The 57,671-nt window shown below is 32.8% G+C and carries 52 protein-coding genes (2 of these 52 running past the window's edge); 27 read left to right on the top strand and 25 right to left on the bottom strand.

Annotated elements, in window-relative coordinates:
- A protein-coding gene (locus GBH57_RS06060) for a fasciclin domain-containing protein (protein ID WP_235904655.1) crosses the window boundary here: on the bottom strand, positions 1-335 show its 5' portion. Its footprint begins 286 nt before the window's first position; 335 of the gene's 621 nt are visible here — the first part of the coding sequence; it begins with the start codon at positions 333-335; its stop codon lies beyond the left edge, outside the window.
- 206 nt (positions 336-541) lie between these two features.
- Here GBH57_RS06060 and GBH57_RS06055 point away from each other — a divergent pair, with 206 nt between their 5' ends.
- A complete protein-coding gene (locus GBH57_RS06055; RefSeq protein WP_151673183.1) occupies positions 542-919 on the top strand; it encodes a LysM peptidoglycan-binding domain-containing protein in 378 nt (125 codons plus the stop codon).
- Positions 920-996: 77 nt separating this feature from the next.
- Here the strand turns inward: GBH57_RS06055 and GBH57_RS06050 are convergent, their stop codons facing one another.
- Complete coding sequence (locus tag GBH57_RS06050; protein WP_235904654.1) at positions 997-2,466, bottom strand: MoxR family ATPase; 1,470 nt, start codon at positions 2,464-2,466, stop codon at positions 997-999.
- 71 nt (positions 2,467-2,537) lie between these two features.
- On the bottom strand, positions 2,538-3,704 hold the full coding sequence (locus GBH57_RS06045) for a vWA domain-containing protein (protein ID WP_235904653.1): 1,167 nt from the start codon (positions 3,702-3,704) through the stop codon (positions 2,538-2,540).
- Positions 3,705-3,900: 196 nt separating this feature from the next.
- On the opposite strand from GBH57_RS06045, the gene GBH57_RS06040 reads away from it, so the two are divergent.
- From GBH57_RS06040 to GBH57_RS06005, 8 genes are all read left to right on the top strand, one after another.
- Positions 3,901-7,116: a WD40/YVTN/BNR-like repeat-containing protein gene (locus GBH57_RS06040; protein WP_151673182.1), complete on the top strand. Its 3,216-nt coding sequence runs from the start codon at positions 3,901-3,903 to the stop codon at positions 7,114-7,116.
- A 34-nt stretch (positions 7,117-7,150) separates the two neighbouring features.
- Positions 7,151-7,837, top strand: coding sequence for a DUF2490 domain-containing protein (locus tag GBH57_RS06035; RefSeq protein WP_235904652.1), 687 nt, complete (start codon positions 7,151-7,153; stop codon positions 7,835-7,837).
- Between the two features lie 106 nt (positions 7,838-7,943).
- Positions 7,944-9,161, top strand: coding sequence for a bifunctional alpha/beta hydrolase/OsmC family protein (locus tag GBH57_RS06030; protein ID WP_151673181.1), 1,218 nt, complete (start codon positions 7,944-7,946; stop codon positions 9,159-9,161).
- A 144-nt stretch (positions 9,162-9,305) separates the two neighbouring features.
- Entirely contained in the window at positions 9,306-9,827 is a 522-nt protein-coding gene (locus tag GBH57_RS06025) for a hypothetical protein (RefSeq protein WP_151673180.1), read from the top strand.
- Positions 9,827-10,567 carry an LVIVD repeat-containing protein gene (locus GBH57_RS06020; protein WP_151673179.1) on the top strand — a complete coding sequence of 247 codons (741 nt, stop codon included), beginning with the start codon at positions 9,827-9,829 and terminating at the stop codon, positions 10,565-10,567. The genes GBH57_RS06025 and GBH57_RS06020 overlap by 1 nt, the downstream gene beginning before the upstream one ends.
- A gap of 75 nt (positions 10,568-10,642) precedes the next feature.
- Positions 10,643-11,230 carry a superoxide dismutase family protein gene (locus GBH57_RS06015; protein ID WP_151673178.1) on the top strand — a complete coding sequence of 196 codons (588 nt, stop codon included), beginning with the start codon at positions 10,643-10,645 and terminating at the stop codon, positions 11,228-11,230.
- 118 nt (positions 11,231-11,348) lie between these two features.
- Positions 11,349-11,879, top strand: a complete 531-nt coding sequence (locus tag GBH57_RS06010; protein WP_151673177.1) for an RNA polymerase sigma factor — start codon at positions 11,349-11,351, stop codon at positions 11,877-11,879.
- Positions 11,880-11,882: 3 nt separating this feature from the next.
- Positions 11,883-12,674, top strand: coding sequence for an anti-sigma factor (locus tag GBH57_RS06005; RefSeq protein WP_151673176.1), 792 nt, complete (start codon positions 11,883-11,885; stop codon positions 12,672-12,674).
- A gap of 230 nt (positions 12,675-12,904) precedes the next feature.
- Here the strand turns inward: GBH57_RS06005 and GBH57_RS06000 are convergent, their stop codons facing one another.
- The 3 genes from GBH57_RS06000 to GBH57_RS05990 all read right to left on the bottom strand — a co-directional run bounded on the left by GBH57_RS06000 (position 12,905) and on the right by GBH57_RS05990 (position 15,720).
- The gene (locus GBH57_RS06000; RefSeq protein ID WP_151673175.1) at positions 12,905-14,197 is read right to left on the bottom strand and encodes a tetratricopeptide repeat protein; all 1,293 of its coding nucleotides are present in this window, start codon (positions 14,195-14,197) and stop codon (positions 12,905-12,907) included.
- Between the two features lie 83 nt (positions 14,198-14,280).
- A complete protein-coding gene (locus GBH57_RS05995; RefSeq protein ID WP_151673174.1) occupies positions 14,281-14,976 on the bottom strand; it encodes a DUF4331 family protein in 696 nt (231 codons plus the stop codon).
- Between the two features lie 21 nt (positions 14,977-14,997).
- Positions 14,998-15,720, bottom strand: a complete 723-nt coding sequence (locus GBH57_RS05990; protein WP_151673173.1) for a DUF4331 family protein — start codon at positions 15,718-15,720, stop codon at positions 14,998-15,000.
- A gap of 162 nt (positions 15,721-15,882) precedes the next feature.
- Between GBH57_RS05990 and GBH57_RS05985 the strand changes: the two genes are divergently transcribed.
- Positions 15,883-17,079, top strand: coding sequence for an LETM1-related biofilm-associated protein (locus GBH57_RS05985; RefSeq protein ID WP_151673172.1), 1,197 nt, complete (start codon positions 15,883-15,885; stop codon positions 17,077-17,079).
- Positions 17,080-17,121: 42 nt separating this feature from the next.
- On the opposite strand, the gene GBH57_RS05980 is transcribed toward GBH57_RS05985, so the two are convergent.
- The 8 genes from GBH57_RS05980 to GBH57_RS05945 all read right to left on the bottom strand — a co-directional run bounded on the left by GBH57_RS05980 (position 17,122) and on the right by GBH57_RS05945 (position 26,008).
- Entirely contained in the window at positions 17,122-17,877 is a 756-nt protein-coding gene (locus GBH57_RS05980; protein ID WP_151673171.1) for a LytR/AlgR family response regulator transcription factor, read from the bottom strand.
- Positions 17,878-17,918: 41 nt separating this feature from the next.
- Positions 17,919-18,260, bottom strand: a complete 342-nt coding sequence (locus GBH57_RS05975; protein WP_151673170.1) for a 2TM domain-containing protein — start codon at positions 18,258-18,260, stop codon at positions 17,919-17,921.
- A 2-nt stretch (positions 18,261-18,262) separates the two neighbouring features.
- Positions 18,263-18,571, bottom strand: a complete 309-nt coding sequence (locus tag GBH57_RS05970) for a 2TM domain-containing protein (RefSeq protein ID WP_151673169.1) — start codon at positions 18,569-18,571, stop codon at positions 18,263-18,265.
- A 119-nt stretch (positions 18,572-18,690) separates the two neighbouring features.
- Positions 18,691-20,025: a 2TM domain-containing protein gene (locus GBH57_RS05965; RefSeq protein ID WP_151673168.1), complete on the bottom strand. Its 1,335-nt coding sequence runs from the start codon at positions 20,023-20,025 to the stop codon at positions 18,691-18,693.
- Complete coding sequence (locus GBH57_RS05960) at positions 20,025-20,651, bottom strand: tetratricopeptide repeat protein (RefSeq protein WP_151673167.1); 627 nt, start codon at positions 20,649-20,651, stop codon at positions 20,025-20,027. The genes GBH57_RS05965 and GBH57_RS05960 overlap by 1 nt, the downstream gene beginning before the upstream one ends.
- Positions 20,652-20,682: 31 nt before the next feature.
- Complete coding sequence (locus GBH57_RS05955) at positions 20,683-21,099, bottom strand: DUF2141 domain-containing protein (RefSeq protein WP_151673166.1); 417 nt, start codon at positions 21,097-21,099, stop codon at positions 20,683-20,685.
- Positions 21,100-21,220: 121 nt separating this feature from the next.
- A complete protein-coding gene (locus GBH57_RS05950; protein WP_151673165.1) occupies positions 21,221-23,392 on the bottom strand; it encodes a TonB-dependent receptor in 2,172 nt (723 codons plus the stop codon).
- Positions 23,393-23,650: 258 nt separating this feature from the next.
- Positions 23,651-26,008: a GAF domain-containing protein gene (locus GBH57_RS05945; RefSeq protein WP_151673164.1), complete on the bottom strand. Its 2,358-nt coding sequence runs from the start codon at positions 26,006-26,008 to the stop codon at positions 23,651-23,653.
- Between the two features lie 140 nt (positions 26,009-26,148).
- Here GBH57_RS05945 and GBH57_RS05940 point away from each other — a divergent pair, with 140 nt between their 5' ends.
- Complete coding sequence (locus tag GBH57_RS05940; protein WP_151673163.1) at positions 26,149-27,252, top strand: TlpA disulfide reductase family protein; 1,104 nt, start codon at positions 26,149-26,151, stop codon at positions 27,250-27,252.
- Positions 27,253-27,336: 84 nt separating this feature from the next.
- On the opposite strand, the gene GBH57_RS05935 is transcribed toward GBH57_RS05940, so the two are convergent.
- From GBH57_RS05935 to GBH57_RS05900, 8 genes are all read right to left on the bottom strand, one after another.
- Complete coding sequence (locus GBH57_RS05935; RefSeq protein WP_151673162.1) at positions 27,337-28,281, bottom strand: alpha/beta fold hydrolase; 945 nt, start codon at positions 28,279-28,281, stop codon at positions 27,337-27,339.
- A 133-nt stretch (positions 28,282-28,414) separates the two neighbouring features.
- The gene (locus GBH57_RS05930; protein ID WP_151673161.1) at positions 28,415-28,798 is read right to left on the bottom strand and encodes a DUF3037 domain-containing protein; all 384 of its coding nucleotides are present in this window, start codon (positions 28,796-28,798) and stop codon (positions 28,415-28,417) included.
- Positions 28,788-29,567 carry a HipA family kinase gene (locus GBH57_RS05925; RefSeq protein ID WP_151673160.1) on the bottom strand — a complete coding sequence of 260 codons (780 nt, stop codon included), beginning with the start codon at positions 29,565-29,567 and terminating at the stop codon, positions 28,788-28,790. Before GBH57_RS05925 ends, GBH57_RS05930 begins: the two co-directional genes overlap by 11 nt.
- A gap of 87 nt (positions 29,568-29,654) precedes the next feature.
- Positions 29,655-30,086, bottom strand: coding sequence for a hypothetical protein (locus GBH57_RS05920; protein WP_162851984.1), 432 nt, complete (start codon positions 30,084-30,086; stop codon positions 29,655-29,657).
- Entirely contained in the window at positions 30,083-30,646 is a 564-nt protein-coding gene (locus GBH57_RS05915) for a hypothetical protein (protein WP_151673158.1), read from the bottom strand. Before GBH57_RS05915 ends, GBH57_RS05920 begins: the two co-directional genes overlap by 4 nt.
- Positions 30,647-30,702: 56 nt before the next feature.
- On the bottom strand, positions 30,703-31,947 hold the full coding sequence (locus tag GBH57_RS05910; protein WP_151673157.1) for a serine hydrolase domain-containing protein: 1,245 nt from the start codon (positions 31,945-31,947) through the stop codon (positions 30,703-30,705).
- A gap of 103 nt (positions 31,948-32,050) precedes the next feature.
- The gene (locus GBH57_RS05905) at positions 32,051-32,731 is read right to left on the bottom strand and encodes an SIMPL domain-containing protein (RefSeq protein ID WP_151673156.1); all 681 of its coding nucleotides are present in this window, start codon (positions 32,729-32,731) and stop codon (positions 32,051-32,053) included.
- A gap of 74 nt (positions 32,732-32,805) precedes the next feature.
- Positions 32,806-33,441 (bottom strand): rhomboid family intramembrane serine protease, encoded by a 636-nt coding sequence (locus tag GBH57_RS05900; RefSeq protein WP_151673155.1) that lies wholly within the window; start codon positions 33,439-33,441, stop codon positions 32,806-32,808.
- A 123-nt stretch (positions 33,442-33,564) separates the two neighbouring features.
- Between GBH57_RS05900 and GBH57_RS05895 the strand changes: the two genes are divergently transcribed.
- Positions 33,565-34,434: a lysophospholipid acyltransferase family protein gene (locus GBH57_RS05895; protein ID WP_235904651.1), complete on the top strand. Its 870-nt coding sequence runs from the start codon at positions 33,565-33,567 to the stop codon at positions 34,432-34,434.
- A gap of 10 nt (positions 34,435-34,444) precedes the next feature.
- Here GBH57_RS05895 and GBH57_RS05890 read toward each other — a convergent pair whose 3' ends face one another.
- Together GBH57_RS05890 and glmM are read right to left on the bottom strand one after the other, a co-directional pair.
- Positions 34,445-35,935: an aminotransferase class V-fold PLP-dependent enzyme gene (locus GBH57_RS05890; RefSeq protein WP_151673153.1), complete on the bottom strand. Its 1,491-nt coding sequence runs from the start codon at positions 35,933-35,935 to the stop codon at positions 34,445-34,447.
- 63 nt (positions 35,936-35,998) lie between these two features.
- Positions 35,999-37,387: a phosphoglucosamine mutase gene (glmM, locus tag GBH57_RS05885; protein ID WP_151673152.1), complete on the bottom strand. Its 1,389-nt coding sequence runs from the start codon at positions 37,385-37,387 to the stop codon at positions 35,999-36,001.
- Between the two features lie 193 nt (positions 37,388-37,580).
- Between glmM and GBH57_RS05880 the strand changes: the two genes are divergently transcribed.
- From GBH57_RS05880 to GBH57_RS05825, 12 genes are all read left to right on the top strand, one after another.
- Positions 37,581-38,168, top strand: coding sequence for an acyl carrier protein phosphodiesterase (locus GBH57_RS05880; protein ID WP_151673151.1), 588 nt, complete (start codon positions 37,581-37,583; stop codon positions 38,166-38,168).
- A complete protein-coding gene (ggt, locus tag GBH57_RS05875; protein ID WP_151673150.1) occupies positions 38,165-39,874 on the top strand; it encodes a gamma-glutamyltransferase in 1,710 nt (569 codons plus the stop codon). Before GBH57_RS05880 ends, ggt begins: the two co-directional genes overlap by 4 nt.
- Before the next feature lie 176 nt (positions 39,875-40,050).
- The gene (locus GBH57_RS05870; protein ID WP_151673149.1) at positions 40,051-41,064 is read left to right on the top strand and encodes a hypothetical protein; all 1,014 of its coding nucleotides are present in this window, start codon (positions 40,051-40,053) and stop codon (positions 41,062-41,064) included.
- Positions 41,065-41,233: 169 nt separating this feature from the next.
- On the top strand, positions 41,234-43,039 hold the full coding sequence (locus GBH57_RS05865) for a carboxypeptidase-like regulatory domain-containing protein (RefSeq protein ID WP_151673148.1): 1,806 nt from the start codon (positions 41,234-41,236) through the stop codon (positions 43,037-43,039).
- A 223-nt stretch (positions 43,040-43,262) separates the two neighbouring features.
- On the top strand, positions 43,263-46,100 hold the full coding sequence (gene uvrA, locus GBH57_RS05860) for an excinuclease ABC subunit UvrA (protein WP_151673147.1): 2,838 nt from the start codon (positions 43,263-43,265) through the stop codon (positions 46,098-46,100).
- Positions 46,101-46,190: 90 nt separating this feature from the next.
- Positions 46,191-46,565: a DUF3703 domain-containing protein gene (locus GBH57_RS05855; RefSeq protein WP_151673146.1), complete on the top strand. Its 375-nt coding sequence runs from the start codon at positions 46,191-46,193 to the stop codon at positions 46,563-46,565.
- A 92-nt stretch (positions 46,566-46,657) separates the two neighbouring features.
- A complete protein-coding gene (locus GBH57_RS05850; RefSeq protein WP_151673145.1) occupies positions 46,658-47,347 on the top strand; it encodes an LOG family protein in 690 nt (229 codons plus the stop codon).
- 19 nt (positions 47,348-47,366) lie between these two features.
- Positions 47,367-48,605: a T9SS type A sorting domain-containing protein gene (locus GBH57_RS05845; protein ID WP_151673144.1), complete on the top strand. Its 1,239-nt coding sequence runs from the start codon at positions 47,367-47,369 to the stop codon at positions 48,603-48,605.
- A complete protein-coding gene (locus GBH57_RS05840) occupies positions 48,602-51,418 on the top strand; it encodes a gluzincin family metallopeptidase (RefSeq protein WP_151673143.1) in 2,817 nt (938 codons plus the stop codon). Before GBH57_RS05845 ends, GBH57_RS05840 begins: the two co-directional genes overlap by 4 nt.
- Positions 51,419-51,752: 334 nt before the next feature.
- A complete protein-coding gene (gene nhaC / locus GBH57_RS05835; protein WP_151673142.1) occupies positions 51,753-53,237 on the top strand; it encodes a Na+/H+ antiporter NhaC in 1,485 nt (494 codons plus the stop codon).
- Positions 53,238-53,248: 11 nt separating this feature from the next.
- Positions 53,249-53,749: a thiol peroxidase gene (tpx, locus tag GBH57_RS05830; protein WP_151673141.1), complete on the top strand. Its 501-nt coding sequence runs from the start codon at positions 53,249-53,251 to the stop codon at positions 53,747-53,749.
- Positions 53,749-54,108: a diacylglycerol kinase gene (locus GBH57_RS05825; protein WP_151673140.1), complete on the top strand. Its 360-nt coding sequence runs from the start codon at positions 53,749-53,751 to the stop codon at positions 54,106-54,108. The genes tpx and GBH57_RS05825 overlap by 1 nt, the downstream gene beginning before the upstream one ends.
- Before the next feature lie 75 nt (positions 54,109-54,183).
- On the opposite strand, the gene GBH57_RS05820 is transcribed toward GBH57_RS05825, so the two are convergent.
- On the bottom strand, positions 54,184-55,494 hold the full coding sequence (locus GBH57_RS05820) for a DEAD/DEAH box helicase (protein ID WP_151673139.1): 1,311 nt from the start codon (positions 55,492-55,494) through the stop codon (positions 54,184-54,186).
- Between the two features lie 181 nt (positions 55,495-55,675).
- Here GBH57_RS05820 and GBH57_RS05815 point away from each other — a divergent pair, with 181 nt between their 5' ends.
- From GBH57_RS05815 to GBH57_RS05805, 3 genes are all read left to right on the top strand, one after another.
- Positions 55,676-56,269 (top strand): YdeI/OmpD-associated family protein, encoded by a 594-nt coding sequence (locus GBH57_RS05815; RefSeq protein WP_151673138.1) that lies wholly within the window; start codon positions 55,676-55,678, stop codon positions 56,267-56,269.
- Entirely contained in the window at positions 56,269-57,402 is a 1,134-nt protein-coding gene (locus GBH57_RS05810; RefSeq protein ID WP_151673137.1) for an adenylate/guanylate cyclase domain-containing protein, read from the top strand. The genes GBH57_RS05815 and GBH57_RS05810 overlap by 1 nt, the downstream gene beginning before the upstream one ends.
- A gap of 65 nt (positions 57,403-57,467) precedes the next feature.
- Positions 57,468-57,671, top strand: partial view of a hypothetical protein gene (locus tag GBH57_RS05805; RefSeq protein WP_151673136.1) — the 5' portion only. Its footprint extends 192 nt past the window's final position; 204 of the gene's 396 nt are visible here — the first part of the coding sequence; its start codon is at positions 57,468-57,470; the stop codon falls past the right edge of the window.

The raw sequence follows: 57,671 nt of genomic DNA, 5'->3' as shown, positions 1-57,671 counted from the left end.
TCCATTGTTGCTTTCGGTATTTTGGAAAAAGCATCGTTTGTAGGAGCAAATACTGTGTAATCTCCTTCTTCCATAAAAATATCGATTAAGCCAGCTTGTTTTAATGCTTTTCCAAGCGTTGAGAAATCTTTATTTTTTGTTGCAATTGTACCAATTGAATTTGATTCAAAAATTTCTCTAGCTTCAGCTTCAACTTTATCAGCTTCGGCTTTAGCTTCCATTTCAATTCTTTCAGCTTCAGCTTTCATTTCAGCTTCTTTCTTTTTTCCGTCGTCACAAGAGGCAAATAATAAAGCTACTACTGCCGTTGACATTAAGATTTTTGTAATTTTCATATTGTTTGGTTTATAAGTTTTACTAATAGTTTAAACAAAAATACAAGGTACAATTACTAATTTTTCCCAACAAGAAACTAATAATTAGTTAAATATGGTATTTCAACGAAAGTCACTATTAATAACACATCTAATTTTTACTCTGAAATATAATTAATTGTAATAATTTGTATCTTTAAGGACAAGTAATAATTTAAAACAGAAAAATGGTTAAAGCAAAATATCAAAACGTACTAGATTTAGGAGAAGCATTAAAAATCCAAAACGGTGACGTTAAAGTTGACGGTAATAGACTTGAAGTAACAGGTACTGCTAATACACAATACGATAAAGATCGTATTTGGGATGAAATTAAAAAATCTGGAGGAGAAAATCCTACAGATATTATGGCAGACATTAAAGTAGCAGATACAACTGTTTATGCGCGCCACACTGTAGCTAGTGGTGAGTCATTAAGTAAGATTGCTAAGCATTACTACAAAGACCCAATGAAATACAATGCAATTTTCGAAGCTAACAAGGATCAGCTTAAAAGTGCTGATGTAATTCACCCAGGACAAGAATTAGTAATCCCTAATTTATAGTCGCTGACTTATAAAAAATAAAAAGCCGCAATTTGCGGCTTTTTTTATTTCTAGTAACATATACACTTAACGTGTTTCTACAATCCACTAATATAACCTCCATAAACATCCTTAAATCTAAGTCCGTCAGATAAGCTATACTTACTCAATTTTTTCATTTCTACTAAAGCCCATAAAATAAATTCTTTAAAAAATGGTATATCGTCTTCTGGAATATCTTGAGCGTATTTATGAATCAACTCATCTAAAGGTTCAATTCTATCTAGTTGTAATTGATATTCAGTGTCATCAAGAGTATCTAAAAGCTCAAAGCTACTCTGTTCAAAAAACCAGTTAACTACTTCTTGATACGGATCGAGATCACCCTCTTTCTGTAGTTTTTCAACTTTAGGGAAATAGTTTAAAAATTCTGTTTTAATAGCATCAGCAACAAGTTGCTTTGCTACCTCATTAGCTCCTTCTTGCTCTCCTTCATAAACTAGCTCTACCTTTCCTGTAATTGCAGGAATCACTCCTAAAAAGTCGCTAACACGAACACTTGTTTCTATGTTGCCATTCAATAAGCCTCTTCGTTCTGCGGTACTTAATAAATTTTGGAAAGCAGTAATACTTAGCCTTGCACTTACACCACTTTTAGCATCGATAAATTCACTTTTACGTGCTTCAAAACTTATTTGTTCTAATATGTCTTTCGCTAAGTCGGGTACATAAACGTTTTCTTTTTCTTTAGCAGCAGCTGCAGTTTCCTGTGCTGTAATTGCTCTCGCAATTTCTAAAGTTTCAGGATAATGCGTTAATATTTGTGATCCTATTCTATCTTTTAATGGTGTAACAATACTACCTCTATTAGTATAATCTTCTGGGTTAGCAGTAAACACAAATTGTATATCTAGAGGTAATCGTAAAGCAAAACCTCTAATTTGAACATCTCCTTCTTGTAATATATTAAATAATGCAACTTGAATACGCGCTTGTAAATCTGGCAACTCATTTATTACAAAAATGCATCGGTTAGCACGTGGTATCATACCAAAGTGAATTACACGGTCATCTGCATAACTAAGTTTTAAATTAGCTGCTTTAATAGGATCAACGTCTCCTATTAAATCGGCAACAGTTACATCTGGCGTAGCAAGTTTTTCAGAAAAACGCATATCTCTTTGTAACCAACTTATAGGAGTATCCTCTCCTTTTTCTTCTAGCAAATTTTGAGCGTAACGAGAAATAGGTTTAAATGGATCATCATTAATTTCACTTCCCTCCACTACAGGTACATATTCATCTAGCAATGTTATCATTTGCCTAGCTAGTCTTGTTTTTGCTTGACCTCTAAGCCCTAATAAATTGATATTATGTTTTGATAAAATGGCGCGTTCTAATTCAGGAATTACTGAATATTCATAACCGTGAATTCCTTCAAAAACGGTTTCCTTTTTCATCATCTTTTGCAACAAGTTACGTCGCAATTCCTCCTTAACCGATATATATTCGTAACCGGCTTTTTTAAGTTCTCCGAATGTTTTAATTTCTGAAATATTCTTCATCATATACTTGATCTTTTCATTTAAACTTTTCACTTACTATTTCTTATCTATTACTTCCTAATACTAACTTCTTATTATCTTAATTTCTTCTTCCTGTTATTTTCGTAATCAGTAAATATCATTTCACCTAAACCCTGCAAGCCTGTGTAGAAAGCTTTTCCTTGGTTTGCTTCTGTAAAAGCATCTACAAACTGCTGTAAATATGGATCACTAGCAATCATAAAAGTAGTAATAGGAATATGCAATTTTCTTGCCTGTCTAGCCATCATATAGCATTTATTGACAATGTACTCATCTAAACCATTACTGTTTTTATAATATCGTCCATCTGGTAAACGCAAGCAACTTGGTTTCCCATCGGTAATCATAAATATTTGTTTGTTTGTATTTCGTTTACGACGTAATAAATCCATTGCTAATTCTAAACCAGCAACGGTATTTGTATGATAAGGCCCTACATTTAAATACGGTAAATCTTTAATCTTTATAGGCCAGGCATCATTTCCAAAGACTAAAATATCTAACGTATCTTTTGGATAGCGTGTTGTAATTAATTCGGAAAGCGCCATAGCTACTTTCTTTGCTGGAGTAATTCTATCTTCACCATACAAAATCATAGAGTGACTAATATCAATCATCAACACCGTACTCATTTGAGATTTGTGCATTGACTCTTCTACAACTAGATCATTTTCAGTTAATCGGAAATCGCCTATCCCATTATTAATTTGAGCATTTTTAATACTTTCAGTCATCGATATTTGGTCTAATGCATCGCCAAATTGATATTTTCTAAAATCTCCAGATTGCTCATCACCACTACCTACATATTTGGTTTTATGATTTCCTTGACCGCTTCGCTTAATTTTTCCAAAAATTTGTTCAAGCGCACGTTTTCTAAGAGCGCGTTCTAGTTTTTCGGTTATAGAAATTTTCCCATCTCCATCATCTTGAGTTCCGTTTTCACCATTTGGTTTAAACTCTTCTCTAATAAAACCACGGTCTTTCAATTCCTGTATAAAGTCATCTATAGTATAATCGTCTGTAGTTAACTCATATTCTTTATCTAATTGAGTTAACCAGTCGATTGCTTCATCAAAGTCTCCTGAAGTATGTGTTATTAATTCTTGAAATATTTCAAAAAGCCTGTCAAAAATAGATTGCTCCTTTGGCGTGTGCTTTGTGAAAATAAAGCCAGATTTATAATCTGGATTGCGTTCGTTATTCTTGTCCTTCGTCATTTTATAAAATTACTACAATTAAAGTTCAACATATCCTAAGGCATTGTTAAACAAAAAATAGAAATCAATTGTACTTCGGAAATAGTAATTTCTTAATAATACTCTTCTATGTAGAAATTCCCATTAGGATTTTATTAACAACTTATGGACTAGGTTTTTTTATCTTTAAAGCTTAATCAACCCATTAAAATTTCCGATGAAAAAATTACTACTACTGTTATTACTGTGCTTTGTAGCTACCACAAATGCGCAAGAGCTAACTAATGAGCTACTTAACGAAATGACACCTAGAAATATAGGTCCAGGAGGTATGTCTGGTCGAGTAACATCCATAGACGTTGTTACAGACAATACAGATATTATGTATGTAGGTACTGCTTCGGGTGGTGTTTGGAAATCTACAAGCGGTGGAATTAAATGGGACCCAATTTTTGATAATGAAAAAACAGCCTCTATAGGTGCTGTAGCAATCACGCAATCTAATCCTTCAGTAATATGGGTAGGAACTGGAGAAGGTAACCCTCGAAATAGTTTAAATGGAGGTTTTGGTGTTTATAAATCTTTAGACGCTGGGCGAACATGGAAATCTATGGGTCTTGAAAAAACGAGACACATTCATAAAATACTAATAGATCCTACTAATCCTGATGTTGTTTATGTAGGCGCAATAGGTTCACCTTGGGGTATTCACGATGAACGTGGTGTGTACAAAACCGTTGATGGTGGTAATACTTGGAAACAAATACTTTTTCAAAACAGAAAAACAGGAGTTGCAGACATGGTAATGGATCCTTCAAATCCTAATAAACTCATAGTTGCAATGTGGGAACACAAACGTGACCCTTGGTTTTTTAAGTCTGGTGGTGAGGGTTCAGGGTTATTCGTTACACACGATGGAGGAAACACTTGGGAAGAGCGTACAGAAAAAGATGGTTTACCTAAAGGAGAATTGGGAAGGATTGGACTTTCATTCGCTCCTAATAAACCAACTATTGTTTACGCACTTGTAGAGGCGAAAAAGAATGCGCTTTATAAAAGTGAGGATGGAGGTTTTACTTGGAAAAAAATAAATGACAAAAGTGATATTGGGAATAGGCCTTTTTATTACAGTGATATTTTTGTCGACCCAGAAAATGAAAATCGTGTATTTTCAGTTTTTACATATGTAAACGTATCTGAAGATGGAGGGAAAAACTTTGAGCAATTAATGGGAGCTTATGGTGTTAATAATGGTGTACATCCAGATCACCACGCTTGGTGGATTCATCCTACTGACGGTAGTTTTATGATGGATGGAAATGATGGTGGATTAAATATTACTCACGATGGTGGAAAAACTTGGCGATTTATCGGAAATCTTCCGGTGGCACAATTCTACCATATTAATGTAGATAATGAATTTCCTTATAATGTATATGGAGGTATGCAGGACAATGGTAGCTGGAGAGGTCCTGCTTATGTATGGAAAGCGCAAGGTATTAGAAATAGCTACTGGCAAGAAATAAGTTTTGGTGATGGATTTGATGTAGTACCAGATCGTGATGATAGCCGTTATGGTTGGAGCATGAGCCAGCAAGGTTCAGTTAGTAGATATGACTGGATTACAGGAAACAATTACACTATTAAACCTACACACCCAGACCCAGATGTTAAATTAAGGTTTAACTGGAACAGTGCGATTAATATTGATCCTTTTGACAACAGTACTATTTACTTTGGAAGTCAGTTTGTGCACAAATCATTGGACAAAGGACTTACTTGGAAAGTAATCTCAGAAGACTTAACAACAAACGATCCTGAAAAGCAAAAACAAGGAGCTAGTGGTGGTCTTACAATGGATGCTACAGGAGCAGAGAATCACACAACCATATTAGTCATAGAACCATCGCCAGTTGAAAAAGGTGTAATATATGTTGGTACAGATGATGGCCGTGTACACGTTACTAGAAACGATGGCGGTCAATGGAAAGAAATTTCAAGATTACCTGGTTTGCCAAAAGGAAGTTGGATTACCCAAATTAAAGCAAGTAATAAAACTAAAGGTGAAGCATTATTAGTAGCTAATAACTACCGTCGATTCGATTATACTCCTTATGCATACAGAACTGTAGACTACGGTCTATCGTGGAGCAGAATTGTAAATCAAAAAGATACGGAGAGCTATGCGTTATGTATTATAGAAGATCCTGTTGAAAAAAACTTATTGTTTTTAGGAACTGATGATGGCTTATACTATTCAATCAACGCAGGTTTTACTTGGGAAAAATATACAAATGGATTCCCTACTGTATCTGTAAAGGATTTAGTGATCCACCCACGAGAACATGATTTAGTAATTGGTACATTTGGTCGTGCCGCTTGGGTACTTGATGATATCCGTCCATTACGTGAAATCGCAAAAAATAAAACTGTTTTAAATGAAACGCTAAAAGTGTTCACACCTCCTACCGCTTATCAAGCTGCAAGACAACAACCTACTGGAAGTCGTTTTGGTGGAGATGCATTATATCAAGGTGAAAATAGAAGTAGCGGAGCTCACATTACTTACTGGTATAAAGCTTCAGATGTTGAAACCACAAAAGAAAATGATCAAAAGGAAGACAACGAGGAGGATGATAATTCATTAGCTGAAATGTCCGGACCTTCAAAAGATTCTATTTATATGAAAATTTATGATGGAGATCGCTTAATTAGAACATTAAAAAGAAAGATTCCTGATAGTTCTGGAATTTATAAATGGAGATGGTTTATGAATGAAGCTGGTGGTGACCGCCCATCCAGAAAAATTAGAAAACGTAAAAACGAATCTAGTGGTTCAACTGTAAAACCTGGAACTTATAAAGTTGAACTTTCTAACAACGGCGTAGTTACTGAAACAATGATAATAGTTGAAAGTGACCCACGTATTGATGTTTCGCAGAAAGCTATTGACGAAAGTTACAATGCATCTAAAGAAATCCAAGCTATGTCACAAGTAGCGGCAGATGCTGTTAAGCAATTAGTAGAAAGTAAAACAATTGCAGAAAATTTCAGTAAAGATTTAAAAAAGGATGCGGGAAAAGATAAAACAAAGTATAAAGAAGAATTAAAGCAAAGCAAAGATGTTATTAAAAAAATTGATGATTTAATAGCGTTGTACATTGGCAAAGAAGACAAACGTCAAGGTATTACTCGCAATCCAGAAGTAACTGTAATGAACCGAATAGGATCTGCAAGTTGGTACAGCGGAACACGTCCAAACGGTCTAACAGAAACGGAACGATTATTAATGAAACATGCTAAAGTTGAATTAAAAGAGGCTTTAGATAAAACGAATCAGTTTTTTATAACAGATTGGACTACATACAAAAACAAGGTTCAACAAATTACTATACCTGATTTTAAAGAAACTAAAACTTTCAAAATAGATTAAGTATTAAAACAATAAAAAAATAAAGACTTAACAAATGATTAAAAAATTAATTTTAATTCTAGTTGTATTATTAGCAATAAACACACAACTAAATGCTCAAGAAACTGGAGAAGATAACTTAGGGAGTTGGGCAATGTTTTTTGGTAATGCAAGACTAACAGAACGAATAAGTATAAGTCCAGAAATTCAATATAGAACCTACGAGGTAGGTTCAAATTTCAATCAGTTATTAATTAGAAACGGCTTTAATTGGCATATTAATGAAAAAGCAACTGCAACATTAGGATATGGTTATATAAGTACAGATGGTACTTTTGAAGAACCTAACGGCGAAGAAAATACTATAGAGCATAGACTTTACGGACAGTTTGTGGTTAAAAATTCGTTATGGAAAATCAAATCTGTACATCGTTACAGATTTGAACAACGCTTTATAGACAGCCCTACAAATGGTAACGATACGCAATATAGAGTACGTTATTTATTGAGACTTACTTACCCAATTAATGATGACTGGTATGTAAGTGCTTATGATGAAATATTCATAAATTTAGAGGAACCAATATTTGGTCAAAATAGATTGTACGGTGCTGTAGGATATAATTGGACAAAAAATATTAGATCTGAATTTGGATATCTAAAAAACCACTTTACAGGAAGAAATTTTGACCGTTTACAATTAGGTGTTTGGTACTCTTTAGATTTTAGAAAAGCAGACTAAATTTTAAAGTCCTTAAAAAATATATCTTTTTTAATTTTTCACAATCTCTTACGACTACTATAATTACAATCGAAAATTATCAATTGTATAAACAACTTTCCAACATATGAAATCATCTAAAATTACATTTACAAATTCACAAGGCAAGTTACTTTCTGGTCGTTTAGATTTACCATTAGTACAAGAACCACACAACTTTGCCATATTCGCTCATTGTTTTACATGTACTAAAGACTTTAGTGCTGTTAGAAACGTAAGTAAAGCATTAGCTAGTGAAGGTTTTGGGGTACTTCGTTTTGACTTTACAGGATTAGGAGATAGTGATGGTGATTTTGCTGATACAAATTTTTCTAGCAATGTAGAAGATTTGGTTCAAGCGGCTGCATTTCTTGAAAAAGAATATAAAGCTCCTTCCCTATTAGTGGGACATTCACTAGGAGGTGCTGCGGCAATTTTTGCAGCTTCGGAAATATCAAGTATTCAAGCTTTGGCTACCATTGGAGCACCTAGTAACCCAGTACATGTTAAAAAACAGTTTGGTTCACAGGCAGCAACTATTGAAAAAGAAGGGGAAGGGCATGTTAAGTTGGCTGGACGAGATTTCATTTTTAAAAAACAATTTTTCGATGACCTTGAGCAGCAATCATGTGAAGCAGCAGCATCAAAACTGGAGGGAAAAGCGTTATTAATATTACATTCACCACAAGATGCGACAGTATCAATTAAAAATGCTGAAGAAATTTATCATGCTGCTAAGCACCCAAAAAGTTTTGTAACCCTAGATGGAACCGAACATTTATTGATTGATAAAAAAAGTGCCGCTTATGTAGGGAAAGTTATCTCAGGTTGGGCAGCTAGGTATATTGATCTTCCTACAGAGGAGGTTATTAAAACTACCCACCAAGTTGTAGCTAGTTTAGATAATGAAGATGGTTTTACAACACTTTTAAAACTAGGTAACCACTATTCAAAAGCCGATGAACCTATAAGAGTTGGAGGGAACGACTTTGGTCCAACTCCATATGAGTTATTAGCAGGAAGTCTTTCTGCTTGTACTGCAATGACCATACAAATGTACGCTAAACGCAAAGGATGGCTTATTGAAAATGTAGAGGTACATACCTCTTACGGAAGAACATACGCTGAAGATTGTGAAATTTGCGATCAGGAAAATAAGAAGATAGACACATTTACAAGAGAAATAAAACTAACGGCAAACCTAGACGAAAAACAATTGGCACGAATTCTTCAAATAGCAGATAAATGTCCCGTGCATAAAACACTTCATTCTCAAACGCAAGTCATTACTAGTTTTGTAGACTAGATTTTAATATTTAATCTATAAATTATTTCATTAATATTTCAGAAACTATAATAGTTAATTGGTAATCAGCACTTAAAAAAAATAAAATGTATTTTTTTAAGGTGGTAAAAATCTAGCTAACTTGTTATAGTTAAAAGATACTCCATGAAAATGTTATTAATTGGCTTGCTAGCAGCCATTACTTTAACAACCCTACAGAGCTGTTGCTTTTCGGGTTGCCCAGATGATATTCCCGGAAATACATTAACATCGTTGTATGAACCCATATTGATGGACAGGACTGCATTTGAAGAAAGTGTTTCCATATCTAATGCGCGAAATATTGAAGAATCGGGGAAAATATATGTGTTTAGCAACAAATTATTTGTGAATGAAAAACTAGATGGGTTTCATATGTTCAATAATCAAAATCCTTCAAATCCAATAAACTCAGGTTTTCTAACGGTACCTGGCGCAACTGATGTTTCTATTATTGACAATGTACTTTACATTAATCAAGCAACAGACTTAATTGCTGTAACTATAGACGAAACAACAAGTACCGCTACAGTTACTAAAAGAATTATTAACACTTTTCCTCCTCTTAGATCACCAGATGGTGATATTGCTTTTGATATTCCAGAAGACAGCGTGGTAATAGGATGGCAATCAATATTTGAAAACTAATGAGAAAGATATTTATAGTATTTGCAGCAGTATTTCTTATTTTAAGTTGCAGTGGCGATAGCACAAACTCAGCAGATGCATTTGTAGGAGATGGCGGTCAAGGAGGTTCATTAGCTATTTTTACCATAAGAGGTAATTATTTATATGCTGTAGATGAATTTGGCTTAAATATTTTTAGCATTTTGAATAGAGAAGATCCAGTTAAAATTAATCATATAGATATTAGTTTCAATATTGAAACACTCTTTGGTTTTAAAGACTACTTATACATAGGGTCTCAAAATGGAATGTTCATTTACAGTATTGAAAACCCCGAATTTCCCGAATATTTATCTGACGTACAACATTTTACGGCTTGTGATCCTGTAATCGCAAATGAAAATACAGCATTTGTTACTTTATGGACAGATATAGGCTGCGGAAATTCTATAAACCAACTAGAAGTTTATGATATAACTGAAATAACCAATCCTATTCTTTTAAATACCAGAGAATTAACTTTTCCAAAAGGAATGGGACTGTATGGAGATTATCTTTTTGTTTGCGATGATGAAATAAAAGTTTTTGATGTTAGTGATCCTTCTTCTTCGATTTTAGTTCATAATATCAATAGACTTGCTTTTGATGTGATTATTAGTAATAATCTTTTAATAGCAATTGGTGAAGGCGGCTTATTTCAGTATCAATTAAATCCTAATAATATTGAAAATACAAGTTTATTGAGTTCAATTGAATTTTAAAGTTTTCATAATATTTTGCGTGCCGATATCTTAAACAGTATCTTAGATGTTTCAACCAAGTAAATTTTATTTAAGATGAAAAAGTATATATACCTCGCAATGTCTATAAGTTTATTAGCATTCACAAGTTGTAAAGAAGAAACTAAAAAAGAAGAAGTTGAAGAAGTAGTAAAAACTGAAACTGAAGTTAAAGAAACTCCTGAAAAATACTCTAAAACAGTTTCATTTGCTCTAGAAAGCAAAAGTGGCAGTGATGCAAAAGGTGAAGTAACTTTTGTACAAAAAGGAGATCAAGTAATGTTCCAAGCATCATTGACGGGATTAGAACCTGGAGTACATGCTATTCATATTCATGAAAAAGCAGATTGCTCATCAGATGACGGTAAATCATCTGGAGGACACTGGAACCCAACTTTTAAAGACCATGGTAAATGGGGTGACGAAACTGGATATCACAAAGGGGATATTGGTAACTTTAATGTTGGTGAAGATGGAAAGGGTAATATTAGTATGTCAACTAACGAATGGTGTATAGGCTGTGATGATGAAACTAAAAATATTTTAGGTAAAGCAATTATTGTTCACCAAGGAAAAGATGATTTTACATCTCAACCTTCTGGTGCTGCAGGAGCTCGTGTGAGCTGCGGTGGTATCATTCAATAACTCTGAAAATAAACTTTAAAAGGTTTAATATTATTAAATATTAAACCTTTTTTTATGCTACAAAATTTAGTGGTATATAAACATAGTAAAAATAGTTTCAATTAATAAAACGTATTAAATGGACCAACCTAACGAGTTAATACTAGAAATGCAAAACGGCGATGAGAAAGCGTTTGCTAGAATTTATTCTATGTATTCAGAAGCACTTTATGGTATTGTATATAGCATTTTAAAAGAGAGTGATATTGCAGAAGAAACGCTACAAGATGTTTTTATTAAAATATGGAACAATAAATCTAGTTATGATATCGATAAAGGTCGCTTTTTTACTTGGGCTTTAAATATTGCAAGAAATACTTCAATTGATAGAACTAGATCAAAAGCCTTTAAAAACTCTAGAAAAAACCTAAGCACTACAAATTTCGTAGATATATTAAGTGGTTCAGATAGTTTAAATCAAAGTACAAATGCCATAGGAATTAGAAAATTTGTTGATGCTTTAAAACCTGTTTGCATTAAAATTATTGATTTGCTTTATTTTAAAGGGTTTACTCAAAAAGATGCTGCTGAACAACTTGAAATTCCGTTAGGAACTTTAAAAACAAGGAATAGAAATTGTATTAAACAATTGCAATCTAACGTTTTATAAATTATGACACCACAAGAACTGATAACATCTGGTATTTTAGAACTCTACGTTTGTGGAGCGCTAGCTGATGAAGAGCATAAAAACATAACGGCTGCCATTAATACTAATGCTGAAGTAAAACGTGAAGTAGAAAACATTGAGCAATCTTTAATGGAGTTATCTAAAAATACTGCTCCTATGATCTCAAATAATGTTTGGGCTCGAGTACTTGCTACAATTCGTCCCGTGAGAAATTTACAAACTAATCGCAGTACTAACTGGCCTGCAATAACAGGATGGGCAGCCGCTATAATATGTTTAGGAGGAATTTTCTGGATGCTAAACCAAAATGGGGATTTAAAAGAAAATATACTTTTAACTGAAGAAGAAAATACTGTACTTAAAGAGAAGATTAATGAAGCAAGTAAAACTGTTCTAGCACATGAAAATGTTTTAGAAATTTTAAGATCTAAAGATTTTAATACAATAGTATTACCTGGAAATCAAGCTGTCGCTCCACAAGCATTCAGTAAAGTACTTTACAATAAAACAGATGCTGTTGCATATATAGATGTAAAAGGTCTACCTAAAGCTCCGGAAGGTAAAGTTTACCAGGTATGGTCATTAGTTCTCGATCCTCTTACTCCTACGAGTATTGGACTAATTGATGTAACTTCAATTGCTGGGGAAGATTTATATAAATTTAATACAATACCTGCAATATCTCAGGCTTTTGGAATTACATTAGAACCTGCTGGTGGAAGTGAATCCCCTACGCTATCACAATTATATACTTTAGGAACAGTAGCTCCTTAAAAGTAATAGAACACAAATATAAACGCTCTCTACTATTGAGGGCGTTTCTTATTTTATAAGATATAAAAAAACGCCTTCATTGTATGAAGACGCTCAACTAACAAAAAACCTCTGAAAAACCAGAATTATCTGATTAAAGTATCTATCACACACACATATGATAGGAACTTCTTTTCAATAATACTTACGTATAAATTTGATATGTGGTTTTTAAATAAAGAAAATAGAAATTATAGTGACTTTACCTCAGCAGCTAATAATGGACCTAATTCATACGTTGCTTCAAGTAAGTCTTCTTTTATTAGGCCCACTTTATCACTAAGTCCATTTACTTTATACACTTGTGCACTATGCAATAAAGCCATAGGTTCACTTGTTTTACCTTCCACATTACTTTCAATGGTATGCAGCGCTTCATCTTTCATTCCGTTTTTAAGTTGTGCAAACGCTAGTAGATGATATGTTTCTGGTGTCGCTCTATTTTCTATTTCTTGTTTGGCTATATTCAGTGCTTTTTCTGGATTACTTTCGGCAAGTACTTCAATAAGGTAGGCATTATACATACCTCCATAAGCAGGATTTTCTGCTTTTGCAATAAATTTTTCTTTGTATGTATTAGCAGAAACTTCATCTCCATCGTATTCAGCAAACTCAGATTTTAATAAATAGTAATCTGGAATATCATGATGTACTATTAACGAATCTACAATGCGGTTTGCTTCAAGAGTATTTCTTTCACTTGAGTATAAAATCCAAGCAATTCCTTTTTTGGCATAGGCGTTATCTGGTTGTAGCGCTAGTGTTTTTAAAAAGTGATTGTATGACGCTTTAATATTTCCGTCGTGACCATAGTAATCTGCTATATTTGAATAGGTCCATATTTTAAGTGGCTTACTATTTCTGGATTCTGCTATGTCACGTGCTTTTTCTAGATATCTAATTGCTGCTGCTAAATCACCATTGTGATCACTCCATTTAGATACCCTAATCAAATAGTTATAATCCGATTCGTTTTTAAGTTTTTCAAGAATAGTTTTCGCTTTTTTATACTCACCCGTTTCCATATAACTATCAAAAAGCATTAACTCTGTTGCGTGCTTATTTGAAGGTCCTGAGTAGCTTTCTTCTAATAAATTATTAGCTTCTTTAAACTTATGTTGCGAAATGTAATTGTGAGACAATGAGCGTATGTAAGCATCCTTTAGTGATGGTGATGCAACTGAAATTGCTTTTTTATAGAGAATTTCGGCATTTTTTAGATTTGATACTTCGCCATTTGCTTCAAAAATACGAGTATAAGCTCCTGCAAGCGGACCTAAATCGCCTATTCCCGTTGAATCAACATCTAAACGCTTAGACCAAAAATCTCTTTCTGCAATTGCAGATTTAAGTGTAGCATCTTGGTCAGCTTCTAAATATTTTTCATAGTCAGCTGTGTTGGTCACAATTGTTATTTCCTCTTTTGTAGTACATGAAAACACGAATGCTGAAAGCGCTATTAATAAAGCTGGATAATATTTCATAGTAGGTATAATTAGTTGAATAATTTTAAAACAAGAAAAGAGCAATTGCTTGCTCTTTTCTAAAATTTTATTAGGTGATACAATTACAGATTAGGAGTCTCTAAATAAGGAAAACCACCTGTAAAGTCACGATCTCCAGCATCTACCCCATCACTTGTAAGTTGCGGTGTTCCATTGTTACCGTCAAAACGGTTACCCATTTCTCCACCAAACATCAATATTAATGAAACATCAATCACATCATCACTTAAGTTTCTTCCTGTTAGAAAAGTTCCACCAGGAGTAAAATAAGATGTAGGTGCATTAGGTGCTACTTGCAATGCATCAGTTTGAGCTAATACAAATGCTAAAGTAGGTGCATCTAGACCTAAAATATTAGTTTCATAATCAATATCATCTTCCGTTAAACCTAATGATAATGCATACACATCGTGATAAAACTCTAATGTATTTTCAAATATAGGCGTGAAAGCAGCTCTATCTGAAGGGATTGTATTATTGAAATCATTCTTTACAGCATCTGAACCGCTAAAAACTGTATTGATTCCTGGTCGTCCCATACTATCTTCTTGAACGTATGTTCCTGAAAAGTCTAAAGCTTCATTACAAGGTTCACAAGAACCACCACAATCAATACCAGTTTCATCACCGTTCATTTCTCCATCATCACAAGTGGCTACTTCAATGATATTTCCGTTATCGTCATCATCATTACAACCTACAAACAATAGGGAAGTACAAATAGCAACGAATAATAATCTTAATTTATATGTTTTCATCTTTTTTCGTTTTATAATTTTTTATTGTTTTCTATTTGCTGTTGCCCATACATTGTATGTAGAAGGTAATACTCCCGGATCAACTAATCCTGCCGCTTCAGCAATATGCACAGGCGCTTCACCTAAAAGTGCATTAGGCACTTCTACTGTTAAGGCTAATACATTTAAGTTCTCGAAAAAGTCACTAGCTTCTGCTGGAGGTAAAAAACCTTCTGGAGCAACTGCACCTGAAACTACCATGTTAAAACGATTAAAATCGAAGTAAAAAGCGTCTCTTCTTGGTCCTGCAAAAACACTCATTCCGTTTTCGCTAACGGCAGTTTGAACATCATCTGCAGTAGAAATTTTAACCGCAGTACGTGTTGCAAAAGTTGCAACTGTACTATTTAGTCCTGTGATAGCTGGTTCAGCTGGTCCAAAGAAATACATAGAATCTCCTCGCTTTACTGCTTGGATTACTCTGTCTTCAATAAAATCATTATCTAAATCTATATTAAACTGGATCATTACATCTTCATCAAACTGCGCATTGTTAGATTGATCTCCTGGAGCTAATGGTCCTTGTACCGTTGCAATTAATACCGTGTTGTTTGGGTTATCCCCTTCAAAAGCATATAAATCTGCAATGTCAGTTGTTGTTCCCGCAACTGCTGGAGCATCAACGTGATCTGCAGCAATTAAAAAGACAGATGCGAGCACAAGCCCAACTCCGCCTATAGCTGCAAAAAGTTTTGTTTTTTTCATAATAGTTTGGTTTTAAAAATTAATTTTGTTTTTATATACTCTTACTTACGTCAAATGTAAAGGTAGGGTTTTCGAAGAGTAGTTAATCTTATGTTAACGAAATTGCATTAGCTTTATACCTTCTTAAAATAATTGCTTTAAAAATAAATATTTTCAATTAATATGAACCCATCTGCTAAAGACTGGATCCCGAAATTTTTAAGTTATGTTGATGACTTGCACGTTTCTAGCGTTTTTTCATCAAACGACGCCTTTTATAATGCAGTGCGTCGCAGTGGTTTTATTTATGGAAATTCGGTTTCATTAATTGTACCTCTTCCTAAAGTAACATTGAAAATGACCGCAGATGAGTTAACGAAACTTAACTTATTTTATTCTCTTATTTATGTATATGCCGTTAAACGACCTCATAATACAACGGAAGATGGCATAGCCGAAATATTAAAATTTTACAGCGAATTAGAAAAAAGAAAAAGTAGTTTTTTTAAAAACTTTTCAATAAATAGTACTCCAAGTTCTCAGTTAGAGCAAATTCTTTCTAGAAGGTTACAAGAATCTAACTCACTTTATAAGTCTAAAGCAATTTCACTACTTACACATGCTTTATTATTTATTGATATTCTTGCGTTTGATCAATATCTTCAATATAGCTCAGATATTAAAAAGTTTGCTACCTCATTAGAGGATCACGTTATTTCTAGTGCGTATCTTGCTTTAAAAGCTAAAAAGAAGAAAAAGAAATATGACCATTTATTAATTGATTTATTTGACACCTCAGCCGAATATATGATTAAGTATCAATCTTTTCAAAAATCGGTTACAGAGTTTTGCTCCACTACAGATAATCCAATAGAAAGAAAATATATTCTAGATGTGTGTTGTCTTGCTGTTTGGGAAGACAGAGACGTTGATGATGATGAATCTGCATTTTTAAATAACTTATGTGTTCTCCTTAATATTTCAGCAGATAGTTGGAAAGACAGTATGGTTTATATTAGGGACTTTAATGCTTCAAGCTTAGTTAAAACAACTTTGTTTGAACATTCAACGCCTGTAAAACAATTTTATAAGCAATCTTCTCATACCGTGAAGAAACTAATTTTACGAAATAAAGATAGGCTTGTACTTGAGTTAAAAGAAAGTGGTGAATTAATTAAGTTACTGGGAGTTTCAACGCACCGTGATTTATCAAAGGAAGAGAAAGAAAAAGTAAAAGACCAATTACTTGACATCTGTAAATCGATTCCTTCACTAACAATTTTTATACTTCCTGGAGGGACTATACTCCTACCACTACTAGTAAAATTCATTCCAAAATTACTACCATCAGCTTTTGATGAAAATAGGATTAGTAAATAGCGAATTTTAATAAATAAAATTTCTAAAAACTCAATACTACAATTACTCTAACCAAACTTTAAAATCTTTAACGCGTTCTCTGGCTACAATTATATCTTGTTCTTTATAATTGTTGAGTTTTAATTGAAGTCTAGAATTAGTGTACGATATAATGTCCTTAATAGCATTTATATTAATATAGAATTTACGACTAATTCTAAAAAATAATGCAGGCTCTAATTCTGCCTCTAAAAGCTCTAAAGTAGTATCTAACAAATAATCTCTTCCATCAATAGTATGTGCATAGGTACCTTTATTTTCGCTATAAAAACACTCTATTTCATCTACAGGAATCATTTTTATATGTTGCCCTATTTTAGTGGTAAAACGCTTTTTATATTCTCTGTCTACAGGATTTGTAAGTAGTTTTTTAATATCCTCAAAATTAATCTGAACATTACTTGAAACTGGCCTCACGTCTTTAAATTGTTTTACAGCAGTTTCTAATTCGTCTTCATCAATAGGCTTTAGTAAATAATCAATACTATTAAGTTTAAAAGCTTGTAAGGCATACTCGTCAAAAGCTGTTGTGAAGATTATTGAACTCTTTACCGAAACTTGTTCAAATATTTCAAATGATAAACCATCACTAAGTTGAATATCTAAAAAAATAAGATCTGGATGTTCGTTTTCATTAAACCAAACAATAGATTCCTGCACGCTGTGGAGCATTGTATTTACGTTAATATCTATTCTTTCTAACATTCGTTGTAAACGGCGAGCACTTGGCTTTTCGTCCTCAATGATTATTACGTTCATAGTGTGGCTTAGTTTAATAGTTAGTTATTTAATAGTGTTATTTAAAATTTTATATCGTCGTTTAGGGTATGCTCTTCTTCATTCATAAATTCCTTCAATTTACGATCTTCCCATTCTTTAAAAATTTTAAAATCGAATACTTTTAAAGCGTGAAAAGCAAGTCCAATTCCCCAGAAAAAGGCAACCGAAAATGTATTTAAAGTCAACCATCTTTCAAAATCAATATTTGCTATTGAGTCTGCATTACTAATTAGCCTAGTTAATCTAGATCCAATTATGATAAAGTTTACAATTAAGTAAACAGCTAAATGATTATAAAACCCTTTTAAGTCTTTTACTCTTTTTTGAGCTCTTCTATATTTACTTGTGTTTTTAGTTTCCATAATTAAAAATTTACTTGTGATTCATCTTCTCTATCATTATCCATAAACTCTTTTATTTTTCGAGCTTCCCAATCTTTACTGAACCAATTTATCCAGTCAAAAGCTTTAGCTGCTTGAAAAAACAATCCTATTCCCCAACCTAAAGCTGCCCATAAAAACCAAGCATATCGAAATTGATTAGTGTAATAATTTATTGTAGCTAGAAAAATCATGAATATTATATACGACAATAAACTCATGTAGAATTTTTTAATTTCTTGAAGCTTTTCCTTTGCTCTATAATACTTATCGTCTTTGTTAAAATATTCCATAATTAAATTGATTAATGATTATAGTATAAAAATACTGCCACTATATCATCTTCTAAAAAGCCTTATACTGAAATGTCAATTTTCAATTCTGAAATGTCAATTTCATTATTAATTCATTTTTAAAGCTCATCATCTTTATCCATTAGTTCTCTAATTTTACGTCGTTCCCAGTCTTTACTAAAAAATGGGTTATAATCAAATACTTCGCTAGCATGTGATGCTACTCCAAAACCCCAACCTCCTATTGGGAAAATTACCCAAGGAAAATCTGCGTTAGATTGAAAATACAACCATAAAAATATAGGAATGAAACAAAGATAAATTGCAAAATGAACGTAAAATCCTTTAATTTTTTGAACACGCTCCTTAGCTAGTTCTAATTTTTTTTCTGATATATAACTATCCTGTGAATTCATAATAATAAGTTTAGATAGCATAGGTATTGCTATGCTAAAATGAGTTTCCGTTTTTTTAATTACTACAGGTTTATTTGTAAGTAATTGATACCGTTGTTTGATATTTTGTAAACCTACTCCACTACTATCCTTTACTACTTGTTTAGGTTGTAAGTTATTTTCAACTACAAGATTTCCATTTTTTTCAGTAATGGTTATATGTAATTTTTTAGAAGGCATCACTTGATTGTGCTTCACGGCATTTTCTAATACTAGCTGTAATGCTAATGGAACTACTTTCGCTTCTGGATTACTTAGCGTCTCAGGAATTGTAAATACAATACTTTCTTCAAAGCGCATTTCTAGTAATGACATATAAAGCTTTGCAAATTTTAACTCCTCAACAACGGTCACTAAATCTTTATTTTTTTGCTCTAACACATAACGATATACTTTAGAAAGTGATGTCGTAAACTTAGTTGCAGCTCTAGGATTTTCTTCAATTAAACTAGTGAGTACATTTAAGCTATTAAATAGAAAATGCGGATCTAATTGATTTTTTAAAGCATCGAATTTAGCTGAAGCAGTACCAGCAATTATTTTTTGTTCGGTTACTTTTTGTTCCTGGCGATATTTATAATAATAAACCGCATAGAACATAGAAGTAACAACTGCCGATATTATAAATGAAATATAATAATACCCTATTTTTTCATTCTCAAGAAACAACTCAAACGATTTTCCTAAGTACACAACCTCAGTTACAAAACGCAGTAATGCAATACAAACTAACGTGATAATAATCCCACCAAAAATACCTTTAGAAAGGTTTTTTAAATCGAACAATTTACTTTCAAAGGTTTTTAGCAAATACATAAAATATGCCCCATTTGATAAATAAAGAACTAATGAATATATCTGATTAAATGTGAAACGCTCCCAAAATTTACCAGAGGTTACTATATTATACCCATTGACATATTCTATTAATGAGACAACGATAAATACCATCAACCCAATAAAGAATCCCTTACTAATTTCCTTTAATACTTTATTCATTAGTTACAACTTCTAGCTAATACTTCTTGAGCATGTTCTAATCCTCCACTAGGATGAAGTACACTTTCAGGTTGAAAGGTGCTAAACAGCTTGATAGCGCGCTCAACATCCTTACAATATGACTTTACATCTCCGCCAAAATATTCAGCTGAACCCATATCCCATTCAGCTTTACCTAAAACTACACGAGGGTTATCTGGTGCAAGTGCTAAGGCGTTTTGATATAACTCTCCAACTTTCCCTGCGTATTTCATACCATATGTCATACCGTCAAATGATATCCAACTTGTATAATACTGTGCTTCTAAAACCATAAGCTCTGCATTTTTTTCAGGACTATTAGTTTTAGCCGTATTCATTAATTCTAAAGCTTTATTTAATGTAGTGGTCACTTTCTCTTTATCCTTTTCTCCAAAACTTGAATACGTTAATATCTGTGCTGCATAAAAAGAAGGAAGCCACTCCTCTGGTTCTGCTGAACTTATACGTTCAAATAATTGTACTGCTTCGGTTGAATTTCCTTCAGACCAAAGTCCTAAAGCCTTTGTCATCCCTTTCTCATAAGGCGACTGCGCAAAACTCGTTAAACTAATTAATACTGTAGTGATATATATTATTGCTTTCATATTCGTGCTTTTAGTTCTTATTGCTTTAAAATTACATAGAAATTTTCTGCGAAATTACTTTTCCGCCTTTAACTTCAAATTTTGCATCCTCCCAAGTTGGTGGCCCAAAATTAGCTGGAGCGTTATTAGATGTTGCCGTATCTTCCGTAGGATAAAAACCCATCATCATATTTAATTTTCCATCCGTATCCTCATCATGAAATGCAGAAACTGCATATACTCCATCTGGAAGATCTGCAAATGTGCAAACCGCAGTATTATTACTTATAGTTGCTACTACACCTAATAAGCGTTTGTTTAGAAAATTTGCTTCGCTATCATAAATTGCGACTAAAGCGTGCCCTTCATTAGAATCAAAATTTGTTATTGTTACTTCCACTGTATTTACTTGTGCTTGTAAAACAAGCCCTGTGAAAAATAAAACGAGAGATGTGATTACTGTTTGCATTATAAAAGAATTTAAAGGTTGATATTAATTACAATACAAAGATGCTTCATTACCACCTTGTCCTAAACTTATAACTACCGAAGTGTAGTTTTTAGATACTGAAATGTCAAATTACATTTATTTATAGATTGTCTAATTGATTTTCCTTACCATCATCACTTATTGTCCAAAAGAATCCTACAAAGAAAAACTGATCTGTCGCTGGTAATAATGCCTGACGATTAAATTGACCGCTTGCATTTGGCGTATTTGCATATTGATACCCATTTATATTATTGAACCCAAGCACATTGTTTACTGAAGCGTATACTATTTTTTGAGGCGTAATTAAATACGCACAGTTTAAACTTAAACTATTAAAAGCTCGTGTTTGTTCTTGTAGAAAACCTGGTTCATTGGGGTTGGTATAACTTCGACCACTCCCGTACGTATAACTTGCTCCTATCTGGCTTTGCCATTTTTCAACCCAATATTTAGTTACAACTGAAGCATTATGTTTTGATGCAAACGAAGGTGTTGCTTCAATAGGGTAATTCTGAAATTTTCTTTCAGAATCTAAGTAGCTATAACTTACCCAGTAGTCTAAATTTTTAATTGACTCATCATCACGAAAAAACACATCTAATCCTTGTGCATATCCATCTCCATTATTAGTAAAATTTGATTCTGAACTCGCTGTAGTCGTATCGTATGTTACTAGATTAGTATAATCTTTTCTATATAATTCAGCTCTAAATATTCGGTTGTTTGCGGTGTATTGATAATTTGCAATGTAATGACTGGTATTTCTTGCTCTTAAGTTTTGTTCAAATTTTAAAATTTCAGCATTGGGTTGTTGATTAAAATTTCCGTAGGCAATGGAAAGCTGACTATTTTTTCCCGTTTTATAAGCTAATGAAAGTCTTGGGGCAATTGTAATATCATTAAACATAGCGCTATACTCTACTCGCAAACCAGTTTTAATGGCAAAATTTCTCGAGAAAATAATGTCCGTCTCAGCAAAAGCTGCTGTGAGGTTATTTTTGTAACCGTACTCTTGAGGATTAAAATCACCCGATACTTGCTCTTCAAAATCAGTTATAAATTGCTCTACTCCTCCTGTTAATTTAAAACGATTACTAAATCGGTTTTTTAGCTTTATTTTAAAGTGTGCTGAGTTTTCTGTATCATCAACTGTTATATTATTTATACCTATTTCAGTTGTTGCTAATGTATAACTTGCTCCAACATCAATTTTTAAATCGTTAGTTAAAACGCCACTATAACTAGTGTTTCCATAGAAATTTTTATTGTTTAAGCTAAATTGCGTTCCATCGGGATTATTAATATCCTCTTGAGTTAAGGAGAAATTTGACGTGTCGAAAGCACCGTAAACTTTTAACAGGCCATTTTTTAACTTTTGTCTATAGACGGCTTCACCAGAAAAGGTTTGAAATGGTTTCTGAAAATCATTTCGACTATTAAATAATGCTAAATAAGGAGCCAAATTAATATAAGATGTATTAATACTTAATGAAGATTTATCCCATTTTTCAGTGTGTCCAAATCCGCCTCCAACACTCATAATTTGAATATTAGTTGCCTCTTGTGCTGGCTCATCAATACTATTTAACAGTAAAACTGATGATAATGCTTGTCCAAATTCAGCTGAGTAACCACCTGTAGAAAAAGTAATACCGTCAAATAAAAACGGACTGTATCGTCCTCTTGTGGGAGCGTTATTAGTTGTAGGTGTATAAGGTGTAAAAACTCTAATGCCGTCAATAAATATTTGTGTTTCACTAGCATCTCCACCTCTTACAAATAGTCTTCCATCCTCTGCGACTGTAGTTGTTCCTGGCAAGGTTTGTAAAGCTCCTACAAAGTCGCCAAGAGCACTTGCAGTTGTAACTACATCGAGAGGTTTTAATACTGAAACTTTACTATTATCACTAGCTTCTAAAGTACCTGCAGATAACACTACTGTTTCTAGAGAGTTAACATCTTCTCTTAATTTTATTTTTAGATTATTTAAAATTTTCACATCTCCAAAGAAGGTGTAGGGCTCAAAAGATAAAAATGTAACTTTAATTAATTGCGGACCTTTTTCTTCGGTTTCAAAACTAAAATTTCCTTGAGCATCTGTCGCTGTACCGTCGTAAGTACCATCTAAATAGACATTAGCTCCTTCTATAGGCGTACCGTTTTTTTCAGAAACTTTTCCAGATATTACTGTTTGCGCAGACAGTGATAATATCGAGAATAAACTGATGAAAAAAATACTTAATGAGACTTTTGAATTGTTGTAAATCATAACGTGGTTGTTTGTTAAAACAAAATTGCTTCAACAAAGTCTAATTTTAGAAAACAAATTACTGAACTGTCAAATGTAGGGTTTCAGTTGTAACTTTTTATTTGAATCTCCTTTTTTAGATGTGGAATAGACTAAGTATTATGGTATTCAAATAACATTAAATCGTTAATATTTCAGTTATTATAAATAATAAACCGCGATTAAAATATCAATATTATAGATATTTTAATCGCGGTTTTAAGAATGTAAATGAAAGTTTTAGTGTTTTATTTGCTCCATTAAATCTTCGTACGTGTAATATTCTTTAGTTTGTTCTTTACCCCTAGTATATAACACTTTTACTCTAATTGCTTTAAGTCCTGTTACACCTTGTAAATCTTCAAGCTCCAAAATTTCAACTTCAGTATCGAGGTGTTTTTTCATCTGTAAAAACTTAATGTACTTAAGGTATTCTTTCTCGTCTTCTTTTTGAGAATAGATAATAGCGATTTTACCGGCTTGGGTAATACGCTCGTCTTTTCCTTTAATATTTGCTTTATCTACTCGTTTTTTAATTACTTCGTAACGTGCGTTATATGTTCCATCAACATCAAAACGTTTTTCATCCATTCTAAAACGTAATGATAATGGGCTATTAAAAACCAAAATCATTGAGGCAACATCAAGTGGTACTTCAAGGTTTTCTTTTAGTTTATAATAACTATTTTCCATTTCGCACATCACTTGCAATTGCCATAATCGCAAATTATAAAGGTAAACTTTATTGAAGCTATTTTTTTTAGTAATAGATTCTCCAATATACATATTATGCTCTACTCCATCAGTTTTAAAACGTTCAAAGTAATGTGGATACATTTTTTGAGCGTCCTTTTGTTTTTTGTCTAGAACTGATGCCATACGCCTGTTTATTTGCGTGACTGAATCATCATAATCTTTTCTGTGTTTGTAGACAAAGCCAGTTCCACTGTCAACTAATGATCTGTAATCAGTTATTAATTGCTTTAAGGCATCGTTCTTTTTAGACAAATGCTTAAAAAGAGGAATTATTTCAGATTTCAGAAATTTTAAAACGGAACGTTCACTATCAACTTGAAAGTTAAATTTAACATCATCTAAAAATTCATTGATTCTGAAACTTAACTGCTCGTAAATTGGCAGCTCTTCAACAATACTAATCTTATCTACTATTTGTAATACGTGGTTTAGTTGTAATTCTAAATCATCTCTAACAGCATTATTTCTTGCTTCCGAAGAACCTTTAATATCTATTTGTCCAAATAATGGATACACATCATCAAAAACGGCTTCTCTAAAAAGAGCTGGGTTTCCATTAGAAACTGCTTTGTAATATCGTGCAGCTTCTTGTTTAAATTTCCAATGAACACTTTTATGAATTGAAGTGCATTCTTCCTGTATTATCAGCTCTAACTCACTGTCCAAACGATTATTAGATTGAATAATATATACCTCTAGATAAGGCATAATATCCTTCAATTTATTAGCATTAATAGAATTTAGCATATTTACCGTAGGAGATACAAGCTCCATAATTCCAATTAATTTTCCATTATCAACAATAGGTGCTAATATGGCACTTTCAATTTTTTGCTTAGCTAATTTTTTATATAATATATTATCTGGGTATAGTTTGTGATATTTACTTACGTTAGAAATAGTATAAAATTCATTCTTTTTAAATAGCGTATAGTATGATGTTTGACATAATGCTTCGTTGCTTTTAATATGAGAAGCCCCCTCTAAAACGTAACTTTTAACACTGTCAAACAATATTTGTTCTAACGAATCTTCTTCTTCATTAAAAGTTGAAAAACCTATTTTTAGATTAGAACAATTAAATAATGATTTAAAAATATCAGTAAAACGATCTTCAAGAATACCGCTATGCTCTTCCTTTTCTAAAAGAAGTGCTTTAAAATCTGCTATGTTAGTATCTGCGGTAGCATCAAATAAGTTCGCTATTACAAAACCACTAAATATATAACTCTCTGGCGGAAATTTTTCCTTCCATAAACTTAGGTTATCGAAGTTATCAAGTAACTCTTCAAAATCTTTATTTGTAAATTCTGGTGCTTCTTTTGTTTTTTGAATATCTACAAAATCAGCATTATATACTAATCTGTAGGTTCTGATAATTCCATTAGCATCTGGAATTTTATAATAGATTGGTCTTCTAAAATCGGCCTGATAACCGTAATAGAAGTTTGTAATTAAAATACATCCAAGTTTATAAAACTCGTCTTCATTAAAGTGGTTTAGTTCCGCTTTAAAACCTGGTCCTGCAGCTTCTATAATATTATCATATCGCTTTGACGACTTAAAAATAAGGCCGTTATAAGGCAGCGTAGCAATTTTAATTTCATTTGTCTCTAAAATCGACGAAAACATATCTTCTAGAACTAGATCAATTTGTTCGTGAAAAGAGGCCAATAAAACTTCATCTGAAATCCCTGTAGTTAATGCTGGATAAGTATCTGCAATTTCTAAAATTGAAGTCGCTCGTTCTTTCACAAAACGATTGTCAGATTCCAGTCTTGTACGATATTGATCGAAGACTTTCTTAAAACTAACTTCTATTTGAAGTGGAAAAGATTCCATGATTATTCCGTGTAAATTATTATTACTATAAAGCTAACAAAAATACAGTACAAACATCATTGAATAAAGGTTTTAACAATTAATTGTTTTATTATTATTTCAGAAAAAATACCATTAAATTTGACAGAAATTAAATTATTATGAAATATCTTATTGGAGCTGTACTAAGTGTACTTCTCTTTTCTTGTCAATCAAACTCAAATGAATATACCCTAAGTGGTACTGCAGAAGGTATGCCTGATGGCTCCCCTGTTATTATCTATGCTATTGAAAATAACCAGCCTAAAGTACTCGACACCCTTTTAATTAACGGTGGGAAGTTTTCAGGAAAATATGAAAAAAGCAACGTACCATCGCTTAATTATATGATGGTTAATAATAGTAGTATTATATATTTTCCGCAAAGTGAAGATTTAAGTGTTACTGTGTATAAAGATAGTATTCAATCTTCATTTGTAACAGGAAATGCTCAAAATGAAGGGTATAGAAGTTATGTGAAAAATATGTTAGAATTTCAAGCTAGAAAAACTGCTAAAGCCGCAGAGTTTCAAAAAGCTCGTTCTGAACAAAATAACTCACTAGCTGCAACATTACAACGTGAAAATGTAATGATAACTCAAGAGGAAAAAAATTACAAAGAGTCTTTCATTAAGGAAAATACAAATTCGATTTTTGCTGTTATGTTGATTAGCGAAATGCTAAATAACAAACAAATTTCGGCTAAACAAGCTAATGAATATGTTGCTTCATTTACACCTGAAATAAAGGAAACAGCTATGGCTAAACAAATATCTGAAGCTGTTGCAAATATGAAAAATAGTGATGTTGGCGGTAAAGCTCCAAGTTTCACAGCTAAGACTCCTGAAGGCAAAGATCTTTCTTTAAAAGATGCTATGGGAGAATATACTATTATCGATTTCTGGGCCTCTTGGTGTAGACCTTGTCGTGTTGAAAACCCAAATGTGGTCAAAGTTTATGAAAAATATCATGACAAAGGATTAAATATTATTAGTGTTTCATTAGACAAAGCAGGTGCTGCTGAGCGATGGAAAAAAGCTATTGATGATGATAATATGAATTGGTATCACGTTTCTAACTTGAAATTTTGGCAAGACCCAATTGCACAAGCTTATGGCGTACGTTCAATTCCTGCAACTTTCCTTTTAGATAAAGATGGAGTTATTGTTGCTAAAAACTTAAGAGGTCCTGCTTTAGGAGCTAAAATTGCAGAGTTACTTGATTAAAAACTCAACCTAATTAAAATTTAAATGCCTTTTCAAACTAGTTAATTTGAAAAGGCATTTGTTTTTCTGAAATATTACAATAATCTATTTTACTTTCTGTTTTTTGAGAAAATCAGAAATGTCTTGAGAAATGACATCTATGTGAGTCCACATTAATAAGTGAGAAGCTCCTTGGTAAATTTTCAATTCTGAATCTGGAATTATTGAAGCATAGTAAACAGCATGCTCTGTTGGGACGGTTACATCTGGGGTACCATGAAATATGAAAGTTGGTACTTTTACATCCTCTGCTAAAACTCTGGGTTGATTTTTACTTTTTATAGATTGTTCAAAATCATTTTTCAATCCTATTTCGGTAGTTACACCATCAAAGTTATTTTTAATCAATATGTTGATATTTTTTGCTATATCTGGATTTTTCTCTAAAAAAATTAACTCATTTGGATTCATTTCTTTTTCAAAATGCAGGTATGCCGAATCAAATTTATCTAATTTTTTTAGCATTTTCTTTTTATCCCATTTAATGTATTTTTTAACTATAAAACTAGATTTTGTTATTAACCAAATAGGAAAACTAGGTTTGTATAAATGAGGAGCAGCAGCTACTGCTAGTATCAAACTTTTACATTGCTCTTTATAGTTTAAAGCAAAAGCAAGTGCTGAAGGACCACCTCCAGAAAATCCTAAAATATGTGTTTTATATATTTGAAGTGATTCTATTAATTCTCTAAAAAGGTGTGCTTGTTCGTCAGTTGTTCTTCCTGAAGTAATTGGTGTTCTACCATAACCGGGTCTTGAAATAAGAATAACCCGATAGTTATTTTTCAATTTAGCTGCTAAAGAAACACCCTGCCACCAACCACCAACAATACCGTGTACTACTATCAAAGGGCTTCCTTCCCCCACAATTGCAGTTTCAATATCACCAATACGTGTTTTCACTAAGACAGACTTATATGTAACCCCCTCTATTACAATACTATAGTCTGGAGCTATTTTTGAAGAAGGGATCGTTTTGACTGCAATCATTTCTATAATATAGTAAGTTTTTAATTCTAAAACAATTATATACGTTTAAAGTTACAAAAAAATCTTACAACAAATACCCCCTTTAGTCACTTACGCTTATAACATTTAGCTTGTTTTAAGCATTTGAAATTTCCTATAAAATATACATTTTGAAAATCGTTTCGAGTTCATTTTCAGGATTATCAGTAAGACCAGGGTGAGTTTTAGAACTTTGAATTATAGTACTTCTACAAGCTGTTAACCATCTAAACCTGTCTGATAATTCAAATGTTCCTATTGTACCTCCAGAAGGTTCCCCATCGCAAATTAATTTCCAAGCATTTAGATATTTTTTGAAATCTTCTAACGATAATTCTGGAGCAAACGCATTAAATTTTGTTTCATCAATTTGATATCTAATGCCTAAATATTTTTTCCTTTTTGAAAATAGAATAACTCCTACATTGAAAAATTCTTCCCGTTCCACTTTTGGCACAAGTCTAATTATCGCATACTCAAATGTACATTTATCTTGCATCTGTAGCTTCTTTAACTAGTAAATCTATCTTTGAAAGTCGTGTTGTTAAATACTCTATGTATGCTATTCTTTTATCTTTAGGTGTCATAGAATCAGCTTCATCGAGTAACCAATCTTCTGGTATATTAGAAATAACATCTGTAATCACCTCTTTTATAAGCAGTAGCTCTATAGCCTTTGCAGCATCGTTTAGCTTTGTTGCCTGTTGTAAAAGCACGTGATCTTTTATTAACGGAAATGTTCTAGAAAGATGATTTTCCCAAGTACTCCAATTATGATGGAAATAAAAACTAGCACCATTATCAATAACCCATAATTCATTGTTCCACTTTAATAAATTAGTGTTTTTAGCTGTTCTATCTATATTACTAATTATACTATCTAATAATACTACTTTAGATGCAGTAATTGCATCTACGGTTGACACAAGAGGATCAAATGTAATCGCTCCAGATAAAAAGTGTAAACCTAAATTTAAGCCTACACTAAATTTAAGCAAGTCCTGTATTTCCTCATCGGGTTCTGTTTTACTAAATGAATTGTCTAAGTTCATGAAAACTAATTCCGGAACATGTAAACCTAATGCTCTAGCTAACTCTCCACCAATAAACTCTGCTATCAAAGCTTTCTTTCCTTGTCCTGCACCTCTAAATTTTAGCACGTACAAAAATCCATCATCGCCTTTTACGATAGCAGGAAGGGAACCTCCCTCTCGTAAAGGTTGTACATATTGAACAACATCTACTGTTCTAATATCAATTTTATTCATAGAACTAAATTATTAAAAAAATTGTTAGTTTATGACTGGTTTTTAATTGATTAATATTTCGGCTAAATAGAAATAGAACTATTAAAATTATTCTCTCTTTTTTCGAAAACTTGATATCACTTTTTTAAAATCTATTTTCTTTGAAAACATAATCGAAAAGCCCAAAGTTGTTAGAAATGAAATTAAAGCTAGTGCTCCTAAAGCGCCACCATAACCTATAAACAGTTCGCTTTTATTCATGTAAATAATACTGAATAGTAACCCTGCTAACGCTATTTGAATTATGTTTCCCTTTGCTTTTGAAGAAACCATACCTACAAACGAGGTTCCTATAAATACAATAGGTATATTTTGAGTTAAATATATATTTAAGAGCTCTGGGAAAGTATAAAAAAACAGACCAACAATAAGCGATAGTAATGCTGATGCCCTTACTGGTCCTTGCTTTAGATGCTTACTTACATAAAAAGTAAGTGCTGCTCCTAAAATTCCTGTTAGGATGATAATAATAGTATTCATGACAAAAACCAATTAAATAAAGTAACGACACCTACACTTACAAAAGCAATTGTACCTAGCTTTCCTCCTAACCCAACAAATAAGTTTTTAGATAATAAATAAACTATTCCTGCTATAATTCCTGCAATCACTACAAATTTAATTGAAGGTGAAACTTCCACACTAGACATCCCTACAAATACGCCACAATATATAGCAGATGGCAACTTAGATAAGTAAATTGATTTCTTATTTAATAGCGGAATAAAAGAAGCTAATGTACCAACAATACCAGCAGATAAAACACTTCCAAAATCTGTGTGAATGTTTAATAAATAACAAATTACAGCTCCAATAGGAACCCAAACAACTACGGTAATTTTTTCATAAGAATACTCATCGTGATGTAAATCTAAATATTGATGTGTTGCTATAATTATTAACGTAATAAGTACTATTAATAATATTGAAATAAAGTTATTAGTTTCATACTTACTTTTTATTATTAACGCTAAGAAAACAACTTGCATTAACAACACTAGTACAACCATAAAAAACCGAATGGTTTTATGTAATTTCATTATTAAATTTTACAATTTAGTAACAACAAAGCTATTAAATAACTCGTCACACCTTTTTAAGATATTAATTTTTTCTTTCTAATAATAAAAACTGAAAATGATACAATAATTACAAAGCCAATTATTAATAGTGTTAAGATATAAGTTTTGTTTCGCTGCATTACAACATAATCGGCAATACCAGCTTTCCAAAAAATCCATTCGTCTGCAATAGAAGAAGCCATAGAATGATTCCCTGTTTCTAAAACTATAATCCCATCTTTAGAAACAAGATCTATTCTAGCTGCTGTATTTAAAGCATTATTACCACTCCCATCGTGACCAATTATTTTAGAGTTAGAATCATTTTGACTGTATAAATGTGGACCCAATCCATAAACTCCTATATTATTAATGAACGTTTCTGAAACACTCATTTTTTTAATCATATCTGCTGATAAAACATTGTTACTTGTAACACTTGCTATTAAAAATTTTGATAGATCTGATGTTGAAGTAAATAATGAAGCTGCTGCAAGTGCTGTAAATTTCCTTGGGGTTCTAGTAGCACCATCATCTTTATAAATATGAGCACGTTCTAAATCTGGTTTTTCATCTAAAGCAAACGTTGATTGTTCCATTTGTAAAGGTTCAAAAACTTCTTTCGCCATATATTCTTTAAATGGTGTACCACTAACCTCTTCAATTAGCAACTGCAACAGTGTATAAGCTGCTCCTGAGTACATATACTTAGTTCCTGGTTCATAACCTACTTTTGCAATACCTTCTGAATAAGGTGCATCACTTGCTTTTGTTAAAGATTCCTCAAGGGTTTGAACTTTTTGGTCAATATCAAAACCCCCATAACCAAGATCATCTACTAAACCAGACGAATGTGAAAGCAATTTTCTAACGGTTACTTTAGTATTATCATATTCACTTTTAGGCAAGTGCCATCTAGAAAGATATTCGTCAACAGGTTTATCTAAATCTATTTTACCTTGTTCAACCAATTTCAAAACCCCAAAAGAAGTTACCCATTTACTTATTGACGCCACTGGAAATAATGTATTTTCAGTTACAGGTTGATCAATCGAATAATAAAAATCCTTTGAGACTTTTCCATCTTCAATTAAAACCATCGCTAAATTTCCAACAAATTCATTAGAAATTTTTTCATTGGTAGCTTCAATAAATGCTTCTGAAGTTTTTTTAGAAGTAATAGGTTTTAGCAAAAAACCATTAGTAAACCCATAACCAATAAAAGCTGTCCATAATAATAGTGCTATACATATTAAAGCAATGTTTTTAAATATTTTCATCAATGATGCATTTAGAAAGTTACGCGTATTCTATAAAAAAACAGGATAACCAAACATTACTGTTATTGATTATCCTGCTAATTTACAAATTAAATAAGGGTTACTATAGCAACTCAAAACTTACATTAACTCTAACTCTTATTTCCATTTCACCGGGAGCTATAGTTTGTTGTCCTCCAGACATTTCAGTATCCATTGCCATTGCACGATACATAGGTTGAGTATTATTTGTTTGTTGAAATTCCGATATTTTAAGTGCTTTACCTATTTGTTGAGATAACACCCCTGCGTAAGTTTCTGCTTTTTCTTTAGCATTACGCATTGCCTTAACTCTAGCTTCAGATTTTAATGCATCTTCATTAGAAGAAGCGAAAATCACACCGTCAATACGGTTTATTCCACTTTCTAATAACCCGTCCATTAATGCTTCATACTTAGACAAATCCTTTAAGCGAATTGCTATAGACTGGTTTGCTGCGTAATTATATGATTTTGTATTGTACTCGTAATTTTTATTAAGGCGTATATAATCAGTTTGTACGTCTTTATCCTCAATTTTTAATTTCTTAATTGCAGAAAAAACCTGACTGACAATGCGATCATTTTCTAATTTAACTGTTTTAGGATCACGCCCAGTATTTTCAACACGAACCTTTACGGTTACCTGATCTGGTGTAATGTAAACTATACCTTCGCCAGTAACATCTACGGTTGGTCTTTCTTGTTGTTGTGCCATAATGCTTAGTGTAAGTAGCATAAAAATGCTAGTGATAAATGTTTTCATAATTATTATTTTTAATTCAAATAAAACAAGTTTCGTACCAAGACGATTTCTTATAAATGTAAAAACCTATTTTGTTATATTTTTCCTGACTTGTGCATCACAAAAAGTACAATTACAGGTAATGCTAAAACACCTACAAGCCATAAACTAGTTTGTAGTAATGATGGAGCAAATGCAATTGTAAGTATGTATCCGCCTATTGCACCACCTATATGCGCATCGTGACCCACGTTATCACTATTTTGTTTCATTGCCCAAACAGAGTATCCTAAATATCCTATTCCAAAAACCCAGGCAGGGATAATAAAATTAATTCGCATCATAGGCTCAAACAATATTGCCGAATATAATATTCCCATTACTGCTCCACTCGCACCTATAGCACTATAATTATATTCTTTTTGATGAAAATAAAGCGATACTATACTCCCTAAAGCAAGAGATGCTAAGTAGATAATAACAAAAATAACTGTTCCTAAATACGCTATAACTATAGGTGCAAAAAAGAACAACGTCAACATATTAAACAATAAATGATTAAAATTAGCGTGCAAAAAACCGGAAGTAATCATCCTTATTTGCTCACCTCTTTTTATGGCGCCGACATTAAATTTATACTTCTCAAAAAATTCAAAATCATTAAAACCTTTAATAGAAATTAGTACGTTAGCTACTATTATTACTATGGTTGCAATATTCATATTCAACATAAATAGTTGTGTTTGTTTATTAAAAAGTCGTGTTTACCACGAGGTTACATATAAAATAAAATCCTACTCCAATTTTTTATTATAATTGCCCTAAAAATACCTAGTTTTGCTCAAAGTAGTACTATGCATCGACTTCTTTATTATATCATATATCCACTTTTATGGCTCATATCGTTGCTGCCAATGTGGTTACTCTACATCAAGAGTGACATTATCTTTTTTATTGCATATTATATTTTAGGCTACCGTAAAAAAGTTGTTAGAGAAAATCTAGAATTAGCATTTCCCCTAAAGAGCAAAGCTGAAATTTTAAGAATTCAAAAAAAGTTCTTTAAACAATTATGCGATATGCTAGTCGAAACTATAAAGAGCATCACTATACCAGAAAAAGAAATTAGAAAGCGTTTTGACGTAAAAAATATCGAAATTTTAACTACACTTTATGCACAAGAAAAAAGTGTCTTACTAATGGCAGGACATTATGGAAACTGGGAATGGAGTGGTATTCTCAACAAAATGATGCAACACCAAGCACATGCCGTTTATAAACCTTTAAGAAATAAACAAATTGATGATGTTGTAAAAAATATTAGAGAACGTTTTGGTGGAATTATAGTTTCTAATAGAGCTGTTGTACCTATGCTTTATCGCAAAATGAAAAAAGGTAATTTAACGTTAACATATATTCTGTCTGACCAAACTCCTAAACAAGGTGCTTACAAACATCGTGATACTTTTATGGGTACTAATGTACCTGTTTTCACAGGAACCGAAGAACTTGCTAAAAAATTAGATTTCGCTTGTCTCTACTTAAAAGTAGAAAAAGTAAAACGCGGCTATTACACAGCTACTTTCGAGACCATTACAAACACACCAAATGACTTTGAAAACTTTGAAATAACTAGGATGTTTTTTGACAAACTAGAATCTCAAATTAGAGACACTCCAGAGTTATATTTATGGTCACACAAACGATGGAAATTACGAGCGTAATACTTCGTTTCTAAAATTCAAACCAAGAATCTGTTAATACACTTGCCGTATTTTCTGTAGCTTGTTTGTGTGTGTAGGTTCCTTTTTCGTAATTATAATCTTCTTTCCATTGCTCACTATTATCTGCAATAGCGATAATACTATCGCATATATATTGAGCCTCTTCTGTTGAAGTTGTAGGATGTATTGATACTCTAACCCAACCTGGCTTTAGAAGTAATTCCCCTCTACCCATCAAGTCAATAATTTCGTCAGATTTTTGTTGATCTATTTCTAATAAATAATGTCCATAAGTTCCTGCACAACTACAACCACCTCTCGACTGAATCCCAAAACGATCATTAAGCATTTGTACTGTTAAATCGTGATGAAGATTTGCAATAGTAAATGAGAAAACTCCTAACCTATCTTTTGTGTCACCTGCAAGTATTGAAATATTATTATGTGGTCCTAACCTACTAAAAAGTATATCAAGCAACTCGTGTTCGCGATCGAGTATATTTTGCACACCCATTTGCTCTTTTAGTTTGATTGCTAATGATGTTCTTATAACCTGTAAAAAACCTGGCGTTCCACCATCTTCACGTTCTTCAATATTATCAATAAATTTGTGAGTACCCCAAGGTGTAGTCCAACTTACAGTCCCTCCCCCTGGACAATCTGGCACTAAATTTTTATATAATTTTTTATTAAAAACTAAAACACCACTTGTTCCTGGACCTCCTAAAAATTTATGAGGAGAAAGAAAAACAGCATCTAAATATGCATCAGGATTTTCTGGATGCATATCAATATCAATGTAAGGTGCGGAACAGGCAAAATCAACAAAACATAAACCGTTTGATTGATGCATTAATGCAGCAACTTCGTGGTAAGGCGTTTTTATTCCTGTTACATTAGAACAACTTGTAATAGACGCTATTTTATATGGATGATCTTTATATTTTTCTAATAATTCTTTAAATTCTTTTAAGCAAAATAGCCCTTCATTATCGCAAGGAATAACCTCAACCTTAGCTATAGTTTCTAACCAAGATGTTTGATTACTATGATGCTCCATATGAGTAACAAATACAACTGGACGAATGGCATCTGGAATTTGAGTAAATTGTTTCAATCCTTCAGGAACTTTTAAACCAAGTATGCGTTGAAACTTGTTAACTACACCTGTCATACCTGAACCACAAGTAATTAAAACATCATCTTCATATGCATTAAGGTGTTTTTTAATAATAGTTCTCGCTTCTTTATAAGCTTTGGTCATTGTAGTACCACTCACTGTTGTCTCAGTATGTGTATTTGCTACAAAAGGACCAAAAAGTTTAAGCATTTTATCTTCAATAGGACTATATAACCTACCACTAGCAGTCCAATCTGAATATATTAAATTTTGAGTACCGTAAGGAGATTCAAACTTTTGATTAATACCCAGAATGTTATTTCTGAAAGGCTCAAAATAGCATTCCAGTTTAGTTTTAGTGAGTTGGTTAGTTAGTCCCATGATTCTTAGTTATTTACAAGCATTATATCTTTATAACAGTATATGTTTATGTTGCTTAAAATATTAAATGCCCGCAATTGCCTTAATTTCAAGGATGATAGCATCGGCCAATGTATCAGCAGCTTCTTGAGTTGCAGCTTCAGTATATATACGTATAATTGGTTCAGTATTAGATTTACGTAAGTGAACCCAATTTTCAGCAAAGTCAATTTTAACACCGTCAATAGTATTTACTTCTTCATTTGCATATTTAGAAGCCATTCCTTTTAAAATTTCATCCACGTTTATCTGTGGCGTCAATTGAATTTTCTTTTTACTCATAAAATAAGGTGAATACGTTTTACGTAATGCACTTACACTCATTTTAACATCAGCTAGATAACTTAAAAACAAAGCGACACCAACAAGGCTATCACGTCCATAATGTAATTCAGGATAAATAATTCCTCCATTTCCTTCACCTCCAATTACTGCATTAGTATCTTTCATCATTTGTACAACATTCACTTCACCTACTGCACTTGCTGTATACGCTCCTCCTCTTTTTCTAGTTATATCGCGTAAAGCTCTGGATGATGACATATTTGAAACTGTATTTCCTGGAGTATGTTGTAATACATAATCTGCAACAGCTACTAATGTATATTCTTCACCAAACATATCTCCATTTTCGTCAACAAAAGCAAGACGATCAACATCAGGATCTACAACAATTCCAAAATCAGCATTTTCATCTTTTACCATTTCCATTAAATCTCCTAAATGCTCTTTCAAAGGTTCAGGGTTGTGTGGAAATTCGCCCGTAGGATTACAATATAATTTTACGGACTGTACACCTAAAGCTTCTAATAACAAAGGAATAGCTATTCCTCCAGTTGAATTAACACCGTCAACAACAACTTTTAAGTTGGCTTTTTCAATAGCTTCTTTATTAACTAAATCTAATTGTAAAATTTCATCAATATGAAGATCGATATAGGCATCGTTTCTGTGTATTTCTCCTAAGTCATCAACTTCAGCAAATTCTAAGTCTGCATTTTCTGCAAGATCAAGAATTTCTTGTCCAGCATCAGCATTTAAAAATTCACCTTTATTATTTAAAAGTTTAAGAGCATTCCATTGTTTTGGATTATGACTTGCTGTTAAAATAATTCCTCCGTCTGCGTGCTCCATCATTACAGCCATCTCAACAGTGGGCGTTGTGGATAAATCTAGATCAATTACATGAATCCCCATTCCAACAAGGGTGTTCATTACAAGTTGCTGCATCATCGAACCACTTATTCTAGCATCACGACCTACTACTACTCTATACTCATCTTTATTTCTTTGTTGCTTAACCCAAGCACCATAGGCTGCTGCATATTTCACCGCATCTATAGGTGTTAAATTATCACCTTGAGTACCACCAATAGTTCCTCTAATTCCTGAAATCGATTTAATTAACGTCATATATTTTTAATCTGAAATTTTAATAATTTAAAAAATACCTCTATCGGTTTCTACAAGCCGCTTCAATAATAGTAACCCATTGAAATGATAGGGTTTAAAGGTGCTGAAGTAAAAATAACACTCCTCAACAACCTTGACAAATATACTTTTTTTAAAGCTAAAATTCTGACTTCAAAATTTGTAATTTTACGAAATGAACTTTCTAGCACACATCTATTTATCTGGCGAAGACGACCAAGTAATTATTGGCAATTTTATTGCTGATGGAATTAAAGGAAAAAAATATTTAAAATTTCCGAAGAAAATACAACAAGGTATTTTACTCCATCGTGCTATTGACAGCTATACTGATGCCCATTATGTAGTACGACAAAGTACTAAACGATTGCATAAAAACTATGGTCACTACAGTGGTGTTATTGTAGACATTTTGTACGATCATTTCCTAGCTAAAAATTGGAATAAATATCATCCACAGCCATTAGAAGAGTTTGTTGACGATTTTTACGAATTATTACACGACAATTACCAAACTTTACCAACACGTATACAACGAATGATGCCTTATATGACTAGTGATAACTGGTTACTAAGCTACGCAACTATCCCAGGAATAAGTAAAATTTTAAAGGGAATGAACGTACGTACAAAAGGGGTTAGTAAAATGAATTTTGCCGTACTTGAATTAGAAGAATTCTATGAAGAATTTGAAGAAGAATTCACCACTTTTTTTGAAGAACTTATCGCATACTCTAAAAACAAACTAGAGACATTACAATGAGAAAATCACTCCTTTTAGTCTGCATTTCACTCTTTTTACTCACAAATTGTAAAGAAACACCTAAAAAATTCGAAAAGGCGAAAACCCCACAAGTAGGTTTAATTGCTGAAAAAGCGATGGTAGTTTCAGCTCGAGAAGAAGCTTCTAAAATAGGAGCTGATATCATGAAAAAAGGAGGCAATGCTTTTGATGCCATGGTTGCTACTGAAATGGCACTCGCTGTTTGTTATCCTTACGCAGGTAATCTAGGTGGTGGTGGTTTTATGGTGTATAGAACCACTTATGGAGAATTAGGCGCATTAGATTACAGAGAAAAAGCCCCTATAAAAGCATCGAGAGATATGTACCTTGATGAAACTGGAACCTATTTACAAGAAAAAAGTAAAGTAGGTGGTCTTGCCGTAGGAGTTCCTGGAACTGTTGCAGGGATTTTTGCAGCGCACGAAAAGTTTGGAACACTACCTATTTACGATATTTTAACTCCAGTTGTTTCTCTAGCTAGAAATGGTTTTAAAATAACAAAAGACCAAGCTATTAGATTTAATAAATATGCTCCTGTTTTTAAAGATGTGAATAAGGAGGAATCTATCTATACAAAAACATATAACGAGGGCGACGTTTTTAAAAACGAAGCACTAGCTAATACTTTACAAGCTTTAATAGATGAAGGCCGAAAAGCTTTTTATGCTGGTGAAATTGGCGAAAAACTAGTGTCTTTCTTAACCAAAAAAGAAAGTATTATTACAATGGCAGATCTAGCTGCATATGAGGCTGAATGGCGTGATCCTGTAATTTTTCAATACAAAAATTTAAAGGTTATTTCTATGTCTCCACCATCAAGCGGCGGTATTTGTTTAGCACAAATTTTAAAAAGTATTGAACCTTACAATTTAAAATCTTTTGGACACAATACTGAAAAATCTATACAAATTATCACCGAAGCAGAACGTAGAGCATACGCAGATAGAAGCCACTTTTTGGGTGATCCAGACTATATCGACATTCCCATTGACACACTAATTAGTAGTTCGTATTTATTAAATAGAATGGCTAGCGTTTCATTTGATAAAGCAACGCCTTCTGAAGAGGTTTCAAACGGCGAACTCTCAGGTTATGAAAGTATGGAAACTACCCATTACTCTATTGTTGATTCCTTCGGAAATGCTATAGCGGTAACCACGACATTAAATGCAGCCTTTGGTTCTAAATTATATGTAAGCGACCTTGGTTTTTTTCTCAATAATGAAATGGACGATTTCAGCGCAAAACCAGGTACACCTAATATGTTTGGCTTAATAGGCGGTGCAGCAAATGCAATTGAACCACAAAAACGAATGCTAAGTTCTATGACGCCAACAATAGTAGAAAAAGATGGTGATTTCTGGATGAGTGTGGGAACTCCCGGAGGATCTACAATCATCACATCGGTTTTACAAACAATTTTAAACGTCTATGAATATGATATGTCTATGCAAGATGCTGTAAACGCTCCTCGTTTTCATCATCAATGGCTACCAGATATTATACAATTTGAACCCAATAGTTTTAATGCCGAAATGCTAAAAAATCTTGAAACCAAAGGCTATACTATTGATGAAATAAATGCTCCAGTAATTGGTAAAGTTGACGGTATATTAAAACTAAAAGACGGTACTTACGAAGGTGGTGCGGACAAACGTGGAGACGACACAGCAATTGGCTATTAACAAACTCATTAGGTAGTTAAACTCAATTATACACACTTAATCGAATTGTTTATTTTTCCCACACTCTTTGTAGGACAAATACTACAAATTGTTTTATGTTTGAACATCTCACTAAAAACTATAGTTCATTTAAGAATTAATTCTTAGGGACTTTAGCAATTTATAGTGTTCATTTCATGAGCAAAAGCAAAACATCTAAAAATCTACACATCATTATTCCAATGATGCTTTCTGGGTTACTATGTTTTGGATTAACATTTTTACTTTGGAAAAAGAGTATTGCTTCAACTGAGTTTGTAATAATGCTCAATTCTTACATCGGTATATTTATTGGCATTAGTGGATTCATAGCATTTTCAATACTTTCTTATTTATTTTTCTCTGTTTTTATTGTTCAAAAAATACGAAATACAAGTTCAGACAAAACACATGGTCTTGTTGAGAAAATGAATATTGTTAGAGAAATTGCCGATACCCTTTTAACTAGTAAGCTATGGCTTCCAGGAGTTAAAGAGTATATTGATGAGGAATATGAAGGTTTAACCTTTTTTGAAGTTAAGGAATACTATAAAGGAAAATCTAAGCTAGCAATTGAGTTTCTTGAAGAAAAACGCAACTATGCAGAAACCGAAATTCTTTATCTAGAGTTAAAGTCACTATTAATGACTGAACCTAGACAGAAAAAAATTCCAACCATAATAACAGTCCCAGAATACTTCAAAAAAGATATCATTGAAAAATGGATTGAACATAAAGTTGGTTCAGGTTTGTGGTATTACTTTGGGTACAAATTCGGCTCCTATAAAAATGCATTAGACATTGAAAATGTTTTTGAAAGACATCAAGATAAAATTATGAATTTAGCAGTTTCATTAGATAAAGAGGCCTTTGAAGACTCATCATTTAATGAAGTTTTTTTCTCTAAACTAGGAGAATATATTAATAAAAATCTACTACCTAAACTACACCAACAAAGTACTGTCACTAAAAGGTTTGTTCCTGGAACACTACAATTCCTATTTACCATATTTGCAGCAATAATTGCTCTTGGAGTAATGCTTCCACTTTTATTTGTTCTTTTTCAATTACCTAGTATTGTTTTACTTTTTAGTATTTCATTTGTAATAAGCATCTTATTTTTCTTCACACTTACGATCTATCCTTTTCTACTCAAGAATATAAATTCCTAGCAATTATTATTTATTAAATTGAGGATGCAATTTCTTTTTAATTCAACCAAAAAGAAAAATTAAAAGTGGTAAAACAAGAACTCACTTGTTTTAAATATGTAAGGCCTTACAATTTGTATTATGAACATAACCAACCCATTTTCTCAATCTGGGTACAAATTGTATTATTATGAAACTATTAAAATACTTAGTCCCAGTACTCTCATTATTACTAGTAACCAGTTGTTTTAACGATGATGAATTTAATGCTGATACCAGCACAAATAACAGTCAAAAAGTGGACCCAGTTATTGCCCAAAACTTTGGTGCAACTATCCAAAGAAACTTTTTAGGCACTGTTGCAGATATTAATGGAAGCCCGTTAGTGAATGTGAAAATAACCATTGGTAATGATGAAGTAAGGACTGATGATAATGGCGTTTTCATTATTAACAACGCGCAAGTTTTTGAACGTTTTGGATATATCAAAGCACAAAAAATAGGTTTTATTGATGCATCGCGCAGCGTGGTTCCTACTGATGGAACAAACCAAGTAAAAATCACCATGCTACCTAAAAATACCACTGCAACTACACAGAGCGGCACCGTTGAAACTATTAGCCTTTCAAACGGTGCAGCGGTTGCACTGCAAGGAGCATACGTTAAAGAAAATGGCGAAGCATATAACGGAACTGTTAAAGTAACCCTCCATCATCTTGACGCGGCAGCACCAGAAACACAAGATCAAATGCCCGGAATGCTCTACGCACAAGATGCTCAGGGACAAGAAAGAGGCTTAGTAACAATGGGAATGTTAGCAGTAGAATTAACAGGGTCCAATGGTGAAGACTTAAACCTAGCCGCAGGAACTACCGCAGAAATTACAGTACCAGTTTCACAGTCCTTATTAGTAAACGCACCTCAAACAATCCCTTTATGGTATTTTAATGAGGAACATGGCTTTTGGGTGGAAGATGGCGAAGCAACTCTGCAAGGAGATAGATATGTGGGTACTGTATCGCATTTTTCGTTTTGGAATTTTGATATACCAGTGGAAAAAATTCTACTGACAGTCAATGTATTTGATGTTCTTAATCAACCATTTGCAGACATTTTTGTAATGATTGGTAGTGAATTCCATGGTTTTCGTTATGCGACAACAAATTCTTTAGGTCAGATACGTGGATTTGTTCCTGCAAATCAGAATTTAACTTATCAAATATTTTTTAATGGATATTGTATTAACGAATCATTACCAATTCAATCGATAGGACCATATACCTCAGACACAGAAATAAATTTGACTGGAATTGAGTTACCAGATGACACAATACTTAGCATAGAAACTATAGAAGGTCAATTTACTGGATGTGAAAACATCCCTATAGTAAATGGCTATGTTCGTATCTATAATAATGGTGTGTTCACTAGTGCAAATGTTGTTGATGGTAATTTTAATACCACAATAATTAGGTGCCTAGATGACGTTAATTTAAACTTTGCTTATCACGGTTATAATTACGACACTGGTCAAACCTCACAAATTTACACAGGTGAATTCACAGACCCTGTTACAATCATTGAAATTACAGAAGCGTGCATTGAGCCGCCGGAGCCAACAGGATATTTCTCAATTGTACTTGAGGACATATCTCAAGGATTTGATTCTAATTTAAATTATGTAACACCAAATCCTAATGGATTCTCCATGTGGACAAAACATTATATTGATGATCATTTAAATATGTATTTAACGCTCCCGTCAAATGAACTAGGAGTATATAACTCAAATGATGAAGGAGTTTTATTCGAATTTTATCTTGATTCAACTCATTTTTTTCATTCAGATTATTTTGAGCACAACATCACATTTAACTTATTAGAGTTTGGTGAAATTGATGAGTTTATTGAAGTAACTTACGCAGGAACCTATGTTGATGAATTTAATGAAACACAGGAAGTAACTGGCACTATGAGTATCATTAGATCCTTTTAATCCCTTCGGAAATAGTAAAAAAACAAACCCTCTGCAGTTTCATTGAACAGAGGGTTTCTATAGGTGATTATTGTTCAATCGAAGTAAGTAAATCTTATAAAAATTCATTTTCGATAATCAACGAAGTGCTAATAATTTATACTTAAATTTTCACTTTTAAATTAACATTTCCGAAGTACCACTCACTATAAAAATTTATCCAGTTTAAGTACCTTTGCACCTTATGTCAAAAAATGAAGATGTTATTGAAGTTTTAGGGGCTCGTGTTCATAATTTAAAGAACATTGATGTAACTATACCTAGAGAAAAACTAGTAGTAATTACAGGGCTTTCTGGCTCTGGAAAATCTTCGCTTGCCTTTGATACCATTTATGCCGAAGGACAACGTAGATATATTGAAACATTTAGCGCTTACGCCCGTCAATTTTTAGGCAACTTAGAGCGCCCAGATGTAGACAAAATTGATGGCCTATCGCCCGTTATTGCCATTGAGCAAAAAACAACAAGCAAAAGCCCGCGTTCTACCGTTGGTACCATTACAGAAATTTACGATTTTCTTCGCCTATTTTATGCACGCGCAAGTGATGCATATAGTTACAACACTGGCAAAAAAATGGTGAGCTATAGCGATGACCAAATTAAATCGCTCATTCTAGAAGATTTTATGGATAAAAAAGTGAGCATCCTTGCTCCAGTTATCCGCTCTAGAAAAGGTCACTATCGCGAACTTTTTGAACAAATTGCAAAACAAGGCTTTCTAAAAGTACGTGTAGATGGTGTAGTAGTAGATATCACTAAAGGGATGAAAGTAGATCGCTATAAAAATCACGATATAGAGATTGTTATCGATAGACTTAAAATTAGTGAAGGCACTGACAACGATAAACGTTTACAGGAATCTATTGTTACAGCAATGTATCACGGTGAAGATGTATTGATGGTACTTGATAACGACTCTAATAAAGCACGTTTTTTTAGTAGATCGTTAATGTGTCCTGAAAGTGGAATTAGTTACCCTAATCCAGAACCTAATAACTTTTCATTTAACTCACCTAAAGGAATGTGTCCTAGCTGTAAAGGTTTAGGGATGTTGCACGAAGTAAATATTAGCAAAGTTGTCCCAGACGACTCATTGTCTATTAAAAATGGAGCATTAGCTCCTCACGGACCACAGAAAAACAATTGGATTTTTAAACAGCTTGAACTTATTGCACAACGTTTTAAGTTTAAATTGACAGACCCATTTTCTAAAATCCCCAAAGATGCTCAGCAAATTATTTTCTACGGAGGAAATGATAAATTTGATGTAGAATCTAAAACCTTAGGCATAACTCGCAATTACAAGATTGATTTTGAAGGTGTTGCAACCTTTATTCAAAACACTTTTGACGCTGGCGAAACAACTTCTTTAAAAAGATGGGCTAAGGAATATATGGACAAAATTAAATGTCCAGAATGTGAAGGAAGTCGCTTGCGTAAAGAATCGTTATACTTTAAAGTTAACGGTAAAAATATTGCAGAACTAGCACAAATGGATGTGGTAGAACTTGCTGCTTGGTTTGAAAATCTTGAAAAAGATCTTTCTGAAACTCAAGTTAAAATAGCAAGCGAAATTATAAAAGAAGTAAAAACTAGACTCCAATTTTTAGTTGATGTTGGGCTTACATACTTAGCTTTAGATAGAAGTTCGAAATCACTTTCGGGTGGAGAAGCACAACGTATAAGGCTTGCCACACAAATAGGCTCGCAACTTGTGGGAGTACTTTACATACTTGATGAGCCTAGTATTGGATTACATCAACGCGACAATGAAAAACTAATACAATCACTTGTAGCACTTCGCGATATAGGTAACTCAGTGATCGTTGTAGAGCACGATAAGGATATGATTGAAGCTGCAGACTACGTAATAGACATAGGTCCAGCTGCAGGTCGTTTTGGTGGTGAAATTGTAAGTGAGGGAACTCCTTCTGAAATTTTAAAACACAAAACACTTACTGCACAATATTTAAATGGTCAAAAGGAAATAGAAATTCCAAAGGAACGAAGAAAAGGAAATGGTGCGTTTTTAGAACTGAAAGGAGCGACAGGAAATAACTTAAAAAATGTTTCTATTAAAATTCCATTAGGAATGATGATAGGAGTTACAGGAGTTTCGGGAAGTGGGAAATCTACTTTAATAAATGAAACCCTCTACCCTATTCTAAATGCTTATTATTTTAACGGTGTTAAAAAACCAATGCCGTATAAATCAATCAAAGGTCTTGACCATATTGACAAAGTAATTGACATTAATCAATCGCCTATTGGGAGAACGCCTCGATCAAATCCTGCAACTTATACAGGAGTATTTTCTGAAATAAGAAGTCTATTTGCTAAAGTTCCCGAAGCATTAATTAGAGGTTATAAACCTGGTCGTTTTAGTTTTAATGTACAAGGCGGTAGATGCGAAACGTGTAAAGGTGGCGGTCTAAGGGTTATTGAAATGAACTTTTTACCAGATGTTTATGTAGAATGTGAAACCTGCCAAGGGAAACGTTTTAACCGCGAAACTCTAGAAATTAGATACAAAGGAAAATCCATTTACGATGTACTTGAAATGACCATCGATGAAGCGTGTGATTTTTTCGAACCAATCCCTAAGATTTTCCGTAAATTGAAAACAATACAAGACGTTGGTTTAGGTTATATTACTTTAGGACAACAATCAACAACCCTTTCTGGTGGAGAGGCGCAACGTATAAAACTAGCAACCGAACTTTCAAAAAGAGACACAGGACAAACTTTTTATATACTCGATGAGCCCACAACAGGACTACACTTTGAGGATATTAGAGTTTTAATGATTGTTTTACAAAAGTTGGTTTCTAAGGGTAATACTGTTTTAATTATAGAACATAACTTAGATGTAATTAAAACGGTTGATTATATAATTGATATTGGTCCCGAAGGAGGGAAAAAAGGAGGTACCGTTATGGCAATAGGAACTCCAGAGCAAATAGTTAAGAAAAATAAAGGGTTTACAGCCCCATTTTTAAAGAAAGAATTAAAGAGTAAATAACTTTAAAGCTAGTAAGTTTACTTCTGAAATATTAAAGCAATTTAGATTATTCAAAAACTTGAAACTTTAGTTACTTATATATAAAACTATATGAAATTTTACACAACACTTCCTAAAGCTTTAAAGCCTTATTTCACTGGCGAATTAGATTTATTCGAAAATGAATATGCTAGTAATAATTTAACAACTGCTTGGAATCACTTAGAACGAGCTCACATTATAGGGCAAAAATATCCTTACGCGCATACACTAGTTCACTGGAAAATGTTGCAGTTTGGGTTTAAGATAAAGAGCAGCAAAGAAATTATTGGGCAAATACCTCGTTTAATTTTTGGAGGGGTTAAATCGTTTGTAGGGAAAATTCCCGTTGGGAATCCTGGAGGAGCCAATGTTCCGCCTTTAAAACCATTTCCTATAGATGCACAATTGCAAGAAATATTTATAAAGACTGGAGTGAATGCTTAATCACAAAATATAAAACCGATGTTATATTTCGGTTAATTAAAAAATACATAGGTCAATGCTTGTAGCAATACCTAAAAAAGATTACATAAATTATGAGAAACGAATTAACACCTAAAAACTGGAATCAAGTAAAAACGAACGACTCATGGGCGATTTTTAAGATCATGGGAGAGTTTGTAAATGGCTACGAAAAAATGAGCCGTATTGGGCCATGTGTTTCCATTTTTGGTTCTGCACGTACAAAACCAGACCACAAATATTATTTACTAGCTGAAAGTATTGCTAAAAAAATAACTGAAAACGGTTATGGAGTTATTACAGGTGGTGGTCCAGGAATTATGGAAGCAGGTAATAAAGGGGCACATCTTGCCGGTGGAACATCTGTAGGTTTGAACATTACACTGCCTTTTGAACAACATGACAACCCATATATTGATAGTGATAAAAGTATTGACTTTGATTACTTTTTTGTTCGTAAAGTAATGTTTGTAAAATACTCTCAAGGATTTGTAGTAATGCCAGGTGGTATGGGAACTCTCGATGAGTTTTTTGAAGCTTTCACATTAATACAAACTCATAAAATTGATAAATTCCCATTAATATTAGTGGGAAGAAAATTCTGGGGCGGATTAATGGAGTGGATTAAAACTACTTTGTTAGAAGAGAATCAGAACATTAGCCCAAAAGATTTAGACCTTGTTCACGTTGTTGATACTGAGGATGAGGTTCTAGAAATTTTAAATAGCTTCTATAATAAGTACAACCACAGCCCTAACTTTTAATCATTATCTCCATTTAATTATGAAATCATTTGTTCTATTATTCCTAGGTTTATGTATGAGTTTTAATGTTTCTGCACAAGAAACAATTAAAACGATGTTCTATAATTTATTAGAATTTCCTGAAGCATCCCCTGGAGGCAGAGGAACAATTCTAAAAAATATTCTCGACACCTACGAGCCAGATATTTTTATGATTTGTGAAGTACAAAACCAAGATGGAGCAGATATCGTTTTAAATGAATCACTTAATAGTGAAGGTCTTGAATATGATGCGGCTCAATTTATAGCTAATGGTTCTGGACCTGCGGAATTACAACAACTAATCTACTGGAAAAGAGACAAATTTACATTGTTAAATACTGAAGTTTTACAAACAACGGTTCGCGATATTAATCACTACACTTTACAACTTAATACTGCAGATGCCGCTGTTGATCCTGTTATTATTGAAGCATATGTAGCTCACTTAAAATCGAGTCAAGGTACTGCAAATCAAAATTTACGATTAAGTATGGTACAGGAATTCACAACAAGTTTAGAAACGTTAGACCCTAATGCATTTGTACTTTTTGCTGGAGATTTTAATGTTTACAGAGCTACTGAAGTTGCATATCAAGAAATACTTGATCCTACAAATAATGTTGTAATGGTAGACCCCATTGATGTTTCAGGAACTTGGAATAATGAATCTTTCCAGGCTGTACATACTCAAAGTACTCGTGTTAGCTCTGGTGGTTTTGGTGCCGGAGCTGGAGGAGGAATGGACGATAGATTCGATTTTATAATGATGTCACAAAATATGCAGACAAATCCTAAACTACGCTACGTACCTGATACATATTTCGCTTATGGAAACAATGGAAACTGTTATAATAATGATGTTAATAGTGCAGATTGTACAGGTTCTTTTAGTCAGGAATTACGTAATAATATTTACAATATGAGTGATCATCTACCTGTTGTTATGACACTAGAAACTAACAAAGAAATAGTACTGGATGTTACTACAAATCAAACAGAGAATGAATTAAGATTAGTAAGAACTATTGTAAATTCTAGACTAGACCTAAAAGTCCCTTCTCATTTATTTACTTCTGAAATTTTAGTTTTTAATACACTTGGTCAAAAAATAACAACTTTAGAATTGAACAATCAATCTCGTCAAGTGTTTGATATTTCAGGAATCGCTGACGGAATTTACTATTTAAAAACAACACAGTCTTCTCCTCAAACCTTAAATTTTGTGAAGACTCATTGATAAAAATAAACTACATATTAACATTATTATTGGTTTGCGCCATAAATTTAAACGCACAACACGATATTACGATTGAGGCTTCCCTCGATCCAGAAAATCATATACTCACAATAGCGCAACAAGTTGCTTTTAAAAACAATACTGAGGTTATTTTAGATACTCTTTATTTTAATGATTGGGCAAATAGCTTTAGTAATAAAAAAACGCCATTAGGCATACGCTTTGCTGAAAATTATGACAGTAAGTTCCATTTTGAAAATGATGCTAAAAGAGGTAGAACTGATATTTTATCTGTAACAGGAAAAAATAATCAAGTACTAAATACAAGTCATGGTACTGCGGTAGATATTTTAAAAGTAGTACCCTCCACTCCACTTAAACCTGGAGACACTTATATTATTAAGTTTAATTATACTGTAAAAGTCGCTGATGATAAATTTACAGGATATGGAGTAGACAATGATGGTAACTATAAATTACGATATTGGTATTTATCACCTGCAGTATATAATAACGGATGGCAAGCTTATAGTAATAAAAATGTAGAAGATCTTTATTTGAACCCTTCAAATTTCAGAATAAAAATTACAGCACCAACTAAATTTATTCCTGCTTCTAATTTAAATGAAGTCCATTATGAAACTCTTAATGGATTTAACACCTTTACTTTTGAAGGAAAAGACAGAGTAAAAGCAACCCTATTTCTATCAGTTGCAAAACGTTTTGAATCAATAATAACTGATAAAGTTGAAGTCGTTACAAATATTTACCAACGAAAAGTAATTCCTGAAAACAGAGCATTATTAACCGATAGAGTAGTTCATTTTCTAGATTCAAAACTTGGGAAATATCCTCACGAAAAAATTATTGTTAGCGATGAAGACAACCGTAACAATCCTGTTTATGGATTAAACCAATTACCAAATTTTTTAAGCCCATTCCCTAATGGTTTTGAATATGATTTGGCACAACTAAAAACGATGAGCAGAGAGTATTTAGAAAATACGCTACTACTCCACCCTCGAAATGACAGCTGGTTAATTGGTGCTATTCAAATTAATTTAATGATTCAATATGTGGATACCTATTATCCTAATATGAAAATTTTAGGAAGCTTAAGTAATTTCTGGATAATAAATTGGGCGCACGTTTCAGACTTAGAGTTTAACGATCAGTATTCATTGCTATATTTAAATATGGCGCGTAACAACATTCATCAATCACTTGCTACTCCTAAGGATTCACTTATTAAGTTTAATAAAAATATTGCGAATAGTTACTACGGCGGAAAAGGGTTAGAATATCTTGACGATTTTTTAACTGACAGCTCCTTAAATCAATCAATTAAAACGTTTTACGAGCGTTATTCATTAAAACCAGTTACTAGTTCAGATTTTAAAAATGTAATTGAAGAAACAAGTGATTTACCTGTAGATTGGTTTTTTAATGACTATGTTAAGGAACGCTCAACTGTAGATTTCAAACTTAAAAAAGTTAAAAAGAAAGGTGATTCACTAGAGTTAAAAATTTTAAATAAGCGCAATACTAAATTGCCTGTATCTATTTACGCTAGCTCAAAAAATGACAGCCTATTATTTAAAAACTGGACCTTACCTATTGATAGTATTGCAATTGTTAGAATTCCTGCTGAAGGTGTTAAAAAAATTGAACTAAATCAGGAAGGACATATTACAGAGTTCAACCGTAGAAACAACACTAAAAGAATTGGTGGTATTTTAAATAGACCTGTTCAATTTAGATTGTTTCAAGATGCGCAAGATCATCGTTATAATCAGTTGTTTTTTATGCCAATTTTTGAATACAATTTATATGATGGTTTTACAACTGGAATGAAATTGTACAACAAAACCCTATTGCCTAAACAAATCCATTATAAATTAGAACCGCAATTTGGTTATCGTTCTAAAAAGATTATTGGAAATGGTAATATTCAATTTACAGACCAAAAAGAACACGGTAAACTAAATGCCATGCGGTATGGTGTTAGTGGAAGTTATTACAGCTACGACGAAAATTTATTTTATCGACGCCTTACGCCATATATAACTTTTGCTTTTAGAAATGAAGATTTGAGAAATAACGAAAAGCAATATATTAATTTACGAAATGTAAATGTGTACCGCGACGAAAACCCAAACGATCCTAATCAGGAACCTAATTATAGTGTTTTTAATGCATCTTACGTTTATAATAACCCTAATTTAATTAACTATTACAGAGGTGTTGTTGATTATCAAATTTCATCAAAATTCAGTAAAATTTCAGCAACATTCGATTACAGAAAGTTATTTGTTAACAACCGTCAATTAAACGTTCGGGCTTTTGCAGGAGTATTTCTCTTTAATGATTCCCGAGAAGGTGAAGACTTTTTCAGTTACTCGTTAGATCGCCCAACCGATTATCTTTTTGACTATACTTATTATGGACGCAGTGAAGATACGGGTATATTTAGCCAGCAATTAATTGTTGCGGAAGGAGGTTTTAAGTCTCAATTAGAGCCATCATTTGCTAATAATTGGATTACAACAGTTAATGCGAGCACTACGATTTGGCGTTGGATTTTAGCCTATGGCGATGTTGGTTTAGTGAACAATACTCAATCCGGAACTAAGGCTGTTTTTGACACTGGAATTAGAGTTAACTTAGTTCAAGATTATTTTGAGTTATATTTCCCTATGTATTCATCATTGGGTTGGGAACCAGGAATGCCTAATTATGATGAAAAAATTAGATTTACCATTACACTTTCCCCTAAAACTCTTTTAGGATTGTTTACTCGTGAGTGGTATTAACTTCCATTGTATAAAGCCGAAATTTTAAAGGCATTAATGTTTCAGAATATACTTTATACATTTAATTCTTAATTATAAGATTGAATTCCCTTGTTTGAAATTCATTAATCTTAATAAAAGTTATTCTTTTTAGCATTTTTCTGAAATTCTCATTCCTCAGGATTTGCAAACCATTTTACAAAATCGTAACATTACAGTATGAAATAATTAACCTGCGATTAATTCGTCATAAAGCGTTATTTCAGAAAAACTATGCATTATTTCGAGGGTTACATTTCTCGCTGTAAAAATCTTGTTTTTCTTTAGAAAACCAATGTAAATATTAGCTGTTATTATGAAAGAACACGACAACTTAAGTGAGATTGATATTGAAAACCAACACATTATAGACAACAAAGACTTGTCCATTTGGGAAGCTTTAATTCCTGTGGTTATTTTAATGGGGCTTTTAGCTTTTAATATCTTTTTCGTTGAAGGGCAAGAATGGTTGGGTGCTTATACAAATCAACTCATTTTACTAATGGGTGGTGGTGTTGCTGCAATAGTTGGTTTTTATAATAAAGTTGGCGTAAGCACTATGGTTGCTGAAGTTTGGGAGAACCTAAAAAGTATTTTTATTCCAGTAATGATTTTACTTCTTGTAGGCGCGCTCGCAGGAACTTGGCTCGTTAGTGGTATTATTCCGGCAATGGTATATTATGGCTTACAAGTATTAAGTCCTGAAATTTTCCTTCCTGCATCAGTTATTATTGCTGCAATAATTTCAATAGCAACAGGAAGCTCTTGGACAACATCAGCTACAGTAGGTATTGCTTTAGTTGGAATTGGAACTGCTTTAGGTATCAATCCGGGTATGATTGCAGGAGCGGTTATTTCTGGCGCTTATTTTGGAGATAAAATGTCGCCATTAAGTGATACTACTAACCTTGCGCCTGCAATGGCAGGAACAGATTTATTTACGCACATACGTTATATGGCATTAACCACAGTACCAACAATTGTTATTACTTTAATTGTATTCGGTATTATAAGTGCAAATATTGAAACTACAGGTGATGCAGATATAACAGGTTTATTAGCAACGATTGACCATACATTTAATATTACACCTTGGCTTTTTGCTGTACCACTAATTGTAATTGCTTTAATTGTAACTAAAACAAAACCACTAGTTGCTTTGGCGGCTGGTGTTATTGCAGCAGCAGTTTTCTCTTTCATATTTCAACCAGAAATTTTAGCTGGAATTGCAGACTCAAAACTAAGTGCGATTGTGAAAGCCATTTTCACTGATACAGCAATTACAACTGAAAATGAAAAACTAAACGATTTGTTTAGTGCTGGTGGTATGATTGGTATGCTATGGACTATACTTTTAATTATCTGTGCGATGGTTTTTGGTGGAATTATGGATGGTATTGGTGCCTTAGCAAAAATTACAAAAGCGCTACTAACAATGGCTTCGTCAGTTTTTGGTCTCTTTGCCACTACTGTAATTAGTTGTTTAGGGTTAAACACTATTGCAAGTGACCAATACTTGGCAATTGTTATTCCTGGAAAAATGTTTAAAAAAGCATACGAAGACAAGGGCTTAGCTCCTGAAAACCTTTCAAGAACTTTAGAAGATTCTGGTACAGTTACATCTGTACTAATACCTTGGAATACTTGTGGAGCGTATCAAAGTGGCGTGCTTGGTGTAGGCGTTGCCGAATATTTTTTATACGCAATTTTCAATTGGCTTAGCCCGTTTATGACACTACTATTTGCAGCACTAAATCTAAAAATAAAAATGTTACGAAATAAAGAAATCGCAACAAACTAAACTATAATCTAATGGCAAACATAACTTTAGGAGGAAATCCAGTAACAACAAATGGAGAACTTCCACAAAACAATACAACCGCACCAGAATTTGAATTAAGTGCAGCAGATTTATCTATAAAACACTTAAAAGATTACAAAGGGTTTAGAAAAATTTTAAACATATTCCCAAGTGTTGACACCGGAGTTTGTGCGGCATCAGCAAGAAAATTTAATACTGAAGCTGCTGCTTTAGACAATACTAAAGTACTTTGTATTTCTAGAGACTTACCCTTTGCACAAGCACGTTTTTGTGCTGCTGAAGGTCTTGAAAATGTTGAAATGCTAAGTGATTTTAAAAATGGTAATTTTGGTTCAACCTACGGACTAATGATTAACGATGGTCCTTTTGCAGACTTGCACTCACGCGTTGTAATAGTACTTGATGAAAAGGACAAAATTATTTACGAGGAACAAGTTCCTGAAATAGGACAAGAACCAGATTATGAAACTGCATTAAACGCTTTAAAATAATGCGGAATTCATTTATTGGCAAACGACTAATGGGTTGTAAATATGCAAGCATTGGTGCTTGGAAACTCATTAAAAACGAAGCTAGTATACAGGTTCAAATAATTATAGCAATAGGTATTACCATTGCTGGATTTGTGTTTGATATTTCAAGTACTGAATGGGTTTTCCAAATTTTAGCTATTTCAATAGTTATGGCTGCTGAAGGTTTAAACACTGCTGTTGAAGAAATAGCAAATTTTGTACACCCTGAATATCACAGTAAAATAGGATACATAAAAGATGTTGCCGCAGGAGCTGTTTTTTTCGCTGCAATAGGAGCTGTTATTATAGCTTGCATTATATATATCCCTAAATTTTAAAAAAACACCCACATTAAAAAAAGCCATACTATTTAAATAGTATGGCTTTTTTATTTTATGAAATTATATAGTGTACTATATCTCGTAAACTCTTACTTTCTTTTTCTTCAATCGTACATTATTCACTTTAGGAATTAATTCTGAAAGCACTTTAGTTTTAACCGATATAAATGCACAGTCTACTTTTAATTCAATAATACCTATTTCATCTTTAGAAAGATTTCCTTGCTTAAAAAACAAACCTGCAATATCTCCTTTAGAGATTTTATCTTTTCTTCCACCAGATATAAATAATGTACTCCACGGTGAAGGTTTTGGTAATCTTGCCTTTTCTAATTTTTGAATGGGTAGGTTCCCAATAAAATCTGGCAATTGCTCCTTAGCGCCTTTTAAAACATAAGCACTTCCGTTACTATTCATACGTGCTGTACGTCCATTACGGTGTGTAAATTCCTCTGCTTTAAACGGTAAATGATAATGTACAATAAAGTCAATTTCTGGAACATCAATACCTCTTGCTGCAAGATCTGTGGAAAGCAACAACTGGTGTGTACCGTTTCTAAATTTTAACAAGGCTCTTTCACGTTCTTTTTGCTCTAAACCTCCTTGAAAAATTCCATGAGATATTTTATGTACGGTTAAGTAATCACTCACACGCTGAATAGAATCTTTAAAATTACAGAATACAATTCCGTTTTTAGAACCGCAATGTGCTATTAAATCTACTAAAGTATCTAATTTATCATTAGAAGCAGATTCAACTATTTTTAAATCTAAACTATTAATAGCATCAGCTAAATAATCAATTGTCACAGGATTTACTAATCCTACAAACTTCGGAATTTCAACTCCTTGCGTAGCTGAAGTTAAAATCCTTTTTTCAATATTTGGCAAAAGCATTATTATTTCGCTCATTTCGGCTTCAAAACCTACTTCTAGCGATTTATCAAACTCATCCAGCACTAACGTTTTAAGATACTCTGTTGAAAACTCTTCACGTCTTAAATGATCTGCAATACGCCCTGGAGTTCCCACTAAAACTGCTGGCCTGTGATTAATTTCAATTCTATCCTTAGATGCAGACCGGCCACCATACACAGCATTTACTTTGTATCCAGAACCCATTTCTCTAAAAACCTGCTCAATTTGTATTGCTAACTCACGTGAAGGAACAATAATAATTGTTTGGATTTCTTGAATTTCTACATCAAGCTCATTAATAAGTGGCAATAAAAAAGCTAGCGTTTTCCCAGTACCTGTTGGTGATAATAAAATAACCTCATTACTGGCGTGGATTGCTAATTTAGCTTCCTCCTGCATCGGGTTTAATCTTTCAATTCCAAGCTTAGATAAAATTCCTGCTTGATTTTTTTTATTTGTAATCATCTTGCAAAGATACTCTGTTGTAATTCGGAATTTGAATTTAGCCGAAATATTCTTATCATTAATCATTATTATTACGCTACAAGTTCGTTAAAAACTTGCCAATTCGTTCCCTACATATAGCCAATGCCTTTTAATACTTTTATTTAAAATTAGTACCTTACTCAATGAAAACCATTTACCCATGTCCTCTAATATAAAAGTTGATAACTTCATTAAAAAACAAGAAAAGTGGCAAGCAGAAATGATAGCCATTCGTAAAGTATTTAACAGCACCGAACTTACAGAAGACCTAAAATGGGGTGCTCCTATTTATACATTTCAAAATAAAAATATTGTTGGGATGGTGGGATTTAAAAAACATTTAGGCATTTGGTTTCATCAAGGTGTATTTTTAAAAGACCCATACAACAAACTAGTTTTAGCCGAAAAAAGTACCGCTAAAGCGCTTCGTCATTGGAAAATACTAGAAGGAGAAACTATTAATTACAATGTATTGAAAGCGTATGTACTTGAAGCTATTGAAAATCAAAAAGCGGGTATAGAGCTAAAACCTAAAAAGAAAGAAGCCGTAAATTCATCTTATTTAAATAATGAATTATTGAAAAATTCAGCTTTATCAACCGCATTTAAATTATTAAGTCCGGGAAAACGAAATGAGTACATGGAACATATACTCATGGCTAAACAAGAAGCTACAAAACTACGTAGAATAAAAAAAATCATTCCATTAATACTTGACGGAAAAGGACTTAACGACAAATACAAAAATTGCTAATGAGCTTTAAGTTTACTCGCTACACAGGAAGACAATTAAAGTTTTACGCAAGAAGAGCCATCTGGATATTTATATCTTGGGTGACAATTTCAAACATTATGTTTTTCTATGACTACTACACACTTTATGCTAATAAGGTACTTACTAGTGCATACGATTTTAAACAAGCATTTGTAGCTAACTTGATAGTTTGTGTAATGGCAGGCCTCATAGGAGGTATAATTACCGTTAATTTAATGGAACAATGGCTACGAAAATATGTTTTTCCGAGAGCTTTATTACAAATTATTGTCGCTTATACCGTTGCAGCATTAGTAATTAGTTTTGCTGGAGCTTTATACTATTACAGTGAAGAACTTGGAGTAAGTATACTCAACTATGAAGTGTTAGAGCAAATAGGTCCGTTTTTTACTGAATGGATTTTTATAAAAAACTTCTTTTTGTGGCTTATTATAGTGGTTGTTACATTAATTATTTTAATGGTAAATGATAAATATGGGCCAGGAGTATTCCCAGATTATTTGATGGGAAGATACTTTAGACCTAAACAAGAACGCCGTATTTTTATGTTTGCTGATATTAAAAATGCCACTAGCATAGCCGAAATATTAGAGGAAGAAAAATACTTCAATTTTTTGAAAGATTTTTTTAGAGACATTGCTCCTGCTATTGTACAAACCCGAGGAGAAGTGTACCAGTATGTAGGTGATGAAGTTGTAATTTCTTGGAAAATGAAACAGGGATTAAAATCTGGAAACGCGATACAATGTTATTACAGTATGCGTAAAATTATCAATCAGAAAAAACAACGATATATAGATCGATACGGTTTTTATCCTAAGTTTAAAGTAGGATATCACTACGGAAATGTGATGGTAGGTGAAATAGGCCAAATTAAACGCGAAATTGTTTTCTCTGGAGATGTTTTAAACACAGCTTCGCGAATACAAGCACTTTGTAATGAACTTGAAGTAGGAATACTTGCCTCTAAAGAATTTGCAGATTTACAAATAAAACTTCCTTCAGGAGTTAAACGTATTGATTTAGGTACAGAAAAACTACGAGGAAAAGCTGATGAGATGAAATTAGTTACCTACCAAAGAAATACAAAAAGAGAAGGTACTACCCTTTAAAAAATTCGGCTTTTAAAATACAATACTGATAATAAACAATATGTAATTCATTAAAATTTCAACGTATGAAAACAGATATGTACACTAAAACAATTTTGACAATAATAGCAATTGCACTTACTTTAACAGTTTTACAAAATTATCAATTACTTCCAAGTGCTTATGCAAATGGCAATGAAAAGGAACGTATTTCTCGAAGTAATATTTCAGAAGAAATTACAGATTTAGATAATTATAGGCTTGTAAAAATTAGTGATGTAAACACCATG

Source organism: Patiriisocius marinus, assembly GCF_008974325.1.
In the GTDB taxonomy this organism is placed as follows: Bacteria; Bacteroidota; Bacteroidia; order Flavobacteriales; family Flavobacteriaceae; genus Patiriisocius; species Patiriisocius marinus.
Note: the sequence above shows the minus strand (reverse complement) of the source record. Positions and strands in the feature narration are given on the sequence as shown.

Coding starts and splice junctions, on each gene's coding strand:
- GBH57_RS06055 (WP_151673183.1), top strand. CDS start 542: ATGGTTAAAGCAAAATATCAAAACGTACTAGATTTAGGAGAAGCATTA.
- GBH57_RS06050 (WP_235904654.1), bottom strand. CDS start 2,466: ATGATGAAGAATATTTCAGAAATTAAAACATTCGGAGAACTTAAAAAA.
- GBH57_RS06045 (WP_235904653.1), bottom strand. CDS start 3,704: ATGACGAAGGACAAGAATAACGAACGCAATCCAGATTATAAATCTGGC.
- GBH57_RS06040 (WP_151673182.1), top strand. CDS start 3,901: ATGAAAAAATTACTACTACTGTTATTACTGTGCTTTGTAGCTACCACA.
- GBH57_RS06035 (WP_235904652.1), top strand. CDS start 7,151: ATGATTAAAAAATTAATTTTAATTCTAGTTGTATTATTAGCAATAAAC.
- GBH57_RS06030 (WP_151673181.1), top strand. CDS start 7,944: ATGAAATCATCTAAAATTACATTTACAAATTCACAAGGCAAGTTACTT.
- GBH57_RS06025 (WP_151673180.1), top strand. CDS start 9,306: ATGAAAATGTTATTAATTGGCTTGCTAGCAGCCATTACTTTAACAACC.
- GBH57_RS06020 (WP_151673179.1), top strand. CDS start 9,827: ATGAGAAAGATATTTATAGTATTTGCAGCAGTATTTCTTATTTTAAGT.
- GBH57_RS06015 (WP_151673178.1), top strand. CDS start 10,643: ATGAAAAAGTATATATACCTCGCAATGTCTATAAGTTTATTAGCATTC.
- GBH57_RS06010 (WP_151673177.1), top strand. CDS start 11,349: ATGGACCAACCTAACGAGTTAATACTAGAAATGCAAAACGGCGATGAG.
- GBH57_RS06005 (WP_151673176.1), top strand. CDS start 11,883: ATGACACCACAAGAACTGATAACATCTGGTATTTTAGAACTCTACGTT.
- GBH57_RS06000 (WP_151673175.1), bottom strand. CDS start 14,197: ATGAAATATTATCCAGCTTTATTAATAGCGCTTTCAGCATTCGTGTTT.
- GBH57_RS05995 (WP_151673174.1), bottom strand. CDS start 14,976: ATGAAAACATATAAATTAAGATTATTATTCGTTGCTATTTGTACTTCC.
- GBH57_RS05990 (WP_151673173.1), bottom strand. CDS start 15,720: ATGAAAAAAACAAAACTTTTTGCAGCTATAGGCGGAGTTGGGCTTGTG.
- GBH57_RS05985 (WP_151673172.1), top strand. CDS start 15,883: ATGAACCCATCTGCTAAAGACTGGATCCCGAAATTTTTAAGTTATGTT.
- GBH57_RS05980 (WP_151673171.1), bottom strand. CDS start 17,877: ATGAACGTAATAATCATTGAGGACGAAAAGCCAAGTGCTCGCCGTTTA.
- GBH57_RS05975 (WP_151673170.1), bottom strand. CDS start 18,260: ATGGAAACTAAAAACACAAGTAAATATAGAAGAGCTCAAAAAAGAGTA.
- GBH57_RS05970 (WP_151673169.1), bottom strand. CDS start 18,571: ATGGAATATTTTAACAAAGACGATAAGTATTATAGAGCAAAGGAAAAG.
- GBH57_RS05965 (WP_151673168.1), bottom strand. CDS start 20,025: ATGAATAAAGTATTAAAGGAAATTAGTAAGGGATTCTTTATTGGGTTG.
- GBH57_RS05960 (WP_151673167.1), bottom strand. CDS start 20,651: ATGAAAGCAATAATATATATCACTACAGTATTAATTAGTTTAACGAGT.
- GBH57_RS05955 (WP_151673166.1), bottom strand. CDS start 21,099: ATGCAAACAGTAATCACATCTCTCGTTTTATTTTTCACAGGGCTTGTT.
- GBH57_RS05950 (WP_151673165.1), bottom strand. CDS start 23,392: ATGATTTACAACAATTCAAAAGTCTCATTAAGTATTTTTTTCATCAGT.
- GBH57_RS05945 (WP_151673164.1), bottom strand. CDS start 26,008: ATGGAATCTTTTCCACTTCAAATAGAAGTTAGTTTTAAGAAAGTCTTC.
- GBH57_RS05940 (WP_151673163.1), top strand. CDS start 26,149: ATGAAATATCTTATTGGAGCTGTACTAAGTGTACTTCTCTTTTCTTGT.
- GBH57_RS05935 (WP_151673162.1), bottom strand. CDS start 28,281: ATGATTGCAGTCAAAACGATCCCTTCTTCAAAAATAGCTCCAGACTAT.
- GBH57_RS05930 (WP_151673161.1), bottom strand. CDS start 28,798: ATGCAAGATAAATGTACATTTGAGTATGCGATAATTAGACTTGTGCCA.
- GBH57_RS05925 (WP_151673160.1), bottom strand. CDS start 29,567: ATGAATAAAATTGATATTAGAACAGTAGATGTTGTTCAATATGTACAA.
- GBH57_RS05920 (WP_162851984.1), bottom strand. CDS start 30,086: ATGAATACTATTATTATCATCCTAACAGGAATTTTAGGAGCAGCACTT.
- GBH57_RS05915 (WP_151673158.1), bottom strand. CDS start 30,646: ATGAAATTACATAAAACCATTCGGTTTTTTATGGTTGTACTAGTGTTG.
- GBH57_RS05910 (WP_151673157.1), bottom strand. CDS start 31,947: ATGAAAATATTTAAAAACATTGCTTTAATATGTATAGCACTATTATTA.
- GBH57_RS05905 (WP_151673156.1), bottom strand. CDS start 32,731: ATGAAAACATTTATCACTAGCATTTTTATGCTACTTACACTAAGCATT.
- GBH57_RS05900 (WP_151673155.1), bottom strand. CDS start 33,441: ATGTTGAATATGAATATTGCAACCATAGTAATAATAGTAGCTAACGTA.
- GBH57_RS05895 (WP_235904651.1), top strand. CDS start 33,565: ATGCATCGACTTCTTTATTATATCATATATCCACTTTTATGGCTCATA.
- GBH57_RS05890 (WP_151673153.1), bottom strand. CDS start 35,935: ATGGGACTAACTAACCAACTCACTAAAACTAAACTGGAATGCTATTTT.
- glmM (WP_151673152.1), bottom strand. CDS start 37,387: ATGACGTTAATTAAATCGATTTCAGGAATTAGAGGAACTATTGGTGGT.
- GBH57_RS05880 (WP_151673151.1), top strand. CDS start 37,581: ATGAACTTTCTAGCACACATCTATTTATCTGGCGAAGACGACCAAGTA.
- ggt (WP_151673150.1), top strand. CDS start 38,165: ATGAGAAAATCACTCCTTTTAGTCTGCATTTCACTCTTTTTACTCACA.
- GBH57_RS05870 (WP_151673149.1), top strand. CDS start 40,051: ATGAGCAAAAGCAAAACATCTAAAAATCTACACATCATTATTCCAATG.
- GBH57_RS05865 (WP_151673148.1), top strand. CDS start 41,234: ATGAAACTATTAAAATACTTAGTCCCAGTACTCTCATTATTACTAGTA.
- uvrA (WP_151673147.1), top strand. CDS start 43,263: ATGTCAAAAAATGAAGATGTTATTGAAGTTTTAGGGGCTCGTGTTCAT.
- GBH57_RS05855 (WP_151673146.1), top strand. CDS start 46,191: ATGAAATTTTACACAACACTTCCTAAAGCTTTAAAGCCTTATTTCACT.
- GBH57_RS05850 (WP_151673145.1), top strand. CDS start 46,658: ATGAGAAACGAATTAACACCTAAAAACTGGAATCAAGTAAAAACGAAC.
- GBH57_RS05845 (WP_151673144.1), top strand. CDS start 47,367: ATGAAATCATTTGTTCTATTATTCCTAGGTTTATGTATGAGTTTTAAT.
- nhaC (WP_151673142.1), top strand. CDS start 51,753: ATGAAAGAACACGACAACTTAAGTGAGATTGATATTGAAAACCAACAC.
- tpx (WP_151673141.1), top strand. CDS start 53,249: ATGGCAAACATAACTTTAGGAGGAAATCCAGTAACAACAAATGGAGAA.
- GBH57_RS05825 (WP_151673140.1), top strand. CDS start 53,749: ATGCGGAATTCATTTATTGGCAAACGACTAATGGGTTGTAAATATGCA.
- GBH57_RS05820 (WP_151673139.1), bottom strand. CDS start 55,494: ATGATTACAAATAAAAAAAATCAAGCAGGAATTTTATCTAAGCTTGGA.
- GBH57_RS05815 (WP_151673138.1), top strand. CDS start 55,676: ATGTCCTCTAATATAAAAGTTGATAACTTCATTAAAAAACAAGAAAAG.
- GBH57_RS05810 (WP_151673137.1), top strand. CDS start 56,269: ATGAGCTTTAAGTTTACTCGCTACACAGGAAGACAATTAAAGTTTTAC.